Source organism: Gordonia sp. BP-119, from assembly GCF_016924115.1.
GTDB classification, from domain to species: Bacteria; Actinomycetota; Actinomycetes; order Mycobacteriales; family Mycobacteriaceae; genus Gordonia; species Gordonia hongkongensis.
In genome coordinates, this window is record NZ_JAFFZF010000040.1 from 1 (window position 1) to 43,123 (window position 43,123).

A 43,123-nucleotide genomic window follows, 5' to 3' on the forward strand; every position below is an offset into this window, starting at 1 on the left:
TTCCGCCGAACACAAAACGAAGAAAGACATCCTCCGCTGCCTCAAGCGCTACATCGCCCGCGAAGTGTTCCGCGACCTCACCACTGACCTCGGAGCACTTGACAAGCTATAGGACCCTCTCGTCGCTGGCGCTCCTCGCACCTCAGGGATCAGGGGTTTGAGGTTCTTTCGGATTAGGGAGCATGGGCAGTTCTTCCGGCTCAGGGGGCGGCGTCAATCCGCGGCACCGCGGCGAGGAGTTCGCGGGTGTAGGGGTGCTGGGGGTCGTCGAAAACCGCATCGGCCGAACCATATTCGACGACCTCGCCGGCACGCATCACCGCGATGTCGTCGCTGACGTGGTGGATGACCCCCAGGTCGTGGGAGATGAACACCAGGGCGACACCGGTTTCCGCCTGCAGGCGGGCCAGCAGGTCGAGGATCCGCGCCTGGATGGACACGTCGAGGGCCGAAACCGGTTCGTCGCACACGATGACGGCGGGTCGCGGTGCGAGCGCACGGGCGATCGCGACGCGCTGGCGCTGTCCGCCCGACAGTCGTGAGGGGTGACGGTGCCGGTACTCAGCGGGCAGTCCGACCTGGTCGAGGAGTTCGGTGATCCGGTGGTCGAGGTCTGCGCTGCGAACGCCGGTCACCCGCAGGGCGTCCGCCAGGACGCGGTCGACGGTCCATCGTGGGTCGAACGAGCTGAGCGGGTCCTGGTAGATCACCGAGATCAGGTGGCGCGACTCGCGGCGCCGGGCTTCGGAGAGCCCGGACCACGCCCCGCCGTTCAGTTCGACCGTGCCGGAATCGGGTTCGGTGAGACCGAGGATGATCCGCGCGGTGGTCGTCTTGCCCGAGCCCGACTCGCCGACGATGCCGAGGGTACGACCGGGCGCGAGGTCGAAGCTGACCCCGGCCACGGCCGGTCGGGCGGTGATCGCCTTGCCGGTGAACGACTTGTGCAGGTCGCGGACACGCAGGGCGAGTGGCTGTTCGGGTCTCGGCGTCGCCGGAGTCGCGAGCTGTTCACCGCTGACGAGCAGCGTGCCCTTGGACGCGCGGGATGGGATCGCGTCGATGAGACCCCGGGTGTACTCGTGCTGGGGAGCGGTGAGCACCTCGCGTGTGTTGCCGTACTCGACGATCTCTCCGTCGCGCATGACGGCCACGCGGTCGGCGAGGCGTGACACGACGGCCAGATCATGCGAGATGAGGATGATGCCGTTGCCACGCGACTTCGCCTCGGCCAGCACGTCGAGGATCTGTGCCTGGACCGTGGCGTCGAGGGCCGTCGTCGGTTCGTCGGCGATCAGGAGTCTCGGATCCTGGGCGAGCGCGGATGCGATGAGTGCACGCTGGCGGAGACCGCCGGAGAGTTCGTGGGGACGCTGACGCGCCCGGACCCGCGGTTCGGGGACGCCCACGAGGTCGAGCAACTCGACGACACGTTCCTCGCGGAGCGCCCGCCCGAGCCGCTTCGGGGTCCGGCGGCCGACCCCACCGTGCGCGGTCAGCGATTCGGCGATCTCGCTGCCCACCGTGCGTAGTTGATCCAGGGACACCAGGGCGTCCTGGAGCACGAATCCGATCTCGCGGCCTCGGATGGCGCGCCAGTCGCGGTCGACCAGGCCGCGCAGGTCACGTCCGTCGAACGACAGGGCGGCGGCGTCGATCTCGGCTCCCGGCCCGGTGAGGCCGATCAGGGTGCGTGCGGTGACGGACTTGCCGGAACCTGATTCGCCGACGATTGCCAGGCACTGTCCGGCGTCGACCTTGAACGACACGCCCTTCACGACCTCGCGGCCGGCGAACGAGACACGCAGGTCTCGGACCTCGGCCAGCGTTGTGTCGGTGCGGTTTTCACGGGTGGCGGACACTGCCTCCCGGGTGACGACGGTCATCGACGATCTCCTTCCAGGCGAGTGCCGAGGTACCGGCCCACGGTCGTGAATGCCAGTGCCACCGCGACGATCACGAGACCGGGGAAGATCTCGAGCCACCAGGCAACGGTGATGTAGGTGCGTCCGGCGTCGAGCAGTGCGCCCCACTCGGGCGCGGGTGGTGGTACGCCGAGTCCGAGGTAGGCCAGTCCCGACGCCCAGATGATGGCCTGCCCCACGCCGAGTGTCACGGTGACGATCATCGGGCGGAGTGCATTGGGTGCGATGTGCTGCAGAAGGATTCGGCGACGAGGATGTCCCAGGGCGGTCGCGGCCTCGATGAAGGGCGCGTTGCGCACGGCAAGTACCTGACCGCGGACGATGCGGGCGTACCCGGGCGCGATACCGATGCCGATCGCCAGGATGAGTGTCCACTGCCCGGGGCCGAACACCGACGTGAGGAGCAGGCCCAGCAGCACGATGGGAAAGGCGAACATCACCTCGATCCACTTGTTGGCCAGTGCCTGGGCGACGCGGCCGGACAGCCCCGCGGCGATGCCGAGCAACACCGCCAGGACCGATGCGAGTGCGACCGCGCCGAGCCCGATGATCAGCGACTGTCTTGTGCCGGCGATGACGCGACTCAACAGGTCTCGGCCCGACAGGTCGGTGCCGAACGGGTGCGCCCAGCTGGGCGGTTGCAACGTCGCGTCCAGGTCGACGGCGAGCGGGTCGTAGGGTGCGAGCAGGTTGGGTGCCACCGCCGCCACGAGCAGTAGCGCGAGAGCCACGAGCGCGGCGATCACCGTCGCCGGCGGCCACGAGCGATGCGGGTGGTCGTCCTGTCCGCGAGACGTGCCGGTGGTGGACCTGCGTACCGCCGAGAGCGCGTTCGTCAGTGCGGGCCGGACCGGATTGGTGAGGGTCATGGGACCTCGATCCTGGGGTCGATGACGGTGTAGAGGAAGTCCACGACGAGGTTGGCGACCGTGTAGACGAGCGCGACGAAGAGCACGATGCCGCTCACCAGCGGGACGTCGCGCGAACTGGCCGCCGCGACGAGCGTCTGACCGATACCCGCACGCGCGAAGACGGTTTCGGCGATGACGGCACCGGACAACAGCGCGCCCATCGCCCAACCCGAGACCGTGATCGCGGGAAGGACGGAGTGTCGCAACACATGTCGGTATCGGACCGACAGGTCACCGAGTCCCCGACTCCGCGCGGTGAGCACGAAGGGTTGATCCAGTGCGCGGGCGAACTCGTCGCGGGCGATCTGGCCGAGGAACCCCGACAGCGGGATGGCCAGTGTGAGCACCGGAAGGACGAGTCCCCACAGGCCGGTTCCGCTCTCGACGGGAAACCAACCGAGGTTGATCGCGAACACCACCAGGAGAATGGATCCCACCCAGTATTGCGGCAGGCCGGCGCTGACGGTCTCGATCAAGGACCCGGCCGCGCCCCAGGGCCCGCGACGGCCCGCGGTGAGTGTCGTGAGGACGAGCACGAAGAGCCATGCGACGACAAGGGCGGTGAGGGTGAGAACGAGCGTGGGTCCGATCTGGTCGGCGATGATCTCGGTGACCGGCTGTTGCAGCTGGTACGAGATGCCGAGATCGCCGTGCAGAAGGCCACCGAGATAATCCAGGTACTGCGACCACACCGAGTCTTCGAAGCCGTACTCGGCATTGACCGGGGCGAGTTCGTCCGGGGTGCGTTCCCGGCTCTCACCCGATGAGAGGTTGAGGAGCAGGGTCGCGCGGTCACCGGGGGCGAGGACCTGGAGCAGGAAGGTGACCGAGGCCGCGGCCCACAGCACGAAGACAGCGGATCCGATCTTGCCCGCCCACCGGGTCAGGCCCCGCGGGGGTAGAACCTGGCGTCTGGCCGCGGTCACGGCCGGGTCGTCGACCAGGGTCATCGCACGAACCTCGCATCCGCGAACACCGGTTCGCCTTGTGATTTCTCGACCCACACTCCGTGCAGACGCGGTGACACCGCCAACGACGTTGTCTGCGTGTACAACCCGATAGACAGCGCGTTGTCACCGATGAGGCGCTGGGCGTCGCGGTAGAACGCCCGGGCCTGCACCGGATCCGAGGAGGAATTGCCCTTCTCGATGAGGGTCTGCAGGTGTGGGTCGTTGTAGTACGCGGTGTTGTGCGGGTTGGGACTGTCCGGGAGTCGCTGACGCCAGTTGATGTACAGCAGGCCAGGGGTCGGGCTGGTCCAATAGCCGACGTAGGCGTCGTAGGTCGGCGCCTTGGCGTACTGCCCGCCGAAGTAGGCACTCTGGGTGGCCGGGACGAGCTGGATGTCGAAGCCGACGTCACGCGCCTGTCGAGCCACCGCCTGCAGGATCGCGGCACCCTCGGGTCCGACGATCGCGTCCGCGGCGTACACGACCCGGGCGGTCAGACGTCGGCCGTCCTTCGTGCGGATGCCGTCGTCGTCTCTGCCGGTCCAGCCCGCTTCGTCGAGCAGGGCCGCGGCCGCCGCCGGATCGTGCGGGTAGTTCCCGGCCGCCGGGTCGTAATCCGGTGTGCTCTGGCTGAGGGCGCCGTTGGCGTTGTAGGGGACGACGCCGAGAAACGCCGTCTCGACGGCCTTGCGACGGTCGGCCGAGTAGGCGAACGCCTGGCGAACCCGGACGTCGTCGAATGGAGCATGGTCGACGTTGAGGGTGATGGCGTTCGGGCGCCCCGGTGTCACGTAGCGGCTGACCTGATAGCGGCTGGTCGCGTCCGCCCAGTTGATGGCCGGCACGTTGTAGATGACGTCGGAGGAGTCGCTGCGCAGTGATCCGTAGCGCAGCACCGGATCCTTGAGGAACTTCCAGACCAGTTTGTCCACATGGGCCGGACCCTGGTTCTTAGCGTTCGCCGGCGGCGAGGTGTAGTTGGGGTTACGCACGAAAGTGATGCTGCGGTTGCGATCCCAGCGCTCGATGATGAACGGGCCGGACCCGACCGGGCTGGTGCAGTTCGCCTTCGGACCACGCGCCAGCGCGGTCGGCGACTGGATTCCGAAGTAACCCTGCGTCAGCACGGTGAGGAGCGGGGTGTACGGCGACTTGAGGTTCATCCGGTAGGTCAGCGGTCCGACGACCTCGTCGGACTCGAAGTACTTGCCGATGTAGGACACCACCGTGCCGTTGGGCTTGTCCGGATTCAGATACGACGCGAAGGTCGCCTTGACGGCCTGGGCGTCGAGCGCTGTGCCGTCGCTGAACTCGACACCGGGCTTCAGATGGAAGGTGTACGAGCGTCCGTCGGGGGAGATGTCCCAGCGGGTGGCGAGCCACGGCACCACTCGTCCCGAGTCGTCCAGCGACACCAGGTTGTCGAGGTATTGCCTTGCCAGATAAGCGTTCTGGACCCACCCACCGTGCACGCAGGGCGGTTCCTGCTCGTGGCCGTAGGAGATGGTTCCGCCCGAGACGTACTGGCCCGGTGTGGCGGGGACCCCTGTCGACTCGCCGTCACCGGTGCGTGGCTGGGCACATCCGGCGAGCAAGGCCGCGCAGGTCAGAGCGATGCCGACCGCGGGCAGCAGGCGGGATCGACGCGGTGGTCGCAGCACAGGACTTCGTCGCAACACAGAACATCTCCTCGGGCAGCACAGATGGCGGCGAACGCCGCTCGAGGTCGTGGGACACGACAGCGCGAGCCCGGCGTCGGGACGGGAATCACCACAACCTAGGGGCATCGGACGGTGTCGGGCACCCCTTGAGGCCACCGTGATCCGAAGTCGCCGCACACGCGTCGTCGTCCGTAACGTCGCGCTGAGTCCGACGCCTCGTGATCAGGAGCATCCATGTCCGCGCCCCCCTTGAACTTCGCCGCCTTCGTCATGAACACGACGTCGCACATCCTGCACGGAGCATGGCGGGCACCGGAGGCGCAGCAACACCGCTTCAACGACCTCGACCACTGGATCGGCCTCGCGAAACTGTTGGAGGAGGCCCGGTTCGACTTCATCTTCTTCGCCGACGTGGTCGGACTGTACGACGACTACCAGGGGGACTGGAAGAAGTTCGTCGACTCCGGCCTGCAGATCCCGAGCAACGACCCACTCGTGCTGGCTTCCGCGATCGCCTCGCACACAGAGCATCTGGGCATCGCCATCACGAGTTCGATCCTGCAGGAGCATCCGTTCGACTTCGCTCGCAAGGTCTCCACCCTCGATCACCTGAGCAAGGGCCGGATCGCGTGGAACATCGTCACGAGCTTGTCCGACAACGCCTGGCGCAACTTCGGATACGACGGGATCACCAAACACGACGACCGCTACGCGTGGGCCGACGAGTACGTCGACGTCGCCTACAAATTGTGGGAGGGATCCTGGGACGAGGGTGCGCTCATCCAGGACAAGACCGGCGGCCTGCACGGGGACTACGACCGCGTCCACAAGATCAACCACGTCGGCGAGCACTACCGTGTCGAGGGACCGCATCTGGTGTCACCGTCCCCGCAGCGGACCCCGGTACTGTTCCAGGCCGGCTCCTCGCCGGCCGGACGGAGCTTCGCGGCCCGGAATGCGGAGGCCCAGTTCATCCTCTCGCCGTCTCCCGACGCGGCGCGCACGCTGATCGCCGACACTCGGCGCCTCGCGACCGAGGCCGGCCGGGAACCGACGGATCTCCAGTTCTTCCAGGGACTCTCGTTCGTGATCGGCAGCACCGAGGAGGAAGTTGCGCGCAAGTCGCGCGAACTCGACGAGCTCATCGACCCGAGCACGATCATCGCCCACTCGGCGGGCGGCATCGGCGTGGATCTCGGACACTACGACCTCGACACCCCGATCGGGCAGATCCACACCGAGGGCTCCCAGAGCTTCCTGCTGTGGCTCCGGGAAGCCGTGCCCGACCGCGAGCCGACCGTGCGCGATCTCGCCCAGTTGCGGAGCCGCACCGGCCGGGTCGTCGGCACACCGGACCAGATCGCCGACCGGCTCGAGCAGTGGCGCGACGCCGGCGTGGGTGGCATCAACGTCATCAACGCGACCATCCCCGGCAGCTACGTCGAGTTCGCCGAACACGTGCTGCCCGTCCTGCGCGAGCGGGGCCTGGCGAAGCGGGAGTACGCCGAGGGGACCTCACGGGCCAAACTGTCCGGCCGCGACCGACTTCCGGAGTCACACCCCGCGGCACGCTATCGCGGCGCGTTCGCGGGGGTCCCCGCATGACCGCCCCCGCGCGGGTCGTGACCGACCGGAACGAGATCCTCGCCGAGATCGCGGCCGGCTCGGCCGAGCGCGAGCGCCAAGGGCGGGACCCACGGGAGGCCGTGGCCTTGCTCAGGCGGTCGAGGCTGACCGCGCTGTCCCTCGACACGCAGTCGGGGGGTGCCGGGGCCGGAAGCGTCGAACTCTTCGAATTCATCATCGACCTCGCCCGCGCCGACCCGATCGCGGCGCACATCCTGCGCGCCCACTACTGGTTCGTCGAGCAGATCGAACGCCTTCCCATCGGACCGGTGCGCAGCCGCTGGAGCGAGCGGATCGCCGCGGGGGCCATCGTCGGTAACGCGTCCAGTGAACGCGGTGTCGCCGCCGGGTCACGCCAGTACGCGACACAGCTCGTCCCCGATGGTGACGGCTGGCGCCTGCGCGGCGAGAAGTTCTACAGCACCGGAACGGCTTTCGCGGACTACGTCACGGTGCTCGCGATCGTCCCCGACGCGTTGCGTTCACGGCTGGTGAAAGTGGTCGTCCCGGTAGACCGCGACGGGGTGAGCGTCGTCGACGACTGGGACGGCATCGGGCAACACCGCACCGGCACCGGCTCGACGCTGTTCGACGACGTCCGGGTCACCTCCGACGACGTCCTCGAGTTCGTCGAACTCGACGACTCCACACCGCCCGCCGCCAACGACGGCCCGTTCCTGCAGCTGTTCCTGCAGGCGCTGATCGCCGGCATCCTCCTGTCCGCCGCGGATGACGCACTGGCGCTGCTGCATTCGCGTGCGCGGACCTTCGAGCATGCGCCGTCGCCCGAGCCACGGCAGGATCCGATCCTGCTGGAACGGATCGGTGAGATCGACGCGGCCGCACACGTCGCGCGTGACGCGGTCCTGAGTGCCGCGCGACATGTCGAGACCGCGAACGCGTTGGCACGACGCGGGGTCATCGACGTCGAGCAGTTCGCGCAGGCGTCGCTCGCCGCCGCGCGCGTCAAGGTGCACGTCGATCGCATCGCCCTCCCAGCGGCGGCGGCCGTCTTCGACGGGGGCGGCGCGTCGTCGGCGAGCCGCAGCCGCAACCTGGACCGGCACTGGCGCAACATCCGGACCATCACCCTGCACAACCCGACGTCGTACAAGGCCGTCGCCATCGGGGACCTCCGCGTGAACGACACCCCGTTGCCGGGCAACGGGTACTTCTGACCGGGCGTGTCAGTCCCGTTGGTGACGCATCTCGCCAGGACCTTTCGTGACGGCCTCCGCAAGCTCCGGCCTCCTCAGGGAGCAGAGGGGGACGCTCGCGAACTCGCTCTCCAGACCTGCGGCCCGATGGTCGTCGTGGACTACGAAAGAACACTCTTGAGCGTCCACATCTCTGCTCCCTGAGGTGCGAGCGAAGCGAGCCACGAAGGGCTCCGCAACCTGTCTCACCAGGCCCTTCGTGGCTCGTCGACCTCGACGCGCTCCTTCGTCGCTTGCTCGGCCCGGCGGCTAACGCTCCTCGCACCTCAGGGAGCAATGATTATGTCGTTCTTTGGGATTAGAAAGCAGAGGGGGACGCTCACTAGCTCCGGCCTCCTCATGGAGCAGAGGGGGACGCGGAGGGCGGCTTGCCGCTTGTGAGTCCGGCTCAGGCGATGAACAGAATCCACCCGTAGACGAGCAGCCCGAAGACGAAGACCCCGGCGTAGGCCCAGCCGACCCAGATGGCGGCGGTGGCGAAGGGGAGACCCGCCTCGCGACGCTGCCGGATCTGGGTGCGCGCACGGTATCCGAGGACCAGTCCCACGATGAAGGTGATTCCGAGGATCGACAACGCCAAGGCCCACAACGCCATCCGATTGACGCGCGGACCGGCACCGGACTGGGGAGCCACGCTGTCCTCCGAACTTCTGGCGGGTTCAACTGCTGAATAGGCCTGGGTCGCCGGGGAGGCAGGGCCCGAGGTCTCGGTGTCCGGGCGGTCGGCGGCAGGTGCGCCGGCCGTGCCGGGACCGTCCACGACGCGGGTATCGGGAGAAGGATCGCCGGACAGACCGACAGCCAGTCCGCCCGCACCCACCACCTGTGTCGCGTGATCGTCCCGGTCGGAATCCCGACCGGAGGAGTCCGGTCGTCCGCCCGGGGCTGCACCCGGCCGGGGTCCGGCGAAGGGTGGACGGGAGCCATCTGTGGGCCTATTGCCTTGCGGCGGAGTGCCTTTGGCGAACGGCGCTCCTCCCGGGCCCGGACGTTGACCGGGCGGGGGTCGGCGTCCGGGCGGACCGGATGGCATCGGCGGTCGCGGACCCGGGCCGGACGGATTGCCGCCTGGGCGCTGCACGGTGGGGTTGGCGCCCGCCACCGGCCCGGCCGGCACGGGCCCGGGGCCGTTCGGCCGCGGACCCGGCGCACCGGACGGGTGCGGTCCCCCGGAGGGACCAGACGTCCCGAACGAGTCACCGCGCGGCGGGGCCGGTCGCCGGCCCGGCGGGGGCCCGGGTCTGGTGGGCGGTCGACCCCCCGGCGGCGGCGTGAAGTCACCGCGGGGCGCCGGCCGGCCGTCGGAACGGTCGGGAGCGTCGGCTCCCTGCGACGAGGTCGGCAAGCCCGCAGGTCGTGCGGGGGACCGTTCCCACGGCGCCGGGTTGCTCGTCGGTGCGGAGCTCTCGGGCGCCGACCAGGACTCGCGGGTCCGGTCGTCTGCGCCGCCGGACCCCGGCGGCGGGTTCGGGGAGCGCTCGTCGTCTGAGGTCACGAGACCAAATTACCCGTGCGTGGCGAGCGGCCCGGTGTCGCGTCGGCCGCGGCGGGTCACGAAGCCTGCGTCTCGGTGCTCTCGGCGAGCGCCTCGCGGACCTCCTCGATCCGCGGGACGGTCGGGGACACCGGGGCCACCACGCGTCGGGCGCGACGCAGCGAGCCGACGACGACGGCGGCGGTGACGGACGCGGCGACCACACCCAGCGCGGTCAAGAGGTAGTTCTTGGACATGGGCTCAAGAGTGCCAGCCGGTGTGCGCCGCTGCCACCCCGCCCGGTGCATCTGCGCACCTCGGGGCCGTGTCCCGACCAGCGGATCCGGGTGAGTGGTTGGATGGAGGGATGACTACACCGAAAAGCTCCGCAGTCATCCACACCAATCGCGGCGACATCAAGGTCGACCTGTTCCCGAACCACGCACCCAAGACGGTGGAGAACTTCGTCGGGCTGGCCGACGGCAGCAAGGAGTACAGCAAGCCCAACGCGTCCGGCGGCAACTCCGGCCCGTTCTTCGACGGCTCGGTCTTCCACCGCGTCATTTCCGGCTTCATGATCCAGGGCGGCGACCCGACCGGAACCGGCATGGGCGGCCCCGGCTACCAGTTCGGCGACGAGTTCCACCCGGAGCTGCAGTTCGACCGTCCGTACCTGCTCGCGATGGCCAACGCCGGCCCGGGTACCAACGGCTCGCAGTTCTTCATCACCGTCGGCCCGACCCCGCACCTCAACCGTCGCCACACCATCTTCGGTGAGGTCACCGATCCGGCTTCGCAGCAGGTCGTCGACGCGATCGCCACGACGTCGACCGACCGCAGCGACCGTCCGCTCGACGAGGTCGTCATCGAGAAGATCGAGGTCAACTGACCTCTCCGGAACACACCGCCCCGCAGCGGGCGGTGTGTTACCGGCATCCCGACCGTCCCACCGGCCTGTCCTGCAGCCGGTGCGGACGGCCGGCGTGTCCCGAGTGCCTGCGTCCGGCATCGGTCGGCCAGCACTGTCTCGAATGCCTCCGCAACGACGGAGTGCAACGGTCTCCCTCGCTCGGCGGCCCACGCCGCGGTGTCCCCGTGATGGCGCGCACCCGCACGGCCCCGACGCAGCCCTACGCCACGTACGCGCTCATGGCGGTCAACCTGCTGATCTTCGCGCTGTGCGTTCTCCAGGCCGGAGTGGGCGATCCAGGCGGTGCGGCGATCTTCGCCGCCGGCGACCTCCTCAAGAGCGATGTCGCAGCCGGTGAGTACTGGCGTCTCCTCACCGCGGGCTTCCTGCATTTCAGCGTCATGCACGTGGCCGTCAACATGCTGTCGCTCTACATCCTCGGCCGCGATCTCGAACTCGCCCTCGGCATCGGCCGATACCTGGCCGTCTACCTGATCGCACTGCTCGGCGGCAGCGCTGCCGTCATGCTCTTCGAGGACGACCGCGCCCTGACCGCCGGAGCCTCCGGAGCCATCTACGGACTCATGGGCGCGATGCTCGTGATCATCCTCAAGGCCCGCGTGTCCCCGGTCCCGGTTCTGCTCATCATCGGCTTCAACGTGGTGCTGTCGTTCTCCCTGCCCGGCATCTCGGTCCTCGGACATCTCGGCGGGCTCGCCTTCGGAGCGGCCGCCACCGCGGCCGTCGTGTACCTCCCCGACGCTGTGCTGCCCGCGGGTCGTCGGACTCCCCAGGCCGCGAGTCGTGTCGGCTGGATCGCGCTCGCCGCACTGTTCGTCGTGGCGCTGGGGCTCGGCATCGGCGCGGGCGTCGCGTACGACGGGCTCGTCTACATCCGCTGAGCTGCGGCGCGACCTATCCCTCGTCGACGACGAAGCCGGCGTCGCGCAGCGCGTCGACCACGGTCGGCAGGTCGGTCCCGAGGTCCCAGCGGCTGAAGACCACGAGTCGGGTGTCGTCGCGAGGGCCGACGCCGCGGTCGTGCGCGGTCGTGCCGGCTGCGTCGTCGTCGAGAACGTCGATCTCCAACTGTCCGACCCGCCGGCCGACCCGACGGATCGACAGCGTCCGAATCCGTTCGATGCGTTCCGGGGGGTACGTCCGTTGGCCTCGCAAGGTCCCGAGGACCAGAGCGGGGTTCGGCCCCGATGTGATGGCCAGTCGGGGACGCACCAGCAGGGTGTAGGCGCCGAGCACGAGAAGAAGAATCCCGGCGACGCCCATCAGGACCATGCCGGCCGGATCGGCAGCGGCGACGACCGCCGCCACCACCAACGCCACGCCGCCGAGGCAGCCGACCAGACCGGCGCCGACGGGGGTCGCCCACGCGTGTGTGTAAGAGACCTCGGAGTTATCCACAGGAGTTACTCACAGTGGGGATGACTTACACACATGTGATTTCCACAGTGTGGATAACTTACACGCGTGTGTTTCAGCAGCTCAGCGCATTCGACACGCGAACGACCGTCGGCGTCTACCGCCAACGCATCGTCATCAACAGGCCCGCCACCATCAGCGAGAAACCGATCAGGAAGTTCCACGAGTTGAGCTCGGCCATCCAATGCAGGACCTGGCCCTCGCCGCCGTACGCGGTGGGCGTGGCGGCCAGGTAGTAGACGACGAGCCAGGCGAGACCCAGCACCATCAGGCCGAGCATGACGCCTACATAGATGGTGCTCGAAGGGCCGGCCTTGACCTTGACCGGCGTCCGGCTGGCCGGGTTGATGGTGTAATCGGTCTTCTTCCGGACTTTTGACTTCGGCATGACTTCCTCTGTTGTGCGGCACCGCCGGGGCGGTCGTACGCGGGCGGGAGAAGGTGAGCTCGTCCCCGCCACTGGCAAACACTCGAGATCTACGGTATCTCACCAGGTCGCCGACGCCGACCACCCGCTTCGGCGGTAGCCTTTCTCGCGTGAGTCGCATTCTGGTGGTCGACAACTACGACAGCTTCGTCTACAACCTGGTCCAGTACTTGGGCCAGCTGGGCGTCGAGGCCGTCGTGTGGCGCAACGACGACCCGCAACTCTCCCCGGCTGATCCCGACCATCTGCGCGAGGCCGTTGCCGGATTCGACGGCGTCCTGCTCAGCCCCGGTCCCGGCACGCCGCAGCGGGCCGGCGCGACGATGCCGATGGTCCGTGTCGCCGCCGAACGGGAACTGCCGCTGCTGGGTGTGTGCCTGGGACACCAGGCGATCGGTGCGGCGTTCGGCGGCACCGTCGACCGCGCACCGGAACTCCTGCACGGCAAGACCTCACTGGTCTTCCACGACGACGCGGGCGTGCTCGAAGGACTGCCGGATCCGTTCACCGCCACGCGCTATCACTCGCTGACGGTGCTCCCCGAGACGATCCCTGATGAACTCGTCGTCACCGGACGCACCGAGTCGGGCATCGTGATGGCGATGGCCCACCGTGAACTACCCATCCACGGCGTGCAGTTCCACCCGGAGAGCGTCCTGACCCAGGGCGGTCACCGGATGCTCGCCAACTGGCTCAAGACATGTGGGATCGAGATCGACGAGACCCGCGTGGCCGCCCTCGAAGCCGAGATGGCGACCGCGGTCGGCTGACTTCGGCGGCGAGGTCACCGAAGTGGTCTCGACTCGGCTCCTCGCTCCGCTCGCTCGGTGCCGGCTCAACCAGCAGAGACGATCAGTTGGGCAGCAGGCTCGCCTGGCCGACGATGATCGTGATCGAACCGCTCTTGCGGGCCTGGGACCCGGGATTCGGCTCCTGGCCGACGACGCGACCGTCGTCGGGGCTGCCGAGCGGCACGTTGCGGGTCTGCCGCGTCAGCGTCGACCGCTCCCAGCCGGCCCGCTCGAGATCGGCCTGGGCCTCGGCAGGCGTCTTGCCCCGGAGGTTCGGGACGGTGAAGAGGTTGCCCCGCGACACGCTGATCTGCACGGTGCTGCCCTGCTCTGTGGTCGACCCGGGACCCGGTGAGGTGCTGATGACCTCTCCGGCCGGACGCTCGGAGTCGGCCGCGACCACGACGACCATCATGCCGAGCTCTTCCAGCACGGCTCGTGCCTGACTCTCGGACATGCCGACGACATCGCGGACCGTCACCTCGCGCGGGCCGTTGCCCACGTTGACGACGACCGCACCGTTGACCGGGACCTCGGCGCCGACGGCCGGTGCCGTCGAGACCACCTTGTCCTTCATCTCGGTCGTCGAGTCCACGCGGTCGGTTCGCACGTTGGTGAACCCGAGCACCTTGAGCTGATCCAACGCCTCGGCCGGCGTCTTGCCCACGAGATCCGACGGCAATCGAACACGCTGAGGACCCGTCGAGACATAGAGCGCGACCTCGGAGCCCTCGGCCGCCATCACGCCCTCACCCGGGGTCGACCGCGTGGCGAGACCGACACCGACGTCGAGGCTCGGTTCCTCCAGCACGCGGACCTCGAAGCCGGCCCGTTCCAGCGAGGCCTGCGCGTCGTCGGAGCTGAGTCCGGAGACCGCCGGCACCGACACCTGCGCCGCCGAGCCCGAACCCCACGGCGACCACAGGAAGAGACCTCCGACGAGCACCACGACGGCGAGCAGCGCGCCGGCCATGAGGAGCCGTGAGCGGCGTCGGGGTGTCTCCTCGGTGTCCTCGTCACGCCGGTGGTTTCCGCCGTTGCCGTTCGAGGTGCGGCCCGCGATCGGCCGACGCGGACCGGTCGTCTCCGTCCGGGTGGGCCGGCGCGGTCCGGTGTCGATGAACTCGGTGCGTTCCTCGTCCGACAACAGCATCGGAGCCGACGGCTTGCCGCCCGCCAGGACCCGGATCAGGTCTGCCCGCAGGTCGGCGGCCGACTGATACCGGTTGTCCTTGTTCTTGCTCATCGCCTTGAGGACGACGGAATCGAGTTCGCGCGGGATCTCCGGCCGGACGTGCGACGGCCACGGCGGATCCTCGTGCACGTGCTGGTGCGCCACCGCCACCGGCGAGTCACCGGTGAACGGAGGCTCACCGGTGAGGAGCTCGAAGAGCACGCAACCCATGGAGTAGATGTCGCTGCGCGGGTCGACCTTGATGCCGCGGGCCTGTTCGGGCGACAGGTACTGCGCGGTGCCCATCACCGCGGACGTCTGGGTCATCGTCGACGTCGCGTCACTCATCGCCCGCGCGATGCCGAAGTCCATGACCTTGACGGCACCCGACTTGTCGATCATCACGTTCGCCGGCTTCATGTCGCGGTGGACGATCCCGTTGCGGTGCGAGAAGTCCATGGCGGCCGCGACGTCGGCCATCCACGTCATCGCCTGCCGCGGCGAGATGGGGCCGTTGGCGCGCAACACATCTCGCAGGGTGTCGCCGTCGACGTACTCCATCACGATGAACGGCAGCGGGCCGTCCTCGGTCTCGGCCTCGCCGGTGTCGAAGACCTGCACGATCGTGGGGTGGTTCAGCTTCGCTGCGTTCTGGGCCTCGCGGCGGAACCGGAGATAGAACGACGGGTCACGGGCGAGGTCGGCACGCAGCACCTTCACCGCGACGTCGCGGTGCAGCAACAGGTCGCGCGCGTAGTGCACCTCGGACATGCCACCGAAACCCAGCGTTTCGCCGAGTTCGTAGCGGTCGGAGAGGTGGTGTGGTGTCGACATCGGCCTCGGTGGTTCGCCCCTCAGGATCTGTGGTCAGAACGGGTCAATCGGAAACTATCGGCTCAAACGCACGGCTCGTACACAGCACCATCAGCACAGCGGTGAGAACGGTACGCCGGGGAAACACGGGGTGCCGGTGGCGGCACCGGGGTCCGGCGGCGGCTCGGAGGTGTCGGTCTGCTGACGCGGCGTGGTCGTCTCCGTCGTCGTTTCTTCGCTGGACGTCTCTTCGCTGGTGGTCGTACGGGTCGTGCGTCGAGTCGTGGTCGGCTCGTCGGGCTCCTCCGTCGGTTCCACCGCGGTCGTGGTCTCGACGACCGTCGTCGACGGCGGCGGTGGTGTCGCCGCGTCCCCGTTCCCGCTGTTCACCAGATAGAACCCGATGAGCCCGATGGCACCGACGAGAAGGGCGGCCGCGATGCCGGCCAGGACCTTCTGACCGGTGGTCCAGCTGTTGTCCGGCGGCGGTGGCGCCACCGCGGTCCGCGACGTCGGCCGAGGGGTCACCGGCCGCGAGGCCGCACCCGTCGGGGTGGCCCCACGAGCGACTGCGGCGCCGAGCGCGGCGGCTCCCGCTGCGCCTGCCGCGGCACCGGCGATCGCGCCCGGTCGCGGCGGACGACGCCCGGCACGCACGGCGGCGACCGCGTCGGCGAACTCGCCGCCGTTCGCGTAGCGCTGCCGCGGGTCCTTGGCCATCGTGATCTCGATGAGCTCGCGGACCCCGGACGGCAGGTTCGTCGGCAGGGGTGGCGGTGCCTCCCGGATGTGCTTCATCGCGACGGTGATCGCGCCGTCGCCGAGGAACGGACGACGCCCGGTGAGGGCCTCGTAGCCGACGACGCCGAGCGAGTAGACGTCCGACGCCGCGGTCGCCTCGTCGCCGGTGGCCTGCTCGGGGGAGATGTACTGCGCGGTACCCATGACCATCCCGGTCTTGGTGACCGGGGCGGAGTCGACGGCCTTGGCGATGCCGAAGTCGGTGATCTTCACCTGGCCGACGGGGGTGATCAGGATGTTGCCGGGTTTGACGTCGCGGTGGACGAGTCCCTGGCTGTGCGCGGCCTGCAGGGCGCGGCCGGTCTGCTCGAGCATGTCGAGGGTGTTGGTCAGCGACAACCGCCCGAGGCGGGAGATCACCGAGTTCAGGGGCTCACCGTCGACGAGTTCCATCACCAGGTACGCGAGCGGGTCGCCGCCGTTGTAATCCGGGGTCTCGCCGTAGTCGAAGACGTTCGCGATCCCGGGGTTGTTCAGCTTCGCGGTGGTCTGGGCCTCCGCGCGGAACCGCGCGATGAACTCCGGATCGCTGGTGTACTCGGCCTTGAGGACCTTCACCGCGACGCGACGATTCAGGCGCGTGTCGAGCGCCTCCCACACCTGGCCCATGCCGCCCGTGGCGATCAGGCGGATGAGTCGATACCGGTCGCCGATGGTGGTGCCGTTCTGCAGGCTCATCGACTGCCACCTCCCACCAGTGAGTTGATCACTTCTCGTCCGATCGGCGCCGCGACGGTCCCTCCGACCGAGTCCGCGCCGAATTGTCCATTCTCCACCACGACGGCCACCGCGATCTGTGCGTTCGACGACGGTCCGAAGGCGATGTACCACGAGAACGGGGTGTCCGTGCTCGATCCGCTCTCCGCCGTGCCGGTCTTCGACGCGATCGACACCGGGCCGCCCGCGCCGGCCGTCGACCGCTCCGACTCGATCATCATCGACGTCAGCTCGGCGGCCTGCTCGGGCGTGATCGGCTTGTTGGCCGTCGTCGGCGGTGTGGTCTGCAGGGTCCGCAGGTCCGCCGCCTGCAACTTGTCGACCAGGTACGGCTGCATGCGCACACCTCCGTTGGCCACCGTCGCGGCGATCATCGCGTTCTGTAGCGGGGTGAGCCGGACGTCACGCTGGCCGATGGACGCCTGCGCGAGGACGTCGAGGGACGGGATCTGCCCGACCGTCGAGTCGACGACGGGCATCGGGATGTCGGGGCCGGGCTGGTCGAGGCCGAACAGGCTCGCGGTCTCGGTGAACCTGGGGATCGCGTCGGACATCTTCTCGGTCACCAGTTCGGCAAAGGCGGTGTTGCACGAGTACTTGAACGCCGTCTCGAGCGACACGGTTCCGCCCGACGACCCGGGGCAGGTCTCGCCGCCGTAGTTCGGGAGGGAGACGTCGGTGCCCGGCAACGGGAAGGTCGGAGCTGCGGTGAGGCGGATGCCCGGGGTGATGTTGTCGCGCAGGGCCGCGGCCGAGGTGACGACCTTGAAGGTCGAGCCGGGCGGGTAGAGCTGGCTGATCGCGCGGTTGAGCATCGGCTGCGCGGTGTCGCCGGGCCGGTTCCACGCCTCCCAGCTGCTCTCGCGGACCTCCTGGTCGTGGCTCGCGAGCCGGTTGGGGTCATAGCTCGGCGTCGAGACCATCGCCAGGATCTTGCCGGTGTTCGGCTGCAGCGCCACGACGGCCCCGCGGCACGGACCGTCGCACGGCCCGTTGAGCATGGCCTGGTACGCGGCCTGCTGCACCTTGGGGTTGATCGTCGTGACGACGTTGCCGCCGCGCGGGTCGCGCCCGGAGAACATGTCCATGAACCGCTGACCGAAGAGCCGGTCGTCGGAGCCGTTGAGAATGCTGTTCTCGTAGTGCTCGATCTGGCTCGCGAGGTACTGGAACGAGTAGAAACCGGTGACCGGGGCGAACGCCTCGGCGCCCTCCCGCGGGTACTGGCGCAGGAACTTCAGGCGGCTCTCGATCGGCACCGACAACGCGATCACCGTGCCGTCAGCGGTCGTGATCAGGCCGCGTTGCCGGGAGTACTCGTCGAGCAGCACCCGATTGTTGCGGGGGTCGGTCTTGAGGGCGTCGGCCTTGAACACCTGCACGTAGGTGGCGTTGGCGAGCAGGGCGATGATCATCACGATCACCGCCATCGACACATTGCGGATCGGCTTGTTCATCGACGCTTCACCACCTGCGTCGGCAGTGCCTCGACGGGCTTGGCCGCGGGACGCTTCTTCCCGGGATCGGGTTCCCGCGCGGCGTTCGAGATCCGGATGAGCAACGCGACCAGGATGTAGTTGGCCAGCAGCGACGATCCGCCGTAGGACAGGAACGGCGTCGTGAGACCCGTCAGCGGGATCAACTTGGTGACGCCGCCGACGACGACGAAGATCTGCATCGCGATGGTGAACGCCAGACCGGTCGCCAGGAGTTTGCCGAAGCTGTCGCGGACGGCGATGCCGGTCCGCAGACCGCGGTGGATGAAGATCATGTACAGCAGCAGAATCGCGGTGAGGCCGGCCAGGCCGAGTTCCTCGCCGATGGTCGAGATGATGAAGTCGGTGTTGGCGAACGGCACGATGTTGGGCCGGCCCGAACCGAGTCCGGTGCCGAACAGTCCGCCCGTGGCCAGACCGAACAGGCTCTGCCCGATCTGGTAGCCCGAGCCGTCGAAGTCCTCGAAGGGGTTCAGCCACACCGAGACCCGGGTCTGCAGGTGCGAGAAGATCGACCACGCGAAGACCGCGCCGATCGCGAAGAGCCCGATGCCCAGCACCAGCCATTCGACGCGCGAGGTGGCCACGTAGAGCATCGTCAGGATGGTCGCGAAGATCAGCAGCGACGTACCCAGGTCTTTCTGGACCACCATGACGGCGATGGCGATGGCCCAGGCAGCCAGCAGCGGACCGAGGTCACGGGCGCGCGGGAGGTCGACACCGAGCACGTGCGGACCGGCGGTGATGAACAGATCACGCTTGGAGACCAGCACCGCGGCCGCGAAGATGATGATCAGGATCTTGGAGAACTCACTGGGCTGGATCGAGAAGAACGGCGTGATGATCCAGTTCTTCGACCCGTTGATCTCCGAGAACGCGCTGGGCAGGATCGCCGGGATGATCAAGAAGACCAGTCCGCCGAGGCCGAGCGTGTAGGCGTACCGCGAGAGTGTCCGGTGGTCGCGGATCAGGATGAGCACCGCGGAGAACGCCACGATGCCCAGCACTGCCCACAGCAACTGCTGATCGGCGTTGCGGGTCGCCTCGGTGGCATTCACCGACTCCCCGGTGTTGCCCGTGCCGAGGTCGAGACGATGGATCAGGACCAGGCCGAGACCGTTCAGGACGGCCACGACGGGCAGCATGATCGGATCGGCGTGGGGTGCGTAGCGGCGAACCACCAGATGGGCGACCCCGAACAGTGCGGTGTACGCGGCGACGTACTTGAGGATGTCCCAGGTCAGGTTCTGGCCCTGGGCGGCTTGGACGATGAGCAGCGCCACCGTCACCAGGCCGATGGCGAATCCCAGGAGCAGCAGTTCGGCGTTGCGGCCGGTGCTCGTGGCGGGTTGGCGTGGCGGGGCGTGCGGGGCGGGCGCGGCTTGAGTCATCTCACCTGCTGCCGGCAGCTCGTGACGGCGTCCTGGTCAGGTGCGGGCGTGTCGGCCGGCCCGGCGTTGCCGGTGGACGGTGCCACCGATTCGGTGGCGCCCTGCTGCGGGATGCCCGGTGCCGGCGCCGCGGTGGCGCGGGGTGCCGGGGCGGACGGATCGGTGCTCGGCGTCGACTCCGACGGTGCCGGTGCCGGGGGAGTCGGCGCGGGGGAGGGCGACGAGGGTGCGTTGTCGCAGCGGAAGGTGAGCTCGTCGGTGACGACGCCTTGGATCTGTTCTTCGCTCTTGTTCCGGATCATCACGTTCTTGACCGACTGGGCAGGTCCCGACACCAGGTCGTCGACGTTGAGCGGGAACTCGCAGGAGGCGTCGTAGGAGATGAACGTGTAGCTCGGTTCCGCCTGGTCGAGATCTTCGACGCAGACGCGCTGCACCGGGTTGCTCATCGACAGGAAGAAGACCTTCTCCGGTGAACCCTGGTAGATGAGCACATCGCCGGTGTCGTCGGCGGCCACGTAGTAGTTGCTGCGCACGATGGCGCGGACGACGAAGATTCCGACGACGAGCGCGGCGATCACGGCCAGCGCGACTCCGGCGACGATCCAGCGGCGGTACTTGCTCTTCTGCTTGGCGGGGGGCTCGTCCTCGGTCAGCACCGTCGGACGCTGCGGTTCGGCAGGCGGCGGGCGTAGTGCCGCGGCGCGTCCCGCGGCGGTGGCGGGATCGGGGGTGTAGATCTCCTCGTTGCCGCCGGCCGCCCCGCCGACGATCGGTCGCGAGTCGCCGTACTGGGTGTCGACGACGTCGGCGAGGACGACGGTCACGTTGTCGGGGCCGCCGCCGCGCAGTGCGAGCTCGATGAGGCGGTCCGCGCACTCCTTGGGGTCAGCGATGGAGCCGAGGGTCTCGGCGATGGTGTCCTCGGTCACAACGTCCGACAGGCCGTCGCTGCAGAGCATGTACCGGTCACCCGCGCGCGCTTCCCGCATGGTGAGGGTCGGTTCGACCTCGGTGCCGGTCAGCGCACGCATGATCAGCGAACGCTGCGGGTGGGTGTGTGCCTGTTCGGCGGTGATCCGACCTTCGTCGACGAGGGTCTGGACGAACGTGTCGTCGCGTGTGATCTGGGTCAGGGCACCGTCGCGGTACATGTAGCCGCGGGAATCGCCGATGTGGCACAACCCGATTCGGCTACCGGCGAAGAGGATCGCGGTGAGCGTGGTGCCCATGCCGTCGAGTTCGGGTGACTCCTGCACCTGCGCGGCGATCGCCTCGTTGCCGGCGCGGGTGGCGCTGTCGAGCTGGGTGAGCAGGTCGCCGCCGGGCTCGTCGTCGTCGAGCGTGCTCAGCGCGCGGATGACCAGTTGGCTGGCGACTTCGCCGGCCGCGTGGCCGCCCATGCCGTCGGCGAGTGCGAGCAGGCGCGGACCCGCGTAGAAGGAGTCCTCGTTGTTGGACCGAACGAGACCGCGGTCGCTGCGCGCGATGTAGCGCAACACAAGTGTCACGGGCGCAACTCGATCACGGTCTTGCCGATGCGGATCGGCGTGTTCAGCGGCACCTTGACCGCGGTCGTCACCTTGGACCGATCGAGGTAGGTGCCGTTGGTGGAGCCGAGGTCTTCGACGTACCAGTCGTCGCCGCGTCGCGAGAGCCGCGCATGCCGCTCGGAGGCGTAGTCGTCGGTGAGCACGAGCGTCGAGTCGTCCGCGCGTCCGAGCAGGACCGGCTGCTGGCCGAGGCTGATCCGAGTGTTCGCCAGTGCACCGTGGGTCACCACGAGATAGCGGGCCGCGCCGCGGACGCCACCACCGCGGCGTCGTTTCTCCGAGCCGCCCGAGTACCGGGGCATACGCAGACCGCCGGCCGACGCGATGTCGGCGCGCAGGGTGCGGATCACTGCGAAGACGAACAACCAGAGCAACAACAGGAACCCGATGCGGGTCAGTTGCAGCACCAAGCCCTGCATGTCGTGTTCACCTCCAGCGCGTTCCGTCTCGGTCGGGTCGTACCCGCGGCAGCAGTCGTCGGACCGCCGATCGAAAGGAGCGGACCCGACTGCATCTTATGGGCAGATCCGCCGAACCCGGTCATTCGGATATGACAGTTCAGTATCAACCGGCCGGAGTGGTCTCTGGCCGGTGTCGACTGCCGCGCGCCCGCGGTGGGCGTGCGCTCGGCGTATGCGGGTCTACTGGAACCGAACGGTGATGTCGGAGTGTCCGACGCGGATGCGGTCGCCGTCGGCGAGTTCCCAGGTGTTCACCTGGAGGTCGTTGACGGTGGTGCCGTTGGTCGAGTTGAGATCGGTGAGCATGGCGGTCGCGCCGTCCCAGCGGATCTCCACGTGCCGGCGCGAAACGCCGGTGTCGGGAAGACGGAACTGCGCGTCCTGTCCGCGGCCGATCACATTGGATCCCTCGTGCAGCTGGAAGGTGCGGTTGCTGCCGTCCTCGAGCAGCAGCGTGATCGACGACGGGGCGTACCCCGCTGCCGGCCGGCCCGCGCCGTAGCCCTGGTCGTAACCGCCCTGGTAGTCGTACCCGGCGGGCTGCTGGCCATAGGCCGGCTGGCCGTAGCCCTGCTGCTCATAGCCCTGCTGGCCGTAACCCTGGTCGTAGGCGGGCTGCTGGCCGTAGCCCTGGTCGTATCCCTGCTGGCCGTAGCCGGGCTGCTGGCCATAACCCTGGTCGTAGCCGGGTTGTTGGCCGTAGCCCTGGTCGTATCCCTGCTGTCCGTAGCCGGGCTGCTGGCCATAGGACTGCTGGTCGTAGCCCTGCTGGCTGTAACCCTGCTGTCCGTAGCCGGGCTGCTGGCCGTAACCCTGGCCGTAACCCTGGTCGTAGCCTTGCTGGTCGTAGCCCTGCTGGTCGTATCCCTGGTCGTAACCGGGCTGCTGACCGTACTGGTCGTAGCCCTGCTGGCCGTAACCCTGGTCGCCCTGCTGTCCCGATCCCTGGCCGTACTGGTCGTACGCGGGATCGGCGCCCCTGCGCTGGTCGTATCCGGGATTCTGAGTCATCTTGGGGGCTCCTTGGTCGGGGGCGTCGGTAGGTGGGGGAACAGGGGCCGGGCGTCCGGCCGGCGGGCCGGGGACCGGTGCACCGTGCGGCTGTTCCGAACGTGCTGCCACCGGGCGGGGCCGCGCGTCCGGGTTGACCGTGCCGCGTGCGCGGAAGATCCCCGTGTGCAAGGACGGCGATTGCTCGAACTCTACGACGACCTTGCCGTAGGTCTGCCACCCGTTGTCCTTGATGAAGTTTTCCAAATGCTTCGAGAAAGTCTTGCGGTTCAGCTCGTATTCCGCAGCGATGTGCTGATGATCGGTGGGACTGAACAGCAGGGTGTAGCTGTTGGCCGCAAGGACCGTACCGTCACCGAGGTTCTCGAGCGACTCCTCGGCTTCTCGCTGTAGCCCGTTCTCGATCTCCTGCGGGGCCACCTGACCACCGAAGACACGGGCAAAACCGTCGTCAACTGCACCTTCGAGCTTGCGTTCCAGTCGTTGCAGGATCCCCACCGAGACCTCCTTTCGCGGCAATAGAGCGTGTCGCCGTGCATCTGGCCTTGTTTGATGATAGCGACATCAACGGCCAACTGTGCCACCAAGGCAACTGGTGCACCGTCTGCAACACCTGTCCCAATGGTGTGTATTCGGCATCTGACGTAACCCGACGTAGTGCGCAAATGCAACGTCGGAGATCGAGTTTTGTTTCGGTGGCGGCGTGCTGCTATCGTCGTCCAGTCGCCGGACACACCCAGTTCGACGACATGCCCACCGGAACTCCGGTGGCCACGGGCGAGTGGCGGAATGGCAGACGCGCTGGCTTCAGGTGCCAGTGTCCTTCGGGACGTGGGGGTTCAAGTCCCCCTTCGCCCACCAGAGCAGAGCTCATGAAAAAGGTCAGGTCGCATGCGACCTGACCTTTTTCGTCGGTGTGGATCGTGTCAGACCCGCCGCACCGGAGGCGGGGTCCAGGCCCCGGTGAGCGCCGCCCGTTGTGGCGCGTACAGGCGCAACGTCACACCCAGCGGCCCGCGGGGGGTGGGCAACCAGTTGTCGACGAGCTCCGGCCCGGGGTTGACGTGCTGGAGGTACAGGTCCAAAGAGCCGTCGGCGTTGAACCGCAAGTTGTCGCGGTCGCCGATCGCGAACCGGTCGATCTCGTTCCCGACCTGGTAGCCCTCGGCGTCGTACATGGTCACCGACCAGAACGCGTCGACCGGGGGTAGTTCTCCGGCGGCGAAGTGAAGTCGGTAGTCGTGTTCACCGGACAGCGGTTGACCATCGGAGTCGGTCAACAACAGCGGGTAGATGGCGTCTTCGGGCGGATTCGCGCCCAGCCCCACCAGAGTCACCTGTGATCGCGCCAGATAGTCGTTGCCGTACACCCCGATCGATTTCGTGACCACTTCCCAGCCGTTGGCGACCGTGCCGAGGCGCATGACATCGCCGATGGACGCGAGAGCCGACTTCGCTCCCCGTTCGATCTCGGCGATCTCGTCCGAGCCGAAGCGACTCGCGTCGAAGCTGCGGCCGGGGACGAGTCCGAGTCCGGCGATCCGCATCAGCACGGAGTTGTCGGTGGCGTGCGGTGGGACGACCCTCAACACCTCGGCCGCCCGGGTGAAGAACTCGACGGCCGACATCGCGTTCACGATGCGCAGCGGCTCGGCAGTCGGGTCCACCGGTTCCTCGGATGAGGTGGTCGGCGACCCCAGAGCAGTCACCGACAGACCCTTCTGGAACTCGTTGACCGACGCGTAGTCGGCGGGCCCGTTGGTCTGGGTGCGGCCGATCACCCAGACGTAGGGAGTCGGCGCCACGATCACCTCGGCGTCGTCGATCTGCGAGGTGTCGTGCTCCCGCAGGGCGACGACGTACCGCTGAGGGCCGGTGCCGCTGGTTCGTTTGCCAGGGGAGGCGAAGACGTCGGTCCACATGTCCAGCATCGGCATCATGTAATAGCGGTCTTGACTGTCGGGGATCTCGATGATGACCGGGCCCCCGGTCAGATCCAGCCAGGCCGACGAATACAGCGTGTCGAAGTTCGGCCGGACCACCGCGCGGAAATCGGCCGACGGGAACTCCGACAAATGGTGGAACTGATTGGCGGGTCCGAAGCCCGGACGGTCGGACGCGCCGGGAGCCGTCTGTTGGCGACGACTGACGTCCATCGTCACGAGTGAGTAGAGGTAGGTGTACGCGTCCGCACTGAGAGACGCGAGGTCGTCGGACAACCGTGTCATGACGAAACTCCTTGTGTGAGTCGGCTACACGCCGGGTGGCAATGCTCCTCGATCAGGCGAGTGCTTTGGCCTTGAGCGCGGAGAATTCGTTGTCGTCGATCGCGCCGGAGTCCAAGAGCGCTTTCGCGTCGGCGATCTGCTCGGCGGACGACTTCGGACCGACCGACCGGATGTAGTCGTCGGTCTGCTGCTGTAGTTGCCGCTGCGCGTCGAGAGCGCGGGTGTGCATGCCGCTGCCGCGGGCGATGAGGTACACGAGCGCGGACAGGAACGGCACGAAGACCAGCGCCACGACCCATACCGCCTTCCACCAGCCGGACAACTCACGGTCGCGGAACAGGTCGGTGAGGATGGTGAACAAAATCATCAGGTAAGCGACGAACGCGAAGATCACCAGCGTGTACCAGATGAAATCCCAGAACGAATCCCACATGAATTCTCTCCTTCGGGCCAGGTTCAGAACAGGATGAGTGTCGGCAGCCGGGAGGCAGGTACCCGGAGTCAGGATGACGTCTTCGGGTGCCGATCGGATCACCCGCCTCGTATGAGTTCCGGCAGTCGGGAGGTCACCGTGAGACGCGGCATGTATCGCGGCTCAGTTGTGTCCCTCGGGTGATGGCGGTGTCTCGGATTTGTTGTGCGGCAGCGTCATTTGGGCAGCGAGGCCTCGGGCGTATCGGTCGACCAGATCCGCGGATGCCGGGTGCGGGAGCACCCGGACGACGGGATGACCGATGACGGCCCGACGGCCGGACCGGCCGGGACGAAGGGGCATGAGATCTCCGGTGGTCGACGAATGCTGCTCTCGATGCTCCTTCGTCGTCGTCGAGCCGTCGTCATTCGAACCGGACGATTTCTACGCGCGCGCTCGTGTCGCCGCGACTACTATTTGCGGCACCCTCATGACGTCGGTCCGAGGGAATCGACGAAGGGCAGCGAGGTGAACGACGCGAGCCGACGCCTCCCCCCGTCTCTTCGGCTTCGCATCTCCCGTCCCGAGCTTCCTCCGGGATTCGTCCCGCGGCCCCGGCTCGACACGCACCTGCTACCTCGGGGACCGCGCCACGTCACCGTCGTCGCGGCGGGACCCGGATACGGCAAGACACTTGCGGTCGCAGCTCACCTCGCCGCCCGCGGCGACCGGCACCGGGCGGTGTGGCTGGCCGTCAGCGACATCGACGGATTGTCGACGTTCTGGGGTGACCTTCTCGGTGCACTGACCGCAGCGCATGTCCTGGCCGGTGGCTCGTTCTCCGAGATGGTGCCCGGCAACGACTTGGGGCCCGCCGAGGTCGGCCTCATCGCCGACGCCCTTGCGTCGCATCCGGAGCCGCTGACCATCGTCCTCGACGATGTCCAGCGAATCACTGATCGCGACGTGCTGGAGTCGATCGCGCATTTCATCGCGGCGCAGCCCGACCAGGTCCATCTGGTGGTCATCTCGCGCACGACGCCACGTCTCCACCTGCGACGACTGCAACTCGACGGGCGTCTCACCGAGGTCGGCGCAGACCTGCTGACGATGACCAGGGGGGAGGTGGGTCAGTTCGCCGAGCTCGCCGGCGCAGAACCCATGTCCGACGACGATCTGGTCGGCTTCTGGGTCCGCACCGAAGGCTGGGCGGCGGGTGTACGACTCGCGCTGCTGAGTGCGGGATCCTCGGGACTAGGCGCTTGGTTGAAGAGAGGACCCGATCGGCTGATCGCGTCCTACCTGTTGGAGGAAGTCCTCGAACAGATCCCGCCGACGGACCGCAAGTTCCTGCTGGCGACCAGCGTCGCGGAGGCGCTTGATCCGGCACTGGCCGGGGCGATCACGTTACGACCAGACTGCCGCCGAATCCTCGAATCGCTGGCCGACGCGAACCTGTTCACCGTTCGAATGGAAGGTCGCCGGGACTGGTATGCCTACCACCCGCTGTTCCGGCAGTTGTTGGCCGAGCGGCTGGCCGCCGAGAGTCCGGACGCGCCCGCCGAACTGCATCGTCGGGCGGCGGCCTGGTTCGGTCGTACCGGTGACCCGATCTCGGCGATCCGGCATCTGGCGTCGGCGCAGGATTGGGCCGGGCTCCTGGAGGTCCTGGGTGGATCCGCAGTTCCGCTCGTGCTGTCCCCGCACGCGGGTGAGCTGGCGGCCGCGTTGCGGCCCGCGGTCGAGCACGCAGCGCGACAACCCACTGCCGAGACGCTTCTCGCCTCCGTGATCGCCTCGTTCCACGACCGGGATTTCAGCGTCATGTTCCATTACGCGGAGGCGGCCTCCGACGCGGTGGCGCGACGTGAGGACGTGAAGACGGCTGCCGCGGAGATCATCCTGGCGCTCGCGGCCATGGTGCGCGCCCGGGCCGAGGCCGTCGACGACGTGGTGTCCCGATGCGAAGCAGTGTCGAGGGTGGCGACCTCACCATCGGGCAGCACCCTGCCTGCGGCTCCGGCCTACGCGTTGATCGCTCGTGCGAACCGTGCCATGGGACTGGTCCACCGCGGTGACTTCGGCGGGGCCGCGGCCGAACTGGAGGGCGCGCACGCGGCCGCGGAGGCGGCCGGGATGGCGTTGATGGCGATGGCGACGCAGGCGCACCTGGCGTTGACCGATCTGATCGTCGGAGATCTGCCACGAACGGCCGACCGCGTTGCGACCGTCGAATCGACTGCCCGGCGCCGCGGTTGGACGCAGCAACCCCAGATGATGGCGATGTATGCGGCGCAGACGCTGCTCCTGCTGGAACGTCACGAGCTCGATGTCGCCGACGCCGCCATCGACGCGGCTCGCCGAATTGTCGGGCAGGCCCCCGACAGTGCGGCGTTGTTGCTGGTGGAGATCGCGTCGGTGGGCGTCGCCGTCTCGCGTCGGGACGCGTTCGCGGCGCGGGCGGCCCAGCGTCGGATGGCGGTGGTCGTCGAACGATGTGGCCCGCTGCCGCCGCTCCTGCGCAGTTGGTGTGCCGTGGTCGCGGCGGAAGTGGCCATCCTCGCAGGTGACGCCGCTTCGGTCGCGCGGGCACCGTTCGATGATGGCCACGACTTCTCGGGTACGCGATCGGTCGGCGCCTACCCGGATGTGCTCCGGCGAACCACTCGTGCCAGGGCCTTCTTTGAGCTCGGCAGGCCGGCTGACACGATTGCGCAGTTGGGCCGGTTGACCGACTACGCGCCGTTCCGGTTGCAGGCGGTCGACGCCGGGGTGCTGTGGGCGGTCGCGGCTCATCAACTCCGTCGTGAATCCGATGCGCTCGATCAGATGGCTGCTGCGGTCGCGCTGGCGGCCGAGGTCGGTCAGGTCCGTCCGTTCGCGGCGATGGGCGAACCCGCACGGGTGCTGCTCGCCCGGCATGTCCGGATCGCCGGACCGCACGTCGATCTCGGTTTCGCTCTCGATCTGCTCGGAGTCCTCGGCGACGATGCCCCGCAGACCGGCGATCTCGACGTCGCCGAACCGGTCGGCGAAGCGTTGACCGAACGCGAGTTGGTGATTCTCCGGTACCTGCCGACGATGTACAAGGCGGCAGAGATCGCCGCGGATCTGTTCGTGTCGGTCAACACGGTCAAGACCCACCAGCAGGCGATCTACCGCAAGTTGGGGGTGTCGTCGCGCCGGGATGCCGTCGACCGTGCCAGAGAACATAACCTGTTGTAGCGCAGTCGATGACGAAGTCGTTCACGACGACTCCCTGGCGGCGCGCAGCGATGCGACGATGGCTCGTTCAGGTATTCGTCCGTGCGCGGTGACGTGACCGCCGGCCGACGCCACCGCCGAGAAGAACGATGCGGTGCAGATGTACTCCCAGACGATGGCGAGACCGGAGCCGCCCGGTGAGATGGCCATGGCGAGGTTCTCGACGTCCTCGAGGGAGAGCAACTCGATCATGGAACTGCCGAGTGAGTCGAGCTCGTCCAGGTCAGAGTCCTCGAATTCCGCAATCGCGACGGTTCCGTCCGCGCGGCGGCTGACGACGAGCAGATCCAGCACCCGGACGAGGTGGTTGTCGACCAGCCCGGCGAGTTCGACGTGCACGTACCTGTCTACGGACGATGCACCCGCCGGGAGTTCCACCACGACGTAGTCGACCGGGCCGAGCTCTCTGGTCATCGTCACTCCTTCCGCGTTGTGAGGAGAGTGTGCGCGGCAGGACGGGCGATGTCGTCATGCTGAATGGGTGAGCGACGCCAGTTCTGGCGGTCGCGACGAACCGGAGGTGATCCATGGACAAGGCCCGCGACCGCGACCCCGACGGTCGCGCGCGCCAGGCCCGGCCGCGCGACGAGTTGGGCAGGCCGTTGCCGTATGGCGCGCCGGGCGTCGAGCCGGTGTCCGAGGAACCGTTGCCGCCCGACGAGACGATCGCGCTCGCATGGCAGTTGCTCGAAGAGGGGCGGCCGTTCTCGGCGCACGAGGTGTTCGAGACCCGGTGGAAGTCATGTCCGCCCGAGGAGCGGCCGCTGTGGCAGGGACTCGCGCAGCTCTGCGTCGGACTGACGCACCACCGTCGGGGTAACGCTGTCGGTGCCCGCCGTCTGTACGACCGGGCGGCTGCGCGGCTGGAGGAGTACGAGCAGTCTCATGGTCTGACGTACGGGATGGATCTCGCGGCGATCCGCGACCGTGCGTTCGCGGAGATCAACTCCGACCCCGCCTGAATCGGGTCACACCGTCCGGTAGCGCAGCAGCGAGACGCCCAGCTCGAAACTCTTGGTGTCGACGAGCCGCAGTGTCGGGATCTCCAGGCCGTCCGGGAACAGACGCCGTCCCGACCCCTGGACGGTCGGGTAGACGAACAGTCGGTACTCGTCGACCAGACCGGCTTCGATCAGCGTGTGGCAGAGGCTGATGCTGCCGGTCACGACGATGTCCTTGCCGTCGGTCTTCTTCAGCGCGGTCACCTCGTCGACGACGTCACCGGACAGAACGGTCGAGTTCTGCCACGCCGGGTCGGTCATCGTGCTCGACACCACGTACTTGTCGACGGTGTTGAGATAGTCGGTGATCCCGGTGGCGTCGTCGGTCTGGTGCGGCCAAAAGCCGCGGAAGTCCTCGAAGGTCTGCCGGCCGACGAGCAGCGCATCGGCCTCGGCGTCCTGCCGGTGGGACTCGGCCATGAGGTCCGGCGCCTCGACGGTCGGGTCGAACCAGTTGGTCAACATCTCGATCGAACCGTCGAGCGTCATGTTCTGGGTGATCGCCAGCGTGCGCATGCTTCTCCCGGGGGTCGTTGACGTTGTCTCCCAGATACCGACCGGCGGGCCGGTCGATAGTCATCGGAACGGCACGCTGTTAGCGCGGCGTCAGCTCGACGATGGCGAGTGGGCGCGTCGTCTTCTTCTGATAGCCGGCGTAGCGACCCTTGTTGACTTCATCGACGAGAACGAAGCGCCGGGCGTAGTCCGGGTCATCGGGGTAGGTCGCCCGCGCGGTGACCTGAATCCGACGACGACCCACCTGGACTTCGACGTTGGGGTGCGCCTTGAGGTTGGCGAGCCACCCCGGTGGTCGCGGCGATCCGCCGTTCGACGCGACCACCAGGTAGGCCTCGCCGTCGCGCGCATAGGTGAGCGCATTGCACCTGGCCTCCCCGGTGCGGCGGCCGATTGTGCGCAGCAGCAGCGTGGGATTGCCCATCAGCAGCCGGTGGCCGACGAGTCCGCCGGAATGCTCGTAGAGCCATTGGTGGGTCTGCAGCGCTCGGATGAACAGCGACGTCATGGGTCCACTATCGCCGCTCTGACCGTCGGCCGAAAGCTCAGCGGACACCCGGTCCCACCCCCACGCTCCCTCTAGTCGACAAACACGCAGGCCCGCTGGCCCGTTCTGCTCCCTGATCCGAAAGAGCCGCGGAACCACTGTCCCGCTCTGCTCCCTGAGGAGCGCCCGGAGCTTGCGGAGGGCGCGTCACGAAGGGTCTGCCACGCATCTCACCAAGACCCTTCGTGACGCTCGCAAGCTCGCTCCTCAGGGTGCGGGGGTCCGCTCGCAAGCTCGCTCCTCAGGGTGCGGGGGTCCGCTCGCAAGCTCGCTCCTCAGGGTGCGGGGGTCCGCTCGCAAGCTCGCTCCTCAGGGCGCGGGGGATACGCTCGCAAGCTCGCTGCTCAGGGGCGGGATGACACGGCTCCGTAAACTTCGGCGGCTCTCAGCTCGGGGAGCAGTGGCGCGCGTCAGCTGTCGCCGCTCGCCACCCGCGCTGCGAAGCCGGAGAGGTGGCTCCGCAATGCCTGAATGCGTTGTTGCCGAACGGTTTCGGGGTCGTCTGTGGAGAAGATGGCCGACGGCTTGGCGCGGACGTTCGCCGAACACTCGAAGTTCGAGCAGATCAACGTCCCGACCGTGTTGCCCTTGCGTCCCGCGGCGCCGGCGAGTTTCGCACTGAAGAAGGCGACCTCGTTGGGCAGGTGCACGTCCTCGCAGAACGAGCACAGGGGCCGGGTTCGCGGCTGGCGGCCACCGAGACGGAGCATGATGCCCACGACGTCGTCGTCGGTCGGGATGACCACGTATCCGACCATCGGTAGTTTCGGGTCGCGCCAGCCGACGAAATCGATTCGCTCCCAGTCGAAGTCGTCGAAGTCGGGTGGAAGGGTCACGCTCTTGCGTTCGCGCAGCGAGGCGTTGACGAACGACGAACGGATCTGGGTTTCGGTCAAGGAATGCATGAGTGGATACACCTCAGGTGACGGAGGAGGAAAAAGAGTGCACGATTCGACCGGCGCGGTCCACAACTGCGGGGACGCGCGCCGATCGGAGCGGGTTAATCAACCGTCGGCGCGCACGACGCCGACGACCTCCTCACGCCCGGAGGGCGACACACTGACAGACACGAGGACCGATGGTGAACCGCCGAACCTTCGCTGTCAACTCGATTACGGCGACCGCGCGCTCACAAGATCCGTCCCCGCCCGAACCAAACGGCTGAGCGGGAACGGATCTCGTGAGCGACGACTATCAGGCAGCGAGGAGGCCCGCGATCCGCACCACCCGCTGCGCCATGTGTTCGAGCGCGGCCTTCGTCGCGTCGTCGAGCTCGTTCTTGTTCTCCGGACCCGTGACATGGGAGACGCCGTACGGGTTGCCGTCGGCGAACTTCAGTCCGTCCGTGTACCCGGGCGGGACGAGGATGCCGCCGAAGTGCATCAGCGATGTGTAGAGAGCGGTGAGGGTAGTCTCTTGCCCGCCGTGGGCGGTGTTGCTGGAGGTGTAGGCGGCGTAGGCCTTGTCGGCGAGCTTGCCCTCGGCCCACAGTCCCCCGAGAGAGTCGATGTATGTCTGGAACGGCGAAGCCGTGCTGCCGAACCGCGTCGGGCTCCCGAAGATGACGCCGTCTGCCCAGACGATGTCGTCGCCGGTCGCGGCGGGTAGGTCCTTGGTGGCCTCGTAGTTGGCCGACCAGGCCGGGTTCTCGGCGAACGTCTGCGGGTCCCGGGTTTCGGCAATGTGGCGGACTCGGACCTCGGCACCGGCGGATTCAGCGGCATCCGACAGCACCTGTGCCATCGCAGTGCCGTGTCCGGTGGCCGAGTAGTAGATGATCGCCAGCTTGGTCATGTGTACTCCCGTCTCGGTGATTGGCATGTGCCACCGACGGGTACCCACGAGCCGTGAGTCGACACCCACGCGCATACCGGGTACTCGTCGTGGACGGGATTCGTAGCCCCGTCCCGAACGGATAGTTGCGCGATGCTGTTCATCGGTACCTCCGGCTGGCAGTACCGGGACTGGCGCGGTGCCTTCTATCCCGAGAAGCTCCCGCAACGGTTGTGGTTGGACTACTACGCGCAGCGGTTCCCGACCGCCGAGGTCAACAACACCTTCTACCGGTTGCCCGAGCGGAAGGCGTTCGAGCGCTGGGCCGAGACGGTCCCCGCCGACTTCCGGATGGCCGCGAAGATGAGTCGCTATCTGGGGCACATCAAACGGCTCAACGAGCCGGCCGAACCGGTCCAGCGGTTCCTCGATCGCTCGGCGGGTCTCGACGGGCGGTTGGGACCGGTACTCCTGCAGCTGCCGCCCAACCTCCGCGCCGCACCCGACGCGCTGGACGAGACGCTCTCCTTGTTCCCGAAGACGGTCCAGGTCGCCGTCAAACCCCGGCACGAGTCCTGGTGGACCGACGACGTCAGGTCGGTCCTCGAACGGCACAATGCGACGCTTTGCTGGGCCGACCGCAAGAACCGGATACTCAATCCGCTCTGGCGCACAGGCGATTTCGGCTATCTACGGCTGCACGATGGAACGGCGCGGCGTCCGATGAGTTACGGAACCCGAGCGATCGACAGCTGGTTGCGCCGTCTGACCGAGACGTACGACGACTCCTGCGATGTCTACGTCTACTTCAACAACGACCCAGGGTGCGCCGCGATCGACAACGCGGTCACCATGATTCGTCGCGCGCAGCGGATGGGGATACCGGTGAAGACCGTCGGCTGACCCCGAGACCGCCGCTCCAGGCGGTGAGGACGATACGTCGCCGATGAGTCGCTTCTGGTCGAAGTCCGGGGCGCTTTTCGCTCACCAGCGCGAACGGAATTGTCGTACCCCCGGCATAGCGTGTGACCGAACCACGCCGACGAGGGGACTTCGATGCCGAGCAGGAACGCCGCACTGAGAAACCACGACGCCGCCACCCTCGCCGGTTACCTCGAGGTGTGCGAGGACCAATGGGAGCGCTGGCAAAGCCGGGCAAACAGCGCCCGACTGGCGGCCGCGGACCCTCGGACCATTCGGTTCCACGACGACGAGGCCGCGTACTGGCGCCGCTTCGCCGAGATGCTTCGCCTCGCGATCGCGGAGGCCGATGCGTCAGAGCGGCGCGTGGCGGGACGCCGCACGGCGTGATGTGCCGTCGAAGTGAGGCCCACGGTCGAAGGGACGTGAATCCGGACGCCACCCTGGGCCCGGTGGCACGAGCCCGGCCCGGGACTCGACGTAAGATCGGTGACGCCGGGTCGGGGGACTCCACGGTTCCCGCCTGGCGTGCCGGACCCGACACCTCACGCGGACATCGAAATGGAGACAGACATGGTGGACACCATCTTGTGGCAGGCGATTCAGGACAACGAGCTGGCACTTGCGGTCCTGCAGTACGTGTTCTCGGGCGTCAAGTAGGCCACCTGCGGACATCCGGGGGAGATTCCGGCGAACTCCGGCGGGCCCGGGGTTGACGCGCGGGGATCACCGACGAACCCCGGGTGAAGGCTCGGTGAAGTCTGCTCGAGGGGACACCCCGTACAGGGTTGTCAACCGCGGTTACTGGGGTGAGCCCGGGACGACCGAGACCAAGACCGTCACGTTCTACAGCTGACCCGACCCATCCGGTACCGAGCCGCCGGTCGCTCTCCCGAGCGGCCGGCGGTGTGCTGTGTCGGGAGTCGACCTTTTGTACACACATTCCCGGTGCGATTTCGGAAAGAGCTGAGCGACGATTTCGGGACGCATTACCGGGATCATTGCGCGAATTGGTCAGCTCGTCCGGCGACGCCGGGAATGTCAGCTAATGTTTAGCAATGCTCACTGGCGCACGCGGAAATCGATGGCAGATCCGACTCGCCGCGGCAGCGCTTGTGCTGGTCGTGGCCGCAGGTCTGTCCATCGTCTCGTCCGGACCGTCCGCGGCGGCGCCGGTGGTGAACCCTCAGGCCGGAAAGGTCGTCGCGCACGCCGATTTCCAGGTCCGGCGAGACGGTTTCTCGTTCGAGAACTGGGGACCGAATGATGCGCTGCACACCCGCGGCCTGAGCATCGAGGGCATGCGTGCCGTCTTCGGTGACGAGGTCTGCGCCCGCATCGTGCTCGGGGTGTGTTCGCCGACGACGGTGGCCGAACTCGTGCAGCAGGAATTCAACGAGTCGATGGCGGGCGGGCACTGTTTCGGAATGGCCGCACTCGCCGGACTGTATGCCACCAAGCGTCTGAACCCGTTCCCGTTGGCGATGCCGTGGCAGTCCGTCTACAGCATCCGCCCGTCGACACCGCTCGACGAACTCATCGCGCGGATGTTCATCACCCAGGGGTTCCCGCCCACCGACCTGGCGCAGTCCGAGGTCACGGTCACCCAGGCACTGTCCCGTCTGCGGTCGGCGTGGGCGCGCAACGACAACTACGTCTTGGCGATCTACACCGACGAGGAACAGAGCGCCGGACACGCCATCAACCCGATCGCGATCCGCGACCTCGGGCAGGGCAAGCGCGGCATCGTCGTGTACGACAACAACTTCCCCGGTGTCGAGAAGATGATCGTCGCCGACCCCGCCGCGAACAGTTGGTACTACTCGACCGCGACCAATCCGTCGGAGCCGACCCTGCTGTTCCAGGGCTCCCCGCTCAACAAGATGATGCTCGTCCCGTTGGCGCCGATCCTGGCACGTCACCAGGATCCGGAACTGCGCAGTGACGATACCGTGGTCATCGTCTCGGACAACAACGGTGGCGCCCGCGGCGCCGGCGACGTCGACTGGGATGTGCGGGTGACCGACCCGGCGGGTCGCGCGATCCCGGGCGTGGACAAGAAGATCCTGTTCAACAACGACAACACCGCCACGTTCACGGTGCCCGCGAACCGCACGTTCCGGATCATCGTGGACGGGGTGGAGGCGGGTCGCACCGCGGACATCGACGCCACGGTGCTCAGCGCCGGCGGTGTGGTGGCGATGGGTGATCTCGAAGTACCCGCCGGCGCGGTGGCGGCCATCGACGCCGACCCGACCCGGCACGGCATGCGGGTGACCTCGTCGGCGCCGTCGACCGCGGAGTTCCAGGTCGCGACCGAGGATTCGCTGCGCTCGTTGTCGACCGAGACCAGCCAGCTGGCCGTCGGCCCGGGTTCGGTGGTGTCGGTCGGGACCGCGAGTACCGGTGTCACCGTCCGGTCGGAGGGACGGGCGCAGCGACTGCGTCTGGAGGTCGAACGCAGGGACACCTTCACCGATCGGATCGCCCTCAGCCCGACGTCGATCTCGCTGCCCGCGGGCGCGACGGTCACGGTGCCGGTGAACCTGTGGCCCGGGTTCGGACCGGTCCCGGCGACCGTTCGTAGCGGTCCGTCGATCACCCCTGTGCCCCTGAGCATGCGGTGAGGAATACGTCGGGCGGTGGCCGCCTCGCACTGGCCGTCCTGGCCGCGACTGTGGTGGCGCTGTCCGCGTGTGCGGACGGAACGACGCCCGTCTCGACCTCGAGCAGCAGCGCCACGGCCGCCCCGGTCGAGTACCTCGACGAGGTGACGGTTCAGCGGGTGCGGTACCCGACCCCGGATGACGGTGACACAGACCAGAATTGGGCCGAGCTGTATCTACCCGCGGGTGAGCAGCGGGTCGATTCGATACCGCTCGTGGTCCTCATCCACGGCGGTGCGTGGCAGAGCGCTCTCGGCGCGGACATCTTCGAGCCGCTGGCGCAAGACCTCGCCGGCCGCGGGATGGCCGTCTACAACATCGAGTACCGCCGAGTCGGTTCGGGCGGCGGATGGCCGACGACGTTCCGCGACGTCGCGGCGGCCCTCGATAACGTCGTCGTCGTGGACCGGCAGTTCCCGCAGATCGACACCGACGATGAGCTGATCGTCGGGCACAGCGCGGGTGCACAACTCGCGGTGTGGGGCGGCACCCGGCACAAGCTGGAGGACGACGAGGTCGGTGCCCGACCACTGTTCCGGCCGACGCGGGTCGTCTCGCTCGCCGGTCCACTCGACATGACCTATGCGGCCACGCATGGCGACGACCGGATCGTGACCGCCCTCGGCGGCACCCCGGCGCAGGTCCCGCAGCGGTACACGATGGTCGATCCCATCCAGAACATCGATCCCGACACCCCCGTGGTCGCCGTTCACGGAACCGCCGATCGGATGGTCGCGCCGGCCAATTCGCAACGCTACGTCGCCGCCGTCGTGCGTGACGGCGGTGACGCCGAGGCCGTTCTCATCCGTGGCGGCAACCACGGGTCGGTGGTCACCTCGACTGCGCCCGAGTACCCGCGGGTCCTCGACATCATCTCCGGAGCGTCGGCGGCGGATGTGCAGGACGTGGCCTGAGCTGGTCGTCGGCACCGGAACAACAGTGCCTCCGGGCCGGCTCAGAGGGTCACGAGACTCGCTGCGGGCGTGTACTTCTCCCGCTTGATCCGCCGGGGCGGCATGCGTCGTCGCTTGAGGGCCCGGACCCCCGCCTCGACCATCGCGGGCGGGCCGCAGAGGTATGCCGAGTGGTTGCGGCAGGAGTCGAAGTCGGCCATCATCGCGTCACCGACGTAACCGGTACGGCCGCTCCACTCTTCGCGGCTGAGGCAGGGCGTGTACCGGACATTCGGGTGCTCGGTCTCGAGTGCGCGCCAGAAGTCGACGTCGTACAGCTCGGCCTCGGTGCGGACGCCGTGGTAGACGTGGATCTCACGATCGGGGTCGGCGTCGAGTACTGCTCTCGCGATCGACTTCAGCGGCGCGAGACCGGTGCCCCCGGCGAGCAGGATGAGCCCGACGTCGGGTTCGCCCGGCTGATGGCAGAAGTCGCCCCACGGTCCCGTCATGGACACCGCCGCCCCGACCGTCAGGGAATCGAAGATCCACCGGTCGGTGGCGAGACCGTCTGGCTGCCTTCGGACGTGGAACTCGAGAGTGTCGGATTCGCTGGGCGGGTTGGCCATCGAGTACGGCCGGGTCTGGCCGGTGCCCGGGATCGACAACTCGACGTATTGGCCGGCCGTGAACTCGAACGGTTCGTCGAGTGACACCGTGATGGACACGGTGTCATCGGCCACCGCGGTGATCGAACCGACCGTTCCGGCGACATCGCGCAACAGGTGATGGCGCTCGCCGCACTCGGCGGCTGGCGGTTCGACGGCGATGTCGGTGATGGGTGTCGACTGACACGACAGCACGTATCCCTGCTGCTGCTCGGCGTCGGACAGGACACTGTCGGGGGCAGGCGGGGCGGTCACCATGCCGTCGATCACCCGGACCTTGCAGGTGCCGCAGGTGCCCTGGTTGCAGGAGTTGGGAATCCACACCCCCTGGCGCAACAGGGCATCGAGAACTCGCTGTCCGTCACCGCAGGTCACCGAGGTGTTGCCGGCGTCGATTCGGAAGGTCGTCGGGCCGGGCCGGGTCGTCGGGTCGGACACGTCACACCTCCCACACCGTGTGCAGTGACGTCGGCCCGCGGAAACCCCAACCCCAGAACTCGACGTCGCTGCTGTTGTCGCGCTCGAGGTTCGGGATGGACTCGAACAGCTCCTCGAGTCCGATCCGGCACACGTGATTGGCGAAGTAGATTCCTGCGCAGGCGTGGTTGCCGGCACCGAATGCGAGATGCGGCAACGGCGGTCGGGTGATGTCGTAGTCCGACGGTGCCTCGTAGACGGAGTGGTCATGATTGGCCGAACCGTACGACATCAGGACCACTGAGCCCTCCGGTAGGTCGACGCCCGCGACCTCGACGTCCTTCGTACTGATCCGGGCCGTGGCCGACCAGATCGGTGACGTCCACCGCATGCCCTCCGAGATCGCGCGCGGGATCAGGTTCGGCTCGTCGACGACCTGCTCGAATTGGTCCGGCCGGCTGAAGAGGCCGACCAGTGTGGAGGCCATGGCGTGGCCAGGCTCCTGCATCGCTCCGAGGAGGTATACGTACAGCGTCGGGTAGATGTAGTCGCGGTCGCGCGTCTGTCCCTCGGGCATACCGTCGTGCAACCAGTGGGAGATCGCGCTGTCGTCGGGATTCTCGATCCAGTTGTCGATCAGCGGATTGACGATCGACTGGATCTCCAGCTTCGCGGCGTCGGCCTCGGCGAAGCCGTCCGGGTTGGTGAACTCGCCGTTCTCGTCGACTCCCGCGTTGGTGAACGACGCCGACAGTTTGTGGAACCATTCGCGCAACTTGTCCGAACTCACCGACTGAAGGCCGAGAAGGTCGCCGAGCGCGCGCACGCTGACGGGTTCGCAGTACTGGGCGACGAGTTCGGCGCGCCCCACGTCCTCGAAGTCGCTCAGGTACCGGCGGGCGATCGGCCGGACGAGGTCGTCGATCCACCGGTCGACCTCCTGGGGTTGCAGGGCTGGATCGACCATCGACCGTAGGTCGTCGTGGATCGCACCGTTCACCCCGATCACTGCCGGGTGTCCGAAGGTACGGCCGCCGGCCTTGGTGATCACCGCCTCGAAGTCGGGGCTGGTGGCGATCGACCGGCAGATGTCCGCGGTCGTCGCGACATACGACCCGAGAACCGGGACATAGGCGAGCGGCGCCTCGGCGCGAAGCCGTTCGTAGACGGGGTAGGGGTTGCGTTCGAGTTCGGTCATCGTGATGTCGTCGATCCACGACATGGTGCTGGTCATGGGTTCCTCCGCTGTGTTCGTCTCGAGAGCCGGGGGCGGCGGCCGGCAGGTTGTCGGCGACCCGGTGCGAGGTGACATTAGGGACCGCCGACCGGGCGGTCGATACGCTTCGCGCGTCGGCGGCACCGATCGCGCGGCAATGTGATCGCAGTCTCCGAACCGGGTGGCGAGTGTCGTGTGTCACCGGGTTGAATCGAGATGCACGACCCTGCGCGACCGGAGTACGAGGAAGAAGTCCATGCGGAGCACGACATCGACCAGCGACTGGGAGACGGCGCATCGTGCCGTCGAAGAGGTGTACTTCCCGCATGAGCTGACCGCGCTGTCGTCGCCGGATCAGCTGAATCTGAACCTGCAGACCGTCGAGCTGGGACCGGTCACGATCGGCAAGCTCAACTGGGGGACCGATGTCTCCATCTCCTGCGACTATCCGGGCGCCTACGAGATCAACATCCCGGTCCGCGGCGTCCTGGACTCGCGCGCCGGATCGGTGCAGACGACGTCCGAGGAGGGGACGGCCACGGTCTTCACCGCGGACCGCCCGTCGACGATCACCCGGTGGTCGGCGGACTGCGTCGTGGTCGGGGTGAAGTTCGACGCCGAGTACCTCGAACGTGAGGCCGACCGGGTCCGGGCGTCGGCGCTGCGTTCACAGTTGCGGCTGCCGGATCAGCTGGATCTCGCCGGACCCGACCAACAGGCATGGTTCGGGCTCGTGCGTGCATTGTCGGCTCAGGTGCGCGAACCCGCCGACCTCCTGTCGAACCCGCTGGTCGGACCGCAGCTGGCGAGCGCGATCAGCAGCGCGTTCCTCCTCGCTGTCTCTCCGGAAGAGGCGGGTACCGGTCTGCGCCCGCGGATGGTCAAGCGCGTGCTCGACGCGTTGCACGACGATCCCGGACGCGACTGGCGTCTGGCGGACATGGCCGAACTGAGCGGCTCGAGCCTCCGACGACTGCAGGAGGGCTTCGCCGAACACGTCGGTGCGAGTCCGACCCAGACGCTGCGGGACATCCGACTCGACCGGGCTCACCACGACCTCACCGAACCGGACAACACCGACACGGTGGCCGAAGTTGCTGCGCGATGGGGCTTTTCGAGCCCCAGTCGGCTGGCGGCCGCGTACAAGAAGCGCTACGGCATCCCGCCGTCGGAACACCGTCGGCGGTAGCCCTTTGGGACGTCCGGTCGAATCTGAGTCGGACCTTTGCAGTTCAGGCCCCATCGTGTCGTCGATCGGTTAGTTTCCGCACTGCGTGACCTCCGGACGTACCCATCGAAAGGCGCGGCCATGAAACGTCGCCATGCTCTGCTCGCCATCTTCTTCAGTCTTGCGCTGGCGGTGTCCGGGGGAGGGGTCGCGGCGGCCGCACCGAATCCCCTGAGATCGTTGGACTTCGGATCGCTGGGCGGGCCGGAGGCGGGTGGATGTTCCGCACAGTTGTTGTACAACGACGAACTGTTCGGTCCGAAGATTCTGGCGACCGATGCCCCGGTGGGTCCGCAGTTGAGGGGTTACGACCGGCTCGCGGGTCTGAGTCCGAGCGAGTTCCTGCAGACGTATCGGAAAGGGGACAAGTGGGACTATCCGGACCACGACGGATACACGCTGAACCCCGACGGGTCCGCCAAGAAGTCGGTGACCACCCTCAACCCGAACAAGCGGATAGATCGCTATGGTCCCGCCAATGGTCGCTTCCTGGCCCCCGCGGGCACGCACTACAAGAGGCGGGCGCTTCCGCCGGAGAACCTCGTCGACAAAGACAACCCTCAGTTCTGCAACTATCACGTGTACGTGGTCATGCGCCCGGTGAAGGTGTGGATCGGACGTATCGCCAAGGGCTTCGGTCAGCCGGGCGGCGGCATTCAATATCAGATCGACCAGCAGCTCCTCGATCCCGGGTTGATCGAGGACCATCGCGGATGTTTCAACGAGACAAGCGGTTTCGTCAACACCCAGTGGTTGCTGTGTTCGGGTGTGCTCGAGAGCGTCTTCCCCGGATGACGTCGGGCGCCGACGACCAGCTCGACCCCGAGATGCGCAGCCGGATAGCCGATCTCGCGGCGACGATGTCGGCGGAGCCGTCCGATGTGCCTCGCCTGGGTCACATCCCCGACGACGCGACGCCCTCGTGCGTGCGTGACTCGGACGGTGTGTGGCACTTGATCATCCGCGAACGCGGCACGGTGATGTTCGACCGGCAGTCCAGCGATCCAGAGGAGTTTCTGAGCTGGGTTGCGGTGGCGATCGCCGAAGCGGCGTCGTATCGGCTGCACTCGCCCGGCGCGCCCGACTATCTGCGCCGCATATGGGCAGAACAGTATCGGATGCTGACCGCGGCCGACCCGGAGTGGGCCCGTGCGTGGTTGGAGCGGACCCGGACAAGGTTGGTCGACCAGGGAGCCGACGATCGTGAACTGGCGCAACTGCCGGGCCGGCATCCCGGCTGAGACGAGGTTGGGAATCGGCGTCCACCGGTGTGGGCGGCGTAGCGGTGCAGGTTCGCTATCCCGAACTTGAAGACGATCGTAGGACCACCACGGTTGGTCGAGCTATCCTCATGCTCGTTCGACGATGCGGCACAGCCTGTTTCAGGCCGGTTATGTGGAGTCCACTCGAGTCCGAAGAGGGTCAGGGCGCGGGCCAGTTGTGGATCCGCGGCGTCAATGGGGGAGTGGTCGAGAACGCCGGAGTGGGGCTGATGTCGGGGTCGGCGGCGCGTTCATAGAGCGCCCACATGCGCAGCTGGTCGCCGTGTCGGGAGTCGAACTCGATCCCGTCGACCGCTGCATGGCCGTGGTCGGTGAGGGCGTAAATCCAGCGGGAGATGGCCTGGGTGAGCCCGCGGGGCCGGCCGTCCCGCAACGCGGCGGTGTCGAGGTCATCGAGCCCGTAGCGGATCGCGAGCGGCCGAAACACCGTCCGGAGGGTGGCGAGGCTGTCCGGGTCGGCGGGCACCGCGAACCGTCCGGTCAGGGTGCCGTGACCGATCATCCGTAGATCGCACCACGATCGCGGAACGTGGCCGGGCGGCAGCGCGGGGTAGTCCTGCTCGTCTTCCTCGTCGACGACGATGTCGTCGAGCTCGGCGATCAGTTGTGGGCTGGGTCGGGCGAAGGCGAGGACTTCGAGGTAGCAGGCCAGGGGAGTGTCGGCGCAGTACAAGGTGCGCCACACCCCCGTCGGGGTCGTCCCAGCGGCCGGCGAAGCGGTCGTCGGTGGCGTACTCCCATGGTGTCCACTCCCACGGGCTGGGCGCGTATCCGACTCGATATATGGGCGTGGCAGTCCGGATGCTGGTGGTGATCGGGCCGTGCGGGGTGCTGATCGTCGAAGGCTGTGGTTGGTTCATCCCACCGCGGCGAATTGGCGGGCGGCGGCGAGTACTTGCGGTCCGACGTCGGCGAGCTCGCCGTCGCGCAACAGCAATGCCGGCGCCCGGTCGTCGAGGACCGGGTTGAGGCCCTGGAACCAGGCTTGTGCGACGGCGGGGGTGTCGCGTTCGGTGATCAGGCGGGCGGCGCGGTAGGCGATCCGGAGCCGTTCGACGTCCTCGGGGTTGGCGATGGTGCGGGTGCCGTCAGCCCATTGCCGCACCGCCCGGGTCTCGCTCACCCGACCCAGGTAGGCGACCAGCCGCGCGCCGAGCAGATCTCGCAACGCAGCCACCAGTTCGGGCTGCGACATACGAGCCGCCTCGGCGTAGGCAGCTAGTGTTCTGAGTCATTAATTCGTGTGCAGTAGTGGGCGATGGAGTCGAGGATCTGGTCAGCGGTCTTGACCCACACGTAGGGGCGGGGGTTGTCGTTCCAGGTCTCGATCCATGCTCTGATGTC

General features: G+C 67.6%; 40 protein-coding genes, 1 tRNA gene and 1 pseudogene. 15 read left to right on the forward strand and 27 right to left on the reverse strand.

Going from position 1 to position 43,123, the window contains the following annotated elements:
- Positions 1 to 200: 200 nt before the first annotated feature.
- Genes JW364_RS19440 through JW364_RS19455 form a run of 4 tightly spaced genes read right to left on the reverse strand, consistent with a single transcriptional unit; the run spans position 201 to position 5,447 of the window.
- A complete protein-coding gene (locus JW364_RS19440; protein ID WP_083229390.1) occupies positions 201 to 1,886 on the reverse strand; it encodes an ABC transporter ATP-binding protein in 1,686 nt (561 codons plus the stop codon).
- The gene (locus tag JW364_RS19445; RefSeq protein ID WP_068971167.1) at positions 1,883 to 2,794 is read right to left on the reverse strand and encodes an ABC transporter permease; all 912 of its coding nucleotides are present in this window, start codon (positions 2,792 to 2,794) and stop codon (positions 1,883 to 1,885) included. Before JW364_RS19445 ends, JW364_RS19440 begins: the two co-directional genes overlap by 4 nt.
- The gene (locus JW364_RS19450; RefSeq protein WP_068971166.1) at positions 2,791 to 3,786 is read right to left on the reverse strand and encodes an ABC transporter permease; all 996 of its coding nucleotides are present in this window, start codon (positions 3,784 to 3,786) and stop codon (positions 2,791 to 2,793) included. The genes JW364_RS19445 and JW364_RS19450 overlap by 4 nt, the downstream gene beginning before the upstream one ends.
- Positions 3,783 to 5,447 (reverse strand): ABC transporter substrate-binding protein, encoded by a 1,665-nt coding sequence (locus JW364_RS19455; RefSeq protein WP_205334136.1) that lies wholly within the window; start codon positions 5,445 to 5,447, stop codon positions 3,783 to 3,785. Before JW364_RS19455 ends, JW364_RS19450 begins: the two co-directional genes overlap by 4 nt.
- 234 nt (positions 5,448 to 5,681) lie before the next feature.
- Between JW364_RS19455 and JW364_RS19460 the strand changes: the two genes are divergently transcribed.
- On the forward strand, positions 5,682 to 7,052 hold the full coding sequence (locus tag JW364_RS19460; RefSeq protein WP_205334137.1) for an LLM class flavin-dependent oxidoreductase: 1,371 nt from the start codon (positions 5,682 to 5,684) through the stop codon (positions 7,050 to 7,052).
- Entirely contained in the window at positions 7,049 to 8,251 is a 1,203-nt protein-coding gene (locus JW364_RS19465) for an acyl-CoA dehydrogenase family protein (protein ID WP_205334138.1), read from the forward strand. The genes JW364_RS19460 and JW364_RS19465 overlap by 4 nt, the downstream gene beginning before the upstream one ends.
- Before the next feature lie 427 nt (positions 8,252 to 8,678).
- Here the strand turns inward: JW364_RS19465 and JW364_RS19470 are convergent, their stop codons facing one another.
- The gene (locus JW364_RS19470; protein WP_058253056.1) at positions 8,679 to 8,924 is read right to left on the reverse strand and encodes a DUF4190 domain-containing protein; all 246 of its coding nucleotides are present in this window, start codon (positions 8,922 to 8,924) and stop codon (positions 8,679 to 8,681) included.
- Positions 8,925 to 9,841: 917 nt separating this feature from the next.
- Positions 9,842 to 10,021 (reverse strand): hypothetical protein, encoded by a 180-nt coding sequence (locus JW364_RS19475; RefSeq protein WP_171011560.1) that lies wholly within the window; start codon positions 10,019 to 10,021, stop codon positions 9,842 to 9,844.
- Positions 10,022 to 10,131: 110 nt separating this feature from the next.
- On the opposite strand from JW364_RS19475, the gene JW364_RS19480 reads away from it, so the two are divergent.
- Positions 10,132 to 10,653, forward strand: a complete 522-nt coding sequence (locus tag JW364_RS19480) for a peptidylprolyl isomerase (RefSeq protein WP_058253011.1) — start codon at positions 10,132 to 10,134, stop codon at positions 10,651 to 10,653.
- A gap of 209 nt (positions 10,654 to 10,862) precedes the next feature.
- Complete coding sequence (locus JW364_RS19485; protein WP_078114087.1) at positions 10,863 to 11,576, forward strand: rhomboid family intramembrane serine protease; 714 nt, start codon at positions 10,863 to 10,865, stop codon at positions 11,574 to 11,576.
- A gap of 13 nt (positions 11,577 to 11,589) precedes the next feature.
- Here JW364_RS19485 and JW364_RS19490 read toward each other — a convergent pair whose 3' ends face one another.
- Complete coding sequence (locus JW364_RS19490; protein WP_165629291.1) at positions 11,590 to 12,093, reverse strand: PH domain-containing protein; 504 nt, start codon at positions 12,091 to 12,093, stop codon at positions 11,590 to 11,592.
- A gap of 115 nt (positions 12,094 to 12,208) precedes the next feature.
- A complete protein-coding gene (gene crgA, locus JW364_RS19495) occupies positions 12,209 to 12,499 on the reverse strand; it encodes a cell division protein CrgA (RefSeq protein ID WP_010843022.1) in 291 nt (96 codons plus the stop codon).
- Between the two features lie 149 nt (positions 12,500 to 12,648).
- Between crgA and JW364_RS19500 the strand changes: the two genes are divergently transcribed.
- On the forward strand, positions 12,649 to 13,308 hold the full coding sequence (locus JW364_RS19500) for an aminodeoxychorismate/anthranilate synthase component II (protein WP_078114064.1): 660 nt from the start codon (positions 12,649 to 12,651) through the stop codon (positions 13,306 to 13,308).
- 82 nt (positions 13,309 to 13,390) lie between these two features.
- On the opposite strand, the gene pknB is transcribed toward JW364_RS19500, so the two are convergent.
- The 7 genes from pknB to JW364_RS19535 form a co-directional block, all read right to left on the reverse strand.
- Positions 13,391 to 15,337, reverse strand: coding sequence for a Stk1 family PASTA domain-containing Ser/Thr kinase (gene pknB / locus JW364_RS19505; RefSeq protein ID WP_078114065.1), 1,947 nt, complete (start codon positions 15,335 to 15,337; stop codon positions 13,391 to 13,393).
- Between the two features lie 90 nt (positions 15,338 to 15,427).
- Positions 15,428 to 16,795, reverse strand: coding sequence for a protein kinase (locus tag JW364_RS19510; protein WP_058253015.1), 1,368 nt, complete (start codon positions 16,793 to 16,795; stop codon positions 15,428 to 15,430).
- Entirely contained in the window at positions 16,792 to 18,291 is a 1,500-nt protein-coding gene (locus JW364_RS19515) for a penicillin-binding protein 2 (protein ID WP_205334139.1), read from the reverse strand. Before JW364_RS19515 ends, JW364_RS19510 begins: the two co-directional genes overlap by 4 nt.
- A complete protein-coding gene (locus JW364_RS19520) occupies positions 18,288 to 19,721 on the reverse strand; it encodes an FtsW/RodA/SpoVE family cell cycle protein (protein ID WP_065630650.1) in 1,434 nt (477 codons plus the stop codon). Before JW364_RS19520 ends, JW364_RS19515 begins: the two co-directional genes overlap by 4 nt.
- Positions 19,718 to 21,232, reverse strand: a complete 1,515-nt coding sequence (locus tag JW364_RS19525; RefSeq protein ID WP_068971405.1) for a PP2C family serine/threonine-protein phosphatase — start codon at positions 21,230 to 21,232, stop codon at positions 19,718 to 19,720. The genes JW364_RS19520 and JW364_RS19525 overlap by 4 nt, the downstream gene beginning before the upstream one ends.
- Positions 21,229 to 21,693, reverse strand: coding sequence for an FHA domain-containing protein (locus JW364_RS19530; RefSeq protein ID WP_058253019.1), 465 nt, complete (start codon positions 21,691 to 21,693; stop codon positions 21,229 to 21,231). Before JW364_RS19530 ends, JW364_RS19525 begins: the two co-directional genes overlap by 4 nt.
- Before the next feature lie 222 nt (positions 21,694 to 21,915).
- The gene (locus JW364_RS19535; RefSeq protein ID WP_165629289.1) at positions 21,916 to 23,244 is read right to left on the reverse strand and encodes a DUF3662 and FHA domain-containing protein; all 1,329 of its coding nucleotides are present in this window, start codon (positions 23,242 to 23,244) and stop codon (positions 21,916 to 21,918) included.
- Positions 23,245 to 23,521: 277 nt separating this feature from the next.
- Here JW364_RS19535 and JW364_RS19540 point away from each other — a divergent pair.
- Positions 23,522 to 23,607: transfer RNA gene (locus JW364_RS19540), tRNA-Leu, on the forward strand.
- A 65-nt stretch (positions 23,608 to 23,672) separates the two neighbouring features.
- On the opposite strand, the gene JW364_RS19545 is transcribed toward JW364_RS19540, so the two are convergent.
- A complete protein-coding gene (locus JW364_RS19545) occupies positions 23,673 to 24,974 on the reverse strand; it encodes a DUF1254 domain-containing protein (RefSeq protein ID WP_068970526.1) in 1,302 nt (433 codons plus the stop codon).
- Between the two features lie 52 nt (positions 24,975 to 25,026).
- Positions 25,027 to 25,407 (reverse strand): SHOCT domain-containing protein, encoded by a 381-nt coding sequence (locus JW364_RS19550; RefSeq protein ID WP_068970527.1) that lies wholly within the window; start codon positions 25,405 to 25,407, stop codon positions 25,027 to 25,029.
- Between the two features lie 507 nt (positions 25,408 to 25,914).
- Here JW364_RS19550 and JW364_RS24555 point away from each other — a divergent pair.
- Entirely contained in the window at positions 25,915 to 28,611 is a 2,697-nt protein-coding gene (locus JW364_RS24555; protein ID WP_277244425.1) for a LuxR C-terminal-related transcriptional regulator, read from the forward strand.
- Between the two features lie 21 nt (positions 28,612 to 28,632).
- On the opposite strand, the gene JW364_RS19560 is transcribed toward JW364_RS24555, so the two are convergent.
- On the reverse strand, positions 28,633 to 29,064 hold the full coding sequence (locus JW364_RS19560) for a DUF6325 family protein (protein WP_068970529.1): 432 nt from the start codon (positions 29,062 to 29,064) through the stop codon (positions 28,633 to 28,635).
- A 113-nt stretch (positions 29,065 to 29,177) separates the two neighbouring features.
- On the opposite strand from JW364_RS19560, the gene JW364_RS19565 reads away from it, so the two are divergent.
- Positions 29,178 to 29,612: a DUF309 domain-containing protein gene (locus JW364_RS19565; protein WP_065630637.1), complete on the forward strand. Its 435-nt coding sequence runs from the start codon at positions 29,178 to 29,180 to the stop codon at positions 29,610 to 29,612.
- A gap of 6 nt (positions 29,613 to 29,618) precedes the next feature.
- Here the strand turns inward: JW364_RS19565 and JW364_RS19570 are convergent, their stop codons facing one another.
- From JW364_RS19570 to wrbA, 4 genes are all read right to left on the reverse strand, one after another.
- Positions 29,619 to 30,167, reverse strand: a complete 549-nt coding sequence (locus JW364_RS19570) for a dihydrofolate reductase family protein (protein ID WP_065630636.1) — start codon at positions 30,165 to 30,167, stop codon at positions 29,619 to 29,621.
- 79 nt (positions 30,168 to 30,246) lie between these two features.
- A complete protein-coding gene (locus JW364_RS19575; protein ID WP_065630635.1) occupies positions 30,247 to 30,675 on the reverse strand; it encodes a nitroreductase family deazaflavin-dependent oxidoreductase in 429 nt (142 codons plus the stop codon).
- A gap of 449 nt (positions 30,676 to 31,124) precedes the next feature.
- Complete coding sequence (locus JW364_RS19580; protein WP_065630688.1) at positions 31,125 to 31,619, reverse strand: FBP domain-containing protein; 495 nt, start codon at positions 31,617 to 31,619, stop codon at positions 31,125 to 31,127.
- 289 nt (positions 31,620 to 31,908) lie between these two features.
- Complete coding sequence (gene wrbA / locus JW364_RS19585; RefSeq protein ID WP_058253059.1) at positions 31,909 to 32,508, reverse strand: NAD(P)H:quinone oxidoreductase; 600 nt, start codon at positions 32,506 to 32,508, stop codon at positions 31,909 to 31,911.
- A 132-nt stretch (positions 32,509 to 32,640) separates the two neighbouring features.
- Here wrbA and JW364_RS19590 point away from each other — a divergent pair, with 132 nt between their 5' ends.
- The 4 genes from JW364_RS19590 to JW364_RS19605 all read left to right on the forward strand — a co-directional run bounded on the left by JW364_RS19590 (position 32,641) and on the right by JW364_RS19605 (position 36,988).
- A complete protein-coding gene (locus JW364_RS19590; RefSeq protein WP_068970397.1) occupies positions 32,641 to 33,390 on the forward strand; it encodes a DUF72 domain-containing protein in 750 nt (249 codons plus the stop codon).
- Between the two features lie 153 nt (positions 33,391 to 33,543).
- A complete protein-coding gene (locus JW364_RS19595; protein WP_068970398.1) occupies positions 33,544 to 33,798 on the forward strand; it encodes a hypothetical protein in 255 nt (84 codons plus the stop codon).
- 668 nt (positions 33,799 to 34,466) lie between these two features.
- Positions 34,467 to 36,035 (forward strand): hypothetical protein, encoded by a 1,569-nt coding sequence (locus JW364_RS19600; RefSeq protein ID WP_068970399.1) that lies wholly within the window; start codon positions 34,467 to 34,469, stop codon positions 36,033 to 36,035.
- Positions 36,032 to 36,988 (forward strand): alpha/beta hydrolase family protein, encoded by a 957-nt coding sequence (locus JW364_RS19605; protein ID WP_374100856.1) that lies wholly within the window; start codon positions 36,032 to 36,034, stop codon positions 36,986 to 36,988. The genes JW364_RS19600 and JW364_RS19605 overlap by 4 nt, the downstream gene beginning before the upstream one ends.
- A 41-nt stretch (positions 36,989 to 37,029) precedes the next feature.
- Here the strand turns inward: JW364_RS19605 and JW364_RS19610 are convergent, their stop codons facing one another.
- A complete protein-coding gene (locus JW364_RS19610) occupies positions 37,030 to 38,073 on the reverse strand; it encodes a 2Fe-2S iron-sulfur cluster-binding protein (RefSeq protein ID WP_065632050.1) in 1,044 nt (347 codons plus the stop codon).
- A 1-nt stretch (position 38,074) separates the two neighbouring features.
- The gene (locus tag JW364_RS19615; RefSeq protein WP_004020850.1) at positions 38,075 to 39,286 is read right to left on the reverse strand and encodes a cytochrome P450; all 1,212 of its coding nucleotides are present in this window, start codon (positions 39,284 to 39,286) and stop codon (positions 38,075 to 38,077) included.
- Between the two features lie 238 nt (positions 39,287 to 39,524).
- On the opposite strand from JW364_RS19615, the gene JW364_RS19620 reads away from it, so the two are divergent.
- The 3 genes from JW364_RS19620 to JW364_RS19630 all read left to right on the forward strand — a co-directional run bounded on the left by JW364_RS19620 (position 39,525) and on the right by JW364_RS19630 (position 41,737).
- On the forward strand, positions 39,525 to 40,457 hold the full coding sequence (locus JW364_RS19620; protein ID WP_058253049.1) for an AraC family transcriptional regulator: 933 nt from the start codon (positions 39,525 to 39,527) through the stop codon (positions 40,455 to 40,457).
- Positions 40,458 to 40,577: 120 nt separating this feature from the next.
- Entirely contained in the window at positions 40,578 to 41,291 is a 714-nt protein-coding gene (locus tag JW364_RS19625) for a TNT domain-containing protein (RefSeq protein WP_058253050.1), read from the forward strand.
- Complete coding sequence (locus JW364_RS19630; RefSeq protein WP_058253051.1) at positions 41,288 to 41,737, forward strand: Imm63 family immunity protein; 450 nt, start codon at positions 41,288 to 41,290, stop codon at positions 41,735 to 41,737. Before JW364_RS19625 ends, JW364_RS19630 begins: the two co-directional genes overlap by 4 nt.
- Positions 41,738 to 41,918: 181 nt before the next feature.
- On the opposite strand, the gene JW364_RS19635 is transcribed toward JW364_RS19630, so the two are convergent.
- The 3 genes and pseudogenes from JW364_RS19635 to JW364_RS19645 all read right to left on the reverse strand — a co-directional run.
- A complete protein-coding gene (locus tag JW364_RS19635; protein ID WP_223258854.1) occupies positions 41,919 to 42,464 on the reverse strand; it encodes an RES domain-containing protein in 546 nt (181 codons plus the stop codon).
- Positions 42,465 to 42,635: 171 nt separating this feature from the next.
- A complete protein-coding gene (locus JW364_RS19640; RefSeq protein ID WP_033204248.1) occupies positions 42,636 to 42,974 on the reverse strand; it encodes a hypothetical protein in 339 nt (112 codons plus the stop codon).
- 23 nt (positions 42,975 to 42,997) lie between these two features.
- Positions 42,998 to 43,123 (reverse strand): annotated as a pseudogene (locus JW364_RS19645) (IS630 family transposase); the annotation flags it as partial.

What these genes read in the sequence shown, in the direction of transcription:
- JW364_RS19440 (WP_083229390.1), bottom strand. Translation starts at nt 1,886, where the DNA reads ATGACCGTCGTCACCCGGGAGGCAGTGTCCGCCACCCGTGAAAACCGC.
- JW364_RS19445 (WP_068971167.1), bottom strand. Translation starts at nt 2,794, where the DNA reads ATGACCCTCACCAATCCGGTCCGGCCCGCACTGACGAACGCGCTCTCG.
- JW364_RS19450 (WP_068971166.1), bottom strand. Translation starts at nt 3,786, where the DNA reads ATGACCCTGGTCGACGACCCGGCCGTGACCGCGGCCAGACGCCAGGTT.
- JW364_RS19460 (WP_205334137.1), top strand. Translation starts at nt 5,682, where the DNA reads ATGTCCGCGCCCCCCTTGAACTTCGCCGCCTTCGTCATGAACACGACG.
- JW364_RS19465 (WP_205334138.1), top strand. Translation starts at nt 7,049, where the DNA reads ATGACCGCCCCCGCGCGGGTCGTGACCGACCGGAACGAGATCCTCGCC.
- JW364_RS19475 (WP_171011560.1), bottom strand. Translation starts at nt 10,021, where the DNA reads ATGTCCAAGAACTACCTCTTGACCGCGCTGGGTGTGGTCGCCGCGTCC.
- JW364_RS19480 (WP_058253011.1), top strand. Translation starts at nt 10,132, where the DNA reads ATGACTACACCGAAAAGCTCCGCAGTCATCCACACCAATCGCGGCGAC.
- JW364_RS19485 (WP_078114087.1), top strand. Translation starts at nt 10,863, where the DNA reads ATGGCGCGCACCCGCACGGCCCCGACGCAGCCCTACGCCACGTACGCG.
- crgA (WP_010843022.1), bottom strand. Translation starts at nt 12,499, where the DNA reads ATGCCGAAGTCAAAAGTCCGGAAGAAGACCGATTACACCATCAACCCG.
- pknB (WP_078114065.1), bottom strand. Translation starts at nt 15,337, where the DNA reads ATGTCGACACCACACCACCTCTCCGACCGCTACGAACTCGGCGAAACG.
- JW364_RS19510 (WP_058253015.1), bottom strand. Translation starts at nt 16,795, where the DNA reads ATGAGCCTGCAGAACGGCACCACCATCGGCGACCGGTATCGACTCATC.
- JW364_RS19515 (WP_205334139.1), bottom strand. Translation starts at nt 18,291, where the DNA reads ATGAACAAGCCGATCCGCAATGTGTCGATGGCGGTGATCGTGATGATC.
- JW364_RS19520 (WP_065630650.1), bottom strand. Translation starts at nt 19,721, where the DNA reads ATGACTCAAGCCGCGCCCGCCCCGCACGCCCCGCCACGCCAACCCGCC.
- JW364_RS19530 (WP_058253019.1), bottom strand. Translation starts at nt 21,693, where the DNA reads ATGCAGGGCTTGGTGCTGCAACTGACCCGCATCGGGTTCCTGTTGTTG.
- JW364_RS19545 (WP_068970526.1), bottom strand. Translation starts at nt 24,974, where the DNA reads ATGACACGGTTGTCCGACGACCTCGCGTCTCTCAGTGCGGACGCGTAC.
- JW364_RS19550 (WP_068970527.1), bottom strand. Translation starts at nt 25,407, where the DNA reads ATGTGGGATTCGTTCTGGGATTTCATCTGGTACACGCTGGTGATCTTC.
- JW364_RS19560 (WP_068970529.1), bottom strand. Translation starts at nt 29,064, where the DNA reads ATGACCAGAGAGCTCGGCCCGGTCGACTACGTCGTGGTGGAACTCCCG.
- JW364_RS19565 (WP_065630637.1), top strand. Translation starts at nt 29,178, where the DNA reads ATGGACAAGGCCCGCGACCGCGACCCCGACGGTCGCGCGCGCCAGGCC.
- JW364_RS19570 (WP_065630636.1), bottom strand. Translation starts at nt 30,167, where the DNA reads ATGCGCACGCTGGCGATCACCCAGAACATGACGCTCGACGGTTCGATC.
- JW364_RS19575 (WP_065630635.1), bottom strand. Translation starts at nt 30,675, where the DNA reads ATGACGTCGCTGTTCATCCGAGCGCTGCAGACCCACCAATGGCTCTAC.
- JW364_RS19580 (WP_065630688.1), bottom strand. Translation starts at nt 31,619, where the DNA reads ATGCATTCCTTGACCGAAACCCAGATCCGTTCGTCGTTCGTCAACGCC.
- wrbA (WP_058253059.1), bottom strand. Translation starts at nt 32,508, where the DNA reads ATGACCAAGCTGGCGATCATCTACTACTCGGCCACCGGACACGGCACT.
- JW364_RS19590 (WP_068970397.1), top strand. Translation starts at nt 32,641, where the DNA reads ATGCTGTTCATCGGTACCTCCGGCTGGCAGTACCGGGACTGGCGCGGT.
- JW364_RS19595 (WP_068970398.1), top strand. Translation starts at nt 33,544, where the DNA reads ATGCCGAGCAGGAACGCCGCACTGAGAAACCACGACGCCGCCACCCTC.
- JW364_RS19600 (WP_068970399.1), top strand. Translation starts at nt 34,467, where the DNA reads ATGCTCACTGGCGCACGCGGAAATCGATGGCAGATCCGACTCGCCGCG.
- JW364_RS19615 (WP_004020850.1), bottom strand. Translation starts at nt 39,286, where the DNA reads ATGACCAGCACCATGTCGTGGATCGACGACATCACGATGACCGAACTC.
- JW364_RS19620 (WP_058253049.1), top strand. Translation starts at nt 39,525, where the DNA reads ATGCGGAGCACGACATCGACCAGCGACTGGGAGACGGCGCATCGTGCC.
- JW364_RS19625 (WP_058253050.1), top strand. Translation starts at nt 40,578, where the DNA reads ATGAAACGTCGCCATGCTCTGCTCGCCATCTTCTTCAGTCTTGCGCTG.
- JW364_RS19630 (WP_058253051.1), top strand. Translation starts at nt 41,288, where the DNA reads ATGACGTCGGGCGCCGACGACCAGCTCGACCCCGAGATGCGCAGCCGG.
- JW364_RS19640 (WP_033204248.1), bottom strand. Translation starts at nt 42,974, where the DNA reads ATGTCGCAGCCCGAACTGGTGGCTGCGTTGCGAGATCTGCTCGGCGCG.